Genomic DNA, 55,908 nt, shown 5'->3' with positions numbered 1-55,908 from the left:
GCTGGCCGGCCGCTATCCCTCCACCGACTTCTCCGAGCTCCGGCCGCGGCTCGTGCACGACCACGAGACCGGGACCCTGTCGGGCCGTCCCGGCGCCCAGCGCCTCGCGGTCACCAGCGGCGGCACGATCCCCGACCGCGGCCTGTACCCGGTGCATCTGGTCGCGAGCGAGGACGATTCGCAGCCGCGGCGGGTGGGCGAGCTGGACGAGGAGATGGTCTACGAGTCCCGTCGCGGGGATGTGATCACGCTGGGCACCACGAGCTGGCGGATCGAGGAGATCACCGCTTCGCGCGTCACCGTCTCCCCCGCCTTCGGCATGAGCGGGCGGATCCCCTTCTGGCATGGCGACGGCGACGGGCGCCCGGCGAGCCTCGGCCGAGCGATCGCGACGGCGCAGGCGGAGCTCGCCGGAGCCGACCGCACCGACGCCGCTGCCCGCCTGGCCGCGCTCGGCCTCGATGAGAACGCCCGCACCGTGCTGCTGGACCACCTGGCCGAGCAGCAGCAGGTCACCGGCGTGGTTCCCGGGCCGCAGCAGCTCGTCGTCGAGCGGTTCCTCGACGAGCTCGGCGACTGGCGGGTGGTGCTGCACTGCGCCTACGGGCAGCGGATCACCGGTCCCTGGGCGCTCGCGGTCGGTGCCCGGGTGGAGGAGCGGTACGGCCTGGACGGCCAGGTGATGGCGGCCGATGACGGGATCGTGCTGCGCATTCCCCACGGTGAGGAGCCGCCCGGCGCGGACCTGTTCGTGTTCACTCCGGAGGAGATCGAGGAGGAGGTGCGCCGTCTGGTGGGCTCCTCCGCCCTGTTCGCGGCCCGGTTCCGCGAGTGCGCGGCCCGTGCCCTGCTGTTGCCGCGGCGGGATCCGAACCAGCGCGCGCCGCTGTGGCAGCAGCGGCAGCGCTCCGCCCACCTGCTCGAGGTGGCGCGGCCGCACCCGGACTTCCCGATTATGCTCGAGGCGGCGCGCGAGTGCCTGCAGGACGTCTACGACCTGCCCGCCCTGGTGGAGCTCATGGGGCAGATCGGCGGGCGCCGGGTGGAGGTGCGCGAGGTCGAGACCCCCTCCCCCTCGCCCTTCGCGCGCTCGCTCCTGTTCGGCTATCTCGCCCAGTTCATCTACGACGCCGACGCACCGCTGGCCGAGCGCCGCACCGCCGCACTCGCCCTGGACCAGTCGCTGCTCGCGGAGCTGCTGGGCACGGTGAGCCTGCGCGAGCTGCTGGATGCCGAGGTGATCGCCGAGGTGGAGCAGCGCCTGCAGGGCCTCACCGCCGAGCGTGCCCTCCATGGCACCGAGCAGATCGCCGACACGCTGCGGCGCCTCGGCCCGCTCACCCGCACCCAGCTCGCCGAGCGCAGCGCCGAGGGCCTCGATCTGGGGGCCGCGCTCGACGAGCTGCGGGATGCCCGGCGGATCATCACGGTGCGCCTGGCCGGGGCGGAGCATCTCGCCGCGGTCGAGGACGCAGGGCTGCTGCGTGACGCGCTCGGCACCGCGCTGCCGCCTGGCATTCCGCAGGCCCATCTCGCCCCCGTGGATCGGGCCGTCGCGCAGCTGCTCTCCCGCTGGGCGCGCGGCCGCGGGCCGTTCCTCGCCGGCGAGCCGGTTGACGTCTTCGGCCTGGCTCCTGGTGTCGCGCGCAGCGCCCTCGAGCAGCTCGCCTCCGAACGGGCGCTGCAGCAGGGCGAGTTCACGCCTGGCCGCGAGGGCGAGGAATGGGTCGATGCGGAGGTGCTGCGGCGCATCCGTCGGGCGAGCCTCGCCGCCTCGCGGCGCGAGATCGCGCCGGTGCCCGGTCCCGTCTACGCACAGTTCCTCGGGCAGTGGCAGCACCTGGCGGGTCGACGGCCCGACGGCCGACGGGAGAGTGCGCACTGGCGCGGCCGGGACGGCCTGCTCTCGGTGATCGACCAGCTCACCGGGGTGTCCCTGCCGCTGTCGGCCTGGGAGTCCCAGGTGCTGCCGGCGCGGCTGCCGGAGATCACCCCCGCGATGCTCGACGCGGCCTTCGCCTCCGGAGAGCTGGTGTGGACCGGGCACGGCCGACTCGGCGGGGACGACGCCTGGATCCGGCTCCATCTCGCTGACGCTCTGCCGCTGGGCCTGGACGCGACCGCGCTCGAGGAGGCCGCGGCGGATCTCGCAGACGGCTCCCCCGCAGCCCGGATCCTCGCGCTGCTGCGCGGCACACCCGGGGCGCTGCGGCACGGGGAGATCCTCACCGCGCTCGCGGACCAGGGCCAGGCGCTCGAGCCCGCCGCGGTGCACGAAGCGCTGTGGGACCTGGCCTTCCGTGCCCTGATCACCAACGATTCCTTCGAGGCGCTGCGCAGCTATGGCCGCGGCTCGGCCCCGAAGTCCGCGGCGCGCGGCGCGGGACGCTCCCGTCCGCTCACCCGGCGCGGGGCGGCACGGCTGTCGGCCGCGATGCTGCGTCAGGGCGCTAGCTCGGTCTCCGAGCTCGTGGCCGGTCCCGTCGGCGCGGGGCGCTGGTCCGCCGTGCGGGTCGAGGGCGTGGACCCCTCAGCTCGGGCCGCGGCGATCGCGACGCTGCTGCTGGACCGGCACGGGGTGGTCACCCGCGGGGCGATGGACGTCGAGGACGTCCCCGGCGGTTTCGCCGCGGTGTACCGCGTGCTCGGAGCGCTCGAGGAGAACGGTGCCTGCCGCCGCGGCTACTTCATCGACGGGCTCGGCGCCTCGCAGTTCGCGCCTGTCGAGGCGGTGGACCGTCTGCGCGACCGGGACCGAGAGGCGGAGACGGGACGAGGCGGCGAGGAAGGAGAGAGCGGCCCGTCGGCCGACGCCCTCTGCGTCGCACTCGCCGCGACCGACCCCGCGAACCCCTACGGTGCGGCGCTCCCCTGGCCTCCGATCACGATCCCGCCGCCCGATGGCGCGACCGCCCGCCCCGCCCGTCGCGCCGGGGCGCTCGTGCTGCTGGCCGACGGGCAGGTAGCAGCCTTCGTCGACAAGGGCGGCAAGCACCTGCTGTGGTGGGCCGACGACTCGGCGACCCAGGGGCTCGCCGCACAGCTGGTGCGGGCGATCGCCGAGGACTCCCGCCTGCCGCAGCTGCGGCTCGAACGGATCAACGGCCACCCGATCGACGCCGCCGCGGTCACCTCGATCGGTGAGGCGCTCGTGGCGGGCGGCAGCTACCGCTCGCCGCGCTCGATCCGGCTCAGGGCGGGCGATCGCTGATGCCGGGAAGTCTGCTGATGGTAGGACATCTGCTGATGCCTGAGAGGGACTGCTGATGCCCGAAGGTGACACCGTCGCCCGGCAGTGCCGGATTCTGCATGACGCCCTCGCCGGGGCGGTCCTGACCACATGTGATCTCCGGGTCCCGCGCTCCGCGACCGCCGACCTCGTCGGCTGGCGTGTGCACGAGGTGCGGCCACGTGGCAAGCACCTGCTGATGCGGCTGCTGCCACCGGTCCCGGGACCGGCGCCGCTGACCCTGCACACCCACCTCATGATGGACGGGATCTGGCACGTGAACGGGAAAGCCCTGCGCTCGAGCGACACCAGTGCCGGGCCCCGACCTGCGGACACGATCCGCGTGCTGCTCACCGCCCAGCACGAGGACGGCCGCGAGGCCCGTGCGATCGCCTACGACGTCAAGCAGGTGCGCCTGGTGCGCACCGCCGACGAGGATTCGCTCGTGGGCCATCTCGGCCCGGATCTCCTGGATCCCACGTGGGACGAGGACGCAGGGCTGCGCGACCGCGCCATCGTGAACCTGGCTGCGGACCCCGAACGCCCGATCGGGCTCGGGCTGCTCGATCAGCGCAACCTCGCCGGCATCGGCAACATCTACCGCAGCGAGCTTTGCTTCCTGCGCCGTGTCCACCCCGCCGCCCCGACCGGTGCCGCGGGCGACCTCGGCGAGTTCGTTGATCTCGCACGTCGGCTCCTGGTGCTGAACCAGGCCCGTTCGGTGCGGGTCACCACCGGCGGGATGCTGGGCCGGGACGGGGACCTGTGGGTCTACGGACGCGGCGGGAAGCAGTGCCGCCGCTGCCGCGCCCGGATCGAGCGAGGGGACCTCGCTGACCCGAGGCTGGAGGGGGCGGAGGCGCGGGTGCTGTGGTTCTGCCCGCGGTGCCAGGCCGGTCCCGGCGCTCCGCTACCGGGAGGGCGTCTACCGGGAGGGCGGCGGCAGGACACCGGCGCTCGGGGCGGTCGGCGCCGGTGGGCGGGTAGCGAGTAGCGAGTAGCGAGTAGCAGGTAGCCCTCGCCGCTCAGGAGAGGATCCGCCGAGGCTGCCCCGCCCCGTCCGTCCCGAGCCAGCCGCGCAGGATCAGCACCAGCGCCGCACCCGAGAGAATCCCATCGTCGATCCCCGGGGGCAGCAGGAAGACCATCAGCACCAAGGTGACCAGGCACATCATGAGTGACAGAGCGAGGCCCCAAAGCCGGTTCCGCCACAGCGCTACCGCGCCGAGGATCCGCAGCACCGCGAACACGCCGCTGAGCAGCATCATCGGGTAGAGATTCTCCTGGAGGTAGCCGAGGGCGAAGATCTCAGTACGCTCGGTGATCACCTCCGGGGGGATGTCGAGTGCGAGCAGGCACAGGACTCCGAGGAACACCGTGGCCTCCATGAGGATGCCCTGCATCAGGATCAGGACCGCAGCGGCGCGCAGCTGACGATGACGGGAACGGGCGGAGTCAGGAACCATGGACTCAGAGAAGCATCACCTCCATCGGTGCCGGGGGCCGGTCCGCACGATGGGAGGGCCGGATCCTCGGTAGACTCATCCGCCGTCAGCCTCCATAGCTCAATGGATAGAGCAACGGCCTTCTAATCCGTAGGTTGCAGGTTCGAATCCTGCTGGGGGCACTACTGACCAGGCAATACGCCTGATCAGACCGCATGTAGATGCCGAGTTTTCGGCACGTTTGGCTCATTCGTTGGCTTTTTCCGCCCGTCCCGAAGCATCTGGAGCACGTTCCCGGCATCCTTCGGTGCGGTTACAGAGTCCGCATAGGTGCGGAGGGTGAACGATGCATCCTCGTGGCCGACGTGAGCGGCAACCTGGTTCGGCGACATGCCAGCATCGAGAAGATCGGTGACCACCGTCTTACGGAACGTGTGGGTTGTGGCCCACGGCACGTTCACGTCCTCGTGGTCGAAGACGTGGCGCATCGCATCGTTGACATTGCTCTGGTCCCTCCAGGTGCCGTTGATGGACGGGAACACCGCGCCGTCCTCCGACATGGGGAGCGGCTTCTCGTGCCCAACCTTCGTCATGCGGGCGTGGCGCTCGCGCAGCAGGTCGGCAGTGTCGGAGGGAATGAAGACGTTGCGAGCACTCCTGGTGGTCTTTGTCCACGGCTGACGCACGATGCCCTCCCCCTTGACGCGGCCCAGCGTGCCGCCGATGCTCACGTGCGGAGACTTCCCGGTGAGCTTCACATCCTCCCAGCGGAGCGCCAGTGCTTCGCCGATGCGAACACCTGTGCCGAGCATGAAGCGGATCAGGTCGGCAGTGTCGTTGTCGTTGGTCCGCCTGTCCTTCTCGATGAAGGTGAGCAGGCGCTCCTGATCCTCAGCGGTGAGAGCCCGGTCAGTGTCCCTCTCGCGCAGCACCTTGCCATCCTCCAGCGCCTTGCGCTCCGTCTCCGTCTTCACCTTCGCCTCAGTGCGGCGTGAGCGCTTCACTGCACCCATGCCAGCCATCGGGCCGGGGGCGGAGACGATGCCGTAGCCAACGGCGCGCTTGAACATGCCGCCAACTACTGACTTCACACTGTGCGCCGCGCCGTTGCCGTGATCGTTGGCGATGCCCTGCAACCACTCCCGCAGCTCCAGGTGCGCCAGCGAGGAAAGCTCGCGCCCGTTGAACTTGTGGCCCGCAGTGAGCACGCGATTGCGCATCGCATCGGAGTAGACGCGGACGGTGGCATCGGAATAGTCCGAGTCATCCGACTCGATCCATGCAAGGTGCAGAGCGCCGAAACCGTCCCAGGTGGACGGGATCGACATGGTTGCATCCTTCGCCCCCATAGCCTCCAGCCTGGCGGCGTACTGTTCCCGTGCCTTGCGCTTCACCGCATCCTCAGCAACGGAACGGTTCCGGCCACGGGCCTGCACGCGGACCGGACGCCCACCATCCAGTGCGCCGTACCTGGTGTTGGCGATGTAGTAGGAGATGGCCCTGCCCGTCGCATCTTTGTTGCCGTCCTTGTCGTACGCGGTCACCTGCACCGCGCCAACCTCGCCTGCCGCAAGTCTGTTCTTTGCCATGCCCCGAGAGTACGGCGCGAGCCAACGAATAGCAAGGTCTCCCGAGAGGAAATGCACAGGTCATCGCGTCGCGGACCTAGGGATAGAGGGGGTGGGGGGGCGACCCCTGGAAATGTACGGAAGTCCCCCCGCTGGTCTCAGCCGACGCACTTTTGTACGGGTTTCATAGGCTCGCTTGACGCCAAGATACTTCCGCAACTCGCTCGGCGTGGTGTACGTCTTGCCGTCTCGCCCGGTGATCTGTCGCGGCTCGCCGTCAGGTGACAGATTTCTGTCACCTCGGATGTCCCGCTGAACGGTGTCGTAACTCGCCCCCACGATGGACGCGATGGCCCTCGTGGACATGCCTTCGTCGGCGTCGTCCCCACTGGCCCTAGAGCAGCCCGGGAACGCCTACCCCTCCGGGAGTACCCCTAGACCCTCCGGGGCGCTCCAAAGACGAGTGCGGCCATCGTCTGATGGGTATGAGCGCCCGAGTCGGTGAGCAGCGAGGCGGTGGACATGAAGAAAGCGCCCCATCTCCAGCACTAGGCCAGAGATGGGGCGCTTGATGGAGTTGTGGATCAGGACCAGCGGCCCCGGCGGACCTCGGAGTAGGTCATTTCCTCAGCACCGAGACGGATCAGCTCGGCGATGTTGGGGTCAGCCTTCGCCGCCACGGCGCGGACGACACCGCCGATGTTCACGGCCTGGTAGGTCCGCCCGTCAACGATGAGGTGGGTCGGCTTGTTCTTCTCCGGGTACAGCGTGCCGATGGTGACGCGCACGGGGTGGTCAGGGTCGGTGGGGTTGCTCTGCTCCTGCCCGGCCTGCTGGGCAGCGGTCAGTGCATGGCCGATGAACCGGTCCCAGTCCTCGGCAGCCTCCTTGGCGTCTCTGAGTGCCTGTGCAGCCTTCTGCTCGGCCTCGGCGACTCGGCGCTGATATTCGGCGTACTTGGCTTCAATGCCGTTCACTCCATCGGCGGCGAGGACCAGCAGCTCCTCTCGACGAAGAGTGCCAACGGCATTGGGGAGGGTGATCGTCCGCAGCTTCTCCAGATGCTCGGCGCGACGGGAGATCAGGCTCTCCAGCCCGTCCAGGCGGTCAAGATCCGTGGGGGTGAGTAGTCCCTTCTCGGCGAGAACGTCATGTTCAGCCTGGAGGGGTTCAAGCTCGGCGGCGAGAGCAGAGATGGAGGACTCGACTTCCTTCACGTACTCCTCGGCCCTCGGCGAGAGTGACGGGAGACTTCTGGGTGTTCTTCTTGGCGGTCATAGTGAGCTGCTTTCTGTTGATGATTTTCTACTACTCGTCGGATAGTCGGTCGGGCTTCGCCCTCCCTCCGATCCTCCTCGTGTTGTAGTTGCTCTTCATTGAAGGTCAGCGAAGGAAAGGCTTGAAGGAAATGAACTTGAAGGTAATGAAATTCCTGTTCTTCTCTTCGCCGCCTCGTCGAACATTCGGTCGGGCTTCGCCCTCCCTCACGTTCCCCTCGCCGCACTTCTGTTCTTCGCTGACTCCTGCATCCAGATGCGCGATGCGGGTGCCGGATGCCAGAGACGCCCGTGTAGAGCGGGCGTGCCGGATGCCGGATGCCGGGGCGCGATGCTGGAGGGACAGCGGTTCCTATAAGAGAAAATGTGCGCAGGGGGTATCGTTGCAGGTAAACACTTCTAGTCAACTACACACTTTCCGCGTGAGTGGTACTTGCCGAGACCCGGGCGGACAAAGTGCGCACCCCTACCGGTATCGGAGGTCCAGCTCGACCCTGGTAGTGGTGGCCGTGGCGGCTATTCCGTCCCCCCGCATACGAGCCAGGGCGTTAGTTACACTCCCCGGCGACATACCGGTGACTCTCGCCAGCTCGCCACGCTCAAACTCGGCCACACCATAACGATTCGCTCGGCGACCGCACTCCAGGGCAGCTTGCGCGGCGGTTAGTGAGGTCGTGGAGTTGGCGTAGTCGAGTACGGCAAACGGAATGAACGTCCCGCGTCCCATTGGCGAGATTCGAGATTCGACGGCCCGGAGCGCCAGCTCGACACCTTCTCCGGAGGGTGCCGGGTCGAATCCCGGCTCGGGAAATACGTCATCGGGCCACGGCTCCGAATCCCCGTCCTGGGGGAGCCTCTTCCCATCCGGGGCCGGGTCGGAGTCCTTCCACCACTCCATCGAGTCGGTCTGCCGCCCGTGCCGGTACGCCCATGCATCCACGGCCCCGATGGCATCCGGATGAATGATCAGCCCCGCCTCGATTCGCTGGACCAGGGCCACGGCCTCACTCTCCAGTGCATCGCACGCCCGCTGTGCCGTTCGGCGTGAGCCGCCAGCGATTCGACCGACTGCGGAGACGGAGCACGGCATGTTCTCGTAGATGGCGGCGAGCGCCCGCCTCTCGCGTGCCGTGAGTCCGCTCTGAATCGTCCTCGCGTATGCCAGGGAGTCCTCGGTGTGAACCTCCGATGTGATACCTCCGGCGTCTCCCTGAACCATCGTCGCCGTCATGCCGCCTCCCCGCTCTCAGCCTCGGTGCCGTAGGCGACCATCGACCGCAGCTCGGTCGGTGTACTGCCCTCGGCGAGCGCTCCGGCCTCGATCAGTCCGTCGATCCGGGCTCGCACAAACCCTGAGGAGGCTCGCCGGCGGCCCGGTTGTGCCAACCACGCTGGTAGCTGACCCTTCCGTAGGACCGTGATCCCCTCGGAGTCCGCGAAGACGATTGATGCCAGCATGATCCTCAGGTCCGGGTGGACGGCGGCGTTCTTCATGAAGGCGACGGCCTCAGACTCGATTACGTTCACTGTCCGCGTGCCGCTCATCGACTCAACTCCAGGCGCTCCTGGGAGCTGTCACGGGTAAGGATGCCCATTGAGATGCATTGCCGGATCGCGGCTTCTACGTCCACGTTCTTCGCCTTCTCCTCCTCCCCCGTGGCAAGTGCTCGGCGCAGCTCCACGCAGGAAGGCGGGCACCACGCCAGCGTCTCGGTGTCGCAGTGGATCAGCACTGTGGCCCACAGCAGCGCAGCCTTATAGGGACGGTCGGCCTTGACGGCCTGTAGATGTCCGCGCAGGGCGGGATTGTCGTGCATAGTGGTCTCCTCGATACGGGCAGGGAGCGGCCCGGGCAGTAGTTGTGTGTTGCGTCCAGCCGTCAGGCGCAGCGGTGCGCGGATGGGCTGTCAGTCGGGCAGGAACGGTCCGGAGTCCGGGGGTTCTAGCGGCCTGCGGGCGGCAAGGTGCCTCCGAGTGCCACTCCGACCCCACACGGCTCTAAAGCGTGCGGGCTCCGCAGGGTTAATGCCCGTGGATCGGCTACGCCGCCCCGTGGATCGCTCGCATGTTCCGCGTGCGCTGGTCCAGCTCCTTCTGGGAGAGTCGCCGCTTCGCAGCCTTGGTCAGGGTGAAGTCGGCGACCGCGATCAGGAACTCGACCGTCTCCCCATCGGTGAAGCGGCTCCTCGTCTCCGTGAACCGGCCATCGGCTCGGAGTCGTGCGATCTGGTGCGGCGAGGATGAGGTGATGCTGACCTGATCGTCCATCTCGGTCCAGACGACCACGGTCTCCCGCTCAGCGCGGGTGTAGGCGCTCATCGTGCAGCCGCCACGGTCTCCAGCTCTGCGATGTACGCGAGGATGTCGGAAAGTCGCCACCTCCGAGCACGGGACCCCACGAGGACGGAGCGGGGACCCTTCTTCTCCACAACCCAGTTGCTCAATGTCTGCGGGCGCAGCCCCAGCATCCGCGCAGCCTCGTCGCGGGTGAGCAGTCGCTCGCCGCCGGGTGGAAGGTGATCGGCGGGCCGGGCGGGCCGGGACTTGACGGCAGTGAAGTTCATGTGGTTCTCTTCTCTTGGAATTGATTGCAGCGGCTCCCGCGTCTTGGCGGATTGGGGAGCTGGAGACCGGAACCTCACCGAGGTGTCCGGCCCTTACCATGCGTAGACGGCAGATGTCAGACTATACGCCCTAGCGGTACACCTCGTGGTCACCCGGCTATACCTCACTTTTGGGTCTTCGTCAACTGTATACCTAGTGGTGACTCGGCGCGACGAGTCAGATGCCAATTTGTCAAGCTTGCCAGGTCACACCGGCGTGTCTCTCGGCGTGCCGAACTACCCCTGCAGCAGCCTGGGCCAGAGCCCGGCGAGCGCCGGGTGCCACTCGACCCCAGCCGCGCCGGCGGCGTAGACGGGCGGCTCGTCTGATCCCCAGAGTTCCCACGGATCATTAGGTGCGGGGCCGACCAGGAACCTCCCATGCTCCAGCAGGGCCACAACGGCGTAGCCCAGCACCCGCAGCTCCGTGTCCAGGTCGCGCCCGGAGTGCAGCCACTCCACAGGATCGACCTGGAGCGGATCTACGGCAAGGCCGACCCCTACGTGCGCGGCATGGTCGATCAGTGCGGCGTGGTGCTCGGTGAAGACGGGCTCGACAGTAGGGTATGCGGTGCTCATCGTGGGACCTCCTAATGTTCCTTCGTTGGCTCATAGGTTGGCTCATTGGTTGGCTTTATCCGCTAGCAAGTGTCGCCGATCCGGGCCTTGCGAGTGACTCCTAGCCGTTGACCAGGTACGGCAGGGAGTCCAAGTGTTCACCTGGGAAGACGCCCCCGGGAATCCGTAGGTTGCAGGTTCGAGTCCTGCTGGGGGCACTGTCACGTGTCAACGCTCTAGGAGCCTCCGATGATCCTGAAGATCCTCACCTTCGGGGCGATCGCCCTGCTGCTCCTGCTGCGCCTGGCCCGCACCCGATTCGGGGCCCGGCTGCTCGGCGTGCCGCAGAGGGTGCTGGAGATCGTGTTCCTGGTCGCGCTGCTGCTCGCCGGGGTTCTCGCGGTGGTGTTCGAGCAGTGGATCCTGCTGGTCGTGGTCGTGATATTGCTGGTGCTCAGCGCGATCGAGGAGCTGAGGCGTCGTACGGCGAAGCGCCCGAATCCTACGTCCCGTCGCTCAGCCACCGGTTCCCTGCGGCGCTGACCTCGGGCAGCCAGCCGATGGCCTCAGAGTTCGCGGCCGTGCTGCGAGGCGCCCTCGTTCCACTGTGTGACCCAGGTCGGGACGTCGAGGTGATCGGGCAGCGGCTTCACCAGGTCGAGCACCTCGCCCATCGGCACCGAGCCGCCGGTCCTGCGCAGGAAGCGGGCGCGCACGATCGCGTCGGCGATCACCTTTCCGTCGCGACGGAAGACCTGCTCCATATAGATCCAGCGGCCATCGTGGCCGATCACCCGGGAGGCGAGATCGAACTGCTCCCACAGCATCAGGGACTTGCGATAGGTGATGGTCTGCCCGGCCACCACCGGATACCAGCCCTGGTCGGAGATGCGCTTCCAGAATCCTGAGCGGACCATGAGATCCATGCGCCCCAGATCCATCAGCGTGAGATACCGACCGTTGTTCATGTGTCGTTGCACGTCGAGATCCGCAGGATTCACCCTGAACTTCACGTGGGAGGTGTCCCACATGCTGAGGCTGCTGCGGAAGCGCACGCGGAGCATGAACAGCAGCAGGCGGAAGTACAGGTTCACAGAGAATCCTCCAAGGGCTCGCAAACGGCTCGTCGATGAGCGCAGCTGACCACACAGTAACTGTCTGACGTGACGGTCCGACGTTCGGTCCTCCATCGACCCATCGACCCATCGAGCTCGTGAGGCGTGCCCACGCTACTGTGGTGCGGTGACTTCCAGCTCCTCCCGTGCCATCAATGACCGCATCATCTGGGTCGATTGCGAGATGACCGGCCTCGACAAGCAGCGCGATGCGCTCGTCGAGATCGCCGTCCTCGTGACCGACGCCGATCTGAACATCCTCGGGGAAGGTGTCGACGTCGTCATCAAGCCCCCGGCCGAGTCGCTGACGGGCATGGATCCCTTCGTGGTGAACATGCACACCGTCTCCGGCCTGCTCGAGGAGCTCGACGGCGGGATGACGCTCGAGGAGGCGCAGGCGCAGTGCCTGGAGTATGTGCGCCAGTACTGCCCCGAGCCCGGCAAGGCGCCGCTGGCAGGCAACAGCGTCGGCACCGACCGCGTGTTCCTGGACCGCGACGTGCCCGAGTTCGCCCAGTGGCTCTCCTACCGCACGATCGACGTCTCCAGTCTCAAGGAGCTCGCCAAGCGCTGGTTCCCCCGCGTCTACTACAACATCCCCGCCAAGCACGGCGGCCATCGAGCGCTCGCCGACATCCGCGAGTCGATCCAGGAGCTGAAGTACTACCGCGAGGTGCTGCTGGTGGATGAGCCGGGGCCCACCACCGCCCAGGCCCAGGCCATCTCCCGCACCTTCGAGCTGCGGGAAGGGAGCGACACCGTCCCTGCCCTCCCGGCTCCTGCTCCGCACGTGCCCTGGCTGGACCGCGCCTCTCACCGCAGCTGGCTCGAGGGCGAGAGCGATGAGCTGCTGGTGTTCGGCTCGGAGTCGGTGCGTGAGGACGGCGGCTTCGCCTGGCTCGACGAGCAGGGCGCTCCGGATCTCTCCCGCCCCTCGGAGCTGTGGCTCACCTGCCGGATGACGCACAGCTTCGCCCTCGGGCACCTGCTGGGACGCCCGGACTTCGGCCGCTTCGCCGACCATGGGCTGGCCTCCCTGCGCGGAGTCTTCCATGACGACGAGCACGGCGGCTGGTACTCCTCCGTGGCTGGCGGCAAGGCGGTCGACGACTCGAAGCAGGCCTACGCCCACGCCTTCGTGGTGCTCGCGGCCTCCTCGGCGCTCGCCGCCGGTCGCCCCGGCGCGAAGGAGCTGCTGGACGAAGCACTCTCGGTGCTCGATGAGAAGTTCTTCGACGAGACCGCAGGCATGAGCGTGGATACCTTCGACCGCACCTTCGCCGATTGCGAGGAATACCGCGGGATCAACGCGAACATGCACACCGTCGAGGCGCTGCTGGCCGCGGCCGACGTCACCGGCGAGCGCCGCTGGCTCGATCGCGCCGTCGCCATCGCCACCCGCGCGATCGACGAGTTCGCGCGGCTGAACGACTGGGCGCTGCCCGAGCACTTCGACGTCGACTGGAACCCGCTGCTGGACTACAACCAGGATCAGCCCGCGCATCCCTTCCGCCCCTACGGCGCGACGATCGGCCACTGGATCGAATGGTCGCGTCTGGTGCTGCACGCACGCGCCGCGCTGATCGCGGCCGACGGCGAGGCACCGGAGTGGATGCTCGAGGCCGCGACCGCCCTGATGGAGAAGTCCGCCGCGGCCTTCGGGGCCGACGGGGCGCCGGGCTGGGTGTACACCGTGGACTGGGACGGCTCCCCGGTTGCCGGCGAGCGCATGCACTGGGTCGCCGCCGAGGCCGTCGGCGCCGCCGCGGTGCTGTACCAGGTCACCGGGGACCGAGTGTGGGCCGAACGCTACGAGCAGTGGTGGGAGTACATCTCGACCTACCTGCTCGACGCCGAGAACGGCTCCTGGTTCCACGAGCTGGATGCGGACAACGAGCCGCAGGGGAAGACCTGGCCGGGCAAGCCGGACATCTACCACGCCCTCCAGGCCACTCTCATCCCCCGCCTGCCGGTGACTCCCACGCTCGCCGCCGCCCTGCGCGACGGACAGCTGGACCACGACCTGCGCAGCTGAGAGATCCGCGCCGACGGCGCATCTCCACCGGAGCCCCGGCCCGACCTCGCGATGAGGCAGGGCCGGGGCTCCGCGCGGCTTATGCTCCTCGGGTGCCCCGCTCCGCAGACTCCGCATTCCTCGACCTGCGGCCGTTCCGGGCCAGCGGCGCCTTCACGAAATTGTGGATCGGCTCGACCCTCGCAGGTCTCGGTGGGCAGCTCACGATCGTCACGGTGATGCTGCACGTGTTCACTCTGACCGGCAGCACCTTCGCGGTCTCGATGGTCGCGGTGGCCGGCCTGGTGCCGATGATCATCGCCGGGCTCTACGGCGGGATGCTCGCTGACGCCTTCGACCGCCGTCGCGTCGCGCTCGCCGCCGCGGTCATCACGTTCCTCTCCACCGCGCTGCTGGCCGCCCTGACCTGGGCCGGCCTGGAGAGCATCGGCTGGCTATACCTGCTCAGCGTGCTCAACGCGGCCGCGAACTCGGTGGGCATGGCCACGCGCACCGCGATCGTGCCGCGACTGCTGCCCACGGAGCTGCTGGCCGCCGCCTCGGCTCTCAACGGCATCACCATCGGCGTGATGGTGATGGCGGGCCCGGCGCTCGCGGGCGTGCTCGTGGCGCTGACCGGGTACGGGCTCACCTACAGCATCGACGTCGTGCTCATGCTGGCGATGTTCCTGGGCCTGTGGAGCCTGCCCCCGCTGCGACCCGAGGGCGAGATCGTGCGACCTGGCCTCGCTTCCCTCGTGGACGGCTGGCGATACCTGCGCCGCTCGGCGAACATCCGCACCCAGTACCTCATGGACATCATCGCGATGACTTTCGGGAATCCGCTGACGCTGTTCCCGGCGCTGGGCACAGTGCTGCTGGGCGGCGGGGCGATCACCACCGGCGCGCTGACGGCCGCCGTCGCCGCGGGCACCTTCCTCTCGAGCCTGTTCTCCGGGCGGGCGGCGCGGTATCGCTGGCACGGGCGTGGGATCGCGCGTGCGATCCAGGTGTACGGGGCGGCGATCTTGCTCTTCGGCGCGGTGCTGCTGGTGGCGGTGCTCTTCCCGGGTGCCGATGAGCAGAACCCGCACCTGGCGCTGATCGTGGCGGCCTGCCTGGCGCTCGCCGTCTCCGGCGGGGCGGACAACATCTCCTCGATCTATCGCAACACGATGATGCAGTCCGCGGTGCCCGATGCGATGCGCGGCCGGCTCCAGGGCATCTTCATCGTGGTGGTCGCGGGCGGGCCCCGGCTCGGTGCGCTCTACGCGGGCGCCCTCGCCTCTGTGACCGCGCTGTGGCTCCCGCCGCTGCTGGGCGGGATCGTGGTGATCGTGCTGATCACGCTGCTGCTGCGCCGCGTCCCACGATTCCGCGAGTATGACGCGATGGCGCCGACGGCATGAGGTCCTCACACACGCCCGCGCGCAACCTGCTCGACGCAGGCGGGAGTCAGCTGTCGAGCTCGCCCAGAGACTGCTCCATGCGGGTGATCTTTCCCTCGAGCTCGCCCTCATGGCCGGGGCGGATGTCGGCCTTCAGCACGAGGGAGACCCGGGAGCCATAGCGCCCGGCTTCCGCCGTGGCGCGGCGGACCACGTCCATCACCTCTTCCCAGTCGCCCTCGATCTCGGTGAACATCGAGCTGGTGCGGGTGGGTAGGCCCGAGGCCCGCACGATGCGGACCGCAGCGGCAACTGCGTCGTGCACGCTCGCGCCATCGGCGCCCTCCCCGAGATGGCGGGTGAGAGACGAGTCTGAGGGCTCACCGGTGGGCTGGACGGAGAAGGCAACGATCATGCCGCCAGTCTCCCCCTGTGTCACGGACGGTGCAATGCGAAGGGCGCACGGGGCGCACAGGCACCAGCACCGGCACGGTCAGGGGTGCGGGGCACGGGGCGCGGGTCGCGGGTTGCGGGGTGCGAAGCGACGGTGACCTCGGCGAGCGCGCGTGGCCCCGGCGAGGTCCTTCGATAGGATCGGTCACGGCGTCCCTGGTCGGGGCCGTGCTCTCCATCAAGAAGAACGAGGACCATGACTGCGCTCCGCATCGGCATCGTCGGCTACGGGAACCTGGGACGAGGCGTCGAGATCGCCGTCTCCCTCCAGGAGGACATGGAGCTGGTGGGCGTGTTCACACGCCGCGAGCCGGCCGCCGTCAGCACCGTTCACGAGCAGACTCCCGTGCTGTCGATGGAGGCGCTCGAGGCGATGCAGGGCGAGGTCGATGTACTCGTGCTCTGCGGCGGATCGAAGTCCGATCTCCCCGAGCAGACCCCGCTGCTCGCCGAGCGGTTCACCGTCGTGGACAGCTTCGACACGCATGCCAGGATCCCCGAGCACTTCGCGAACGTCGATGCCGTCGCGCGTGAGGCCGGCACCACGGCGATCATCTCCACCGGGTGGGACCCGGGCCTGTTCTCGATCAACCGGGTGTACGGGGAAGCCATCCTCCCCGTCGGCTCCACCTATACCTTCTGGGGCCGCGGGCTGTCCCAGGGCCACTCCGATGCGCTGCGCCGCATCGACGGGGTCGCTGGCGCCGTCCAGTACACGATCCCGTCGGAGGACGCGATCGCCCGGGTGCGCGCCGGTGAGCGGCCCGAGCTGAGCAACCGGGAGAAGCACACTCGCGAGTGCTTCGTGGTGCTCGAGGAGGGCGCCGACGCCGAAGCCGTGCGCCATGAGATCGTGACGATGCCGCATTACTTCGAGCCCTACGAGACGGCGGTGACCTTCCTCAGCGCCGAGGAGCTCGCCCGCGACCACCGCAGCATGCCCCATGGCGGCTTCGTGATCCGTTCCGCGGAGTCCTCCCCCGGCACCACACAGACCATCGAGTACCGCCTGCAGGAGGACTCGAACCCGGAGTTCACCGCGAGTGTGCTGGTCGCCTATGCCCGCGCCGCAGGCCGGATGGCCACCGCCGGGGAGCATGGGGCGAAGACCCCCTTCGATGTGGCACCGGGTCTCCTGTCCCCGAAGACTCCCGAGCAGCTGCGCGCTGAGCTGCTGTGAGCGTGCGGGGCGCTCGCCCCGCTCAGCTCCACGGAGTGCTCTGCTCGATCCCGACGCCGTGGAGCCACGCAGTCCACGAGCTCCCCCCTCCTTGCCCGAAGCTCGCGCTGTAGTGCAGCTGGGCGAGGGAGGGCACCTCCCATGACCGCAGCTCATGCAGGAACGCCTCGCGCGCGGCGGCGCAGCCCTCGGCATCGACTGGGAATCCCTCCCCTGCCTCTGCACCGGGGCCCCTCCCTCTCACCCGGATCCGCTCGTCGCCCTCGGCGACGCTGACTGTCCAGTTGATGAGCTGGCGCAGCTCCCACCGCTCGAACCGCGGGAAGAGTCGCAGCGCGGGATCGTCATGCCAGATCGTCAGGGCGAAGGACTCGACGAGTTCGCTCGGCGCGGCCAGGAGCGTGGTGTGGACTTCTTCGAGCATCTCGCCCAGCCACTGCTCGAGCTGCCCGGCGTCCTCCGCGAGGTGATGGCGCGGCCGGAATGCCCCGCTCGAGAGGTTCTGCGGTGAGTAAGCGACCCAGCGGTCGGGGAGTTCATCGCGGGCCGGGTTCTGGAACGCGCGCTCCTCTGCATCGGCGGCCTCGTGAGCGTCCTGCATGCAGAGCCACCCCGCACCGTCATAGTCGCGTCGAAGGGTGATCCACTCCGGTCCACCCATCCATCGCACCCAGGGACCATTGCCGAGCACGTGGGGTACGCCGTGGGCCTCTCGCAGCTCTGTGAGGACCTCCGCGAACGGACCGAGCTGGACACCCTCCGGCTCCGGGGCGGGATCCGGGGCGCGCTCCGAGGCGGGCTGCTGTACCGCCGCTGCGGGCTCCCGAGCCAGCTCACGAGCCGCTTCCGGCAGTGTCGGCGAGACTTCCCGGACCACCACTTGCGGCACGATCGTCGATGTCGATGTCGATATCGATGTCGACGAGACTCCGTGAGCGGCTAGCTCCTGCCCCTGCTCCTCAGGCGCCTCCGAGTCCGGCAGTCCATAGAGCCGCATGGACTCATCGAAGAGGTCCCACTTGTCCTCGGTGAGGATGATCTCGACGCCGGAGTGATGGGCGGCGAAGAGAGCCGCCGCGAGGGTGCGCCGGACCTCGTCGGATGCCACCAGGGCCTCGAGTGGGATGCGCACCCCGCCGTCATTCTTGACCAGCTCGAAGAGGGGCCTCGTCCACCGCGGTGCGGCATCGCGGAGGGCGCGCGCATCCCGCACTCCGATCAACAGCTCCGCCCGCTGGATGCCGCTGAGGCGCGCGAGGGTGACTACGCCCAGCTTCGCTGTCTGAGGGGTGTTTCGCTCGTCCCATCCCAGCCCCATGGTCACCTCGGCCCAGGGGATCTGGGGCATCCCGAGGATCGTGATCCCCTGGGACGTGATGACCACCGAATGTTCGGGGGATCGCAGGCCTATGAGTGCTCGTCGCCGGGACAACGCGATCCGTACGGCGCCCAACGAGGTGAGGACCATCAGGAACACCATCATCAGGAGCACCATCCACGGCAGGTCCTGCTCGAGGAGGAGATAGAACAGCCCCACGCCGACCCCTACGAAAGCCAGCAGGAAGCCCGCGAGCACCGCCGCGCTGGTGTACCGCAGGCGAGCGACAGCTGCGCGATCGATCGGCGCTCGATAGGCGTTGCCTGCGAGGAAGTAGCCCTGCCAGTCCCGCACCTCTTCGTCGGACAACCCCAGGTAGAGCCTCGCGGACCGCGGCCCAAAATCAGCGGAAGAGAAGCCCTCGCTGAATCCTGCGGGAACCTGGGAGGACCCACCCCTGGATGGAGTGGAGCTCATGCGCCAGTCCCGGCCCACACGGCGCCCGGAAGCGTAGGCACACCGGGACGAGAGGGCGTGCAGGGGAGGGTCATGGCCGTATCTTCACCTGATGCCTGTCTCGATGCAATGCGAGTCACACTCCTGCCAGCCCTTCTGGGGCGCGAAGCCCTCGGGAAGACGGTATGGTTGTCACTCGTTGCGGGTTCTACATCGCACATGGTGGTCGTAGCTCAGTTGGTAGAGCTCCTGGTTGTGGTCCAGGCGGTCGCGGGTTCAAATCCCGTCGATCACCCCAAGAAACGCCCTGGTGACAGGGCGTTTCTTTATTTCTGCTCACGCCTGGGGCCGACATTGCGCCTGCGGGACCGGGAGAATTCTCTGGCTTCCACTGGGGGCGGTCGATAGGGTCGGAGCATGACGGCGGTCATCGTCTGCAGCGGATCCCTGCTCCGGATCCTGCGTGAGAACGACCTCCCCCGCTCCGTGCCGGATCCGGGGTGAGCCCGCAATGCCGTACGGATATGTCGCCACGCTCCTGGTCTGGGCTCTCGTCACCGCGGCGATGCTCCGCCCACCGCATCGCCCGATGCTGCTCGCCCGCGTCGTCTACTTCCTCAGCGTCGCCGCGAACGAGCTGCCCCTGCTCGTGCTGCTCCTGCTGGGGCTGAGCACTGTGAGCACGCTCAGCTCGCGGAGTCCGAGGGCCGATGTCTCCGGCCTGCTCGCCCTGGTGCTGGGCACATTCGTCGCGGCAGGTCTGCTCGTGCTGCAACGACGGGTGGGCCGGGCCCGCGGCATCATCGCGCGGGAGGTGGGCCTGCCCCTCGACTCGCACGCCGTGCGGTGGGCGTGGCTGCTGCCCCTCCCACTCCGCCCGCGCGGCGTCGAGCGGCTCGCGAACCTCCGCTACGGTCGCGGCGGGACCGAGCACCTCCTGGATCTCTACCGCCCGCGTGACCAGGCCGCGCAGCACCGCCCCGGCGACGGCCGCTTCGAGAGCAGCGGCTCCGAGGGCAGACGCTCCGAGGGCAGCGGGCCCGGGAACCGCAGCCCCGCGCCGGTGCTCATCTACTTCCACGGCGGCGGATACCGCAGCGGCGGTAAGCACTTCGAGTCCGCCCATCTGAGGCACCGGATGGCCCAGCGTGGCTGGGTGGTGCTGAGCGCGAACTACGGCCTGCGCCCGCGGGCCACCTGGCCTGAGCACCTCATCGATGCGAAGCGCGTGATCGCCTGGGTCCACGAGAACGCCGCTCAGCACGGGATGGATCCCCGCCGGATCGTCATGTCCGGCAGCTCCGCGGGAGCTCATCTGTCGATCCACTGCGCCCTGACGGCGAACGACCCCGCACTGCAGCCCGGCTTCGAGACGACCGACACCCGCCTCGCCGCGGCCGTGCTGCTCTACGGGTACTTCGGCGGGTACTACGGCCGAGATGCGCACGAACAGCCCACCTCCCATCCCCTGGACCTGCCGGTCGGCGCCGCCCCGCCGATCGTGGCTTTCCACGGGGACCAGGACAACCGGGTCCCGGTTCAGCAGGCCCGCGACCTGGTCTCCCATCTGCGCTCCAGATCACCGTGCGCTGTCGCCTATGCCGAGCTCCCCGGGGCGCAGCACGGCTTCGACGTGTTCGCCTCCCCACGGTGCCGGGCCGTGGTGGACGGCATCGAGCACTTCCTCACCGAGCAGGTGGCCCGGCCCGCCCCCGACTGACCATCCCCGAGCTCCGCTCCGAGCAGTTCCGCCCCCGGGCAGTCACACCACCGTGCTGTTCGGCCACAGTGCTGGTCCGCCACCGCGTAGAGGGGAGCTGCCCGCCCCTGGGCAAACCGCCACCGCAGGGCTACCGTAAGGGGGCCACAGGCAGGTCGGGAGGTCGCCATGGCACAGCTGCCAGATCGTGCAGACATCGTCGTCATCGGAGCCGGGGTGGTGGGCAACGCCGCCGTCGCCCATCTCGCGGACCATGGCTGGCGCCGCATCGTCCAGATCGACAAGGGCCCCCTGCCCGATCCGGGCGGATCCACAGGTCACGCGTCGAACTTCGTGTTCCCCGTCGACCACTCCAAGGAGATCACCGATCTCACCGTGGACTCGCTGCGCCAGTACGGCGAGCTCGGGGTGCTGACCCGCTGCGGCGGCATCGAGGCCGCCCGCAGCGCCGAGCGCATGCAGGAGCTCACCCGGCGCATGACCTCGGCCCGGGCCTGGGGCGTCGAGGCCCAACTGCTCTCCCCTGCCGAGATCCAGGAGCTCGTGCCGCACTGCGACTCGAGCCTGCTGATCGGCGGCTTCTACACCCCCACCGGCGCGATCGTCGATCCGTTGCGCGCCGGGGAGCTCTTCCGCGAACGGGCCGAGGCCGCCGGCGCTCTCACCACCGTCGCCGAGACCGAGGTGACCGGCATCGACGTCACCTCCGGGCGGGTGCGCCGCGTGCTCACCGACCGAGGCGAGATCGAGACCGAGCTCGTGCTCATCGCCTGCGGTGTCTGGAGCCCACAGGTCGCGGCGCTCGCCGGGGCCGCGATCCCGCTCACCCCGGCGGTGCACCAGATGCTCGACGTGGGCCCGATCCCCGCGCTCGCCGAGACCGACGAGTGGGTGAGCTTCCCGCTGCTGCGCGACATGGACAACCTGATGTACGAGCGCCAGCGCGGCGCGGACCTCGAGATCGGCTCCTACGCGCACCGCCCGCTGCTGCACGATCCGAGCGAGATCCCGCCGGTCGGGGACCACCCCGGGCAGGCGAGCCCCACCAGCTTCCCCTTCACCGAGGAGGACTTCACCGCGCAGCTGGCCCATGCCCGCGAGCTCTTCCCGAGCCTGCTCACGGATCCGGAGCCGCCGCGGAAGGCGGCGATCAACGGGCTGCTCTCCCTCACCCCCGACGGGGGCGCCCTGGTGGGTGAGACGCCCGAGGTGGCCGGGCTGTGGTCCGCTGCCGCGGTGTGGATCAAGGAGGCCGCCGGGGTGGGGCGCATGGTCGCCGAGCTGCTCACCGAGGGCAGCAGCGAGATCGACGCGCACGGCTCCGACATCGCGCGCTTCCATCCCTCCCAGCGCACCCGGGAGCACGTGCGGGCGCGTGCGGCCGAGGGCTTCCCCAAGGTGTACGGGATCAGCCATCCGCGCGAGCAGTGGCTCTCGCACCGGCCGCTGCGGACCAGTCCCCTGCACGCCCGCACCGAAGCGCTCGGGGCGGAGTTCTACGAGGCGGCAGGCTGGGAGCGGCCCCAGTGGTACTCCTCGAACCGGCCTCTGCTCGAGAAATTCGCGGACGGCGTGGACCGCCGCACCCACGAGTGGGATGCCCGTTGGTGGTCGCCGCTCATCGAGGCCGAGCACCTCGCGATGCGCGAGCGCGTAGCACTGGTGGACCTTGCCGCCTTCGCGATCCTCGACGTCTCCGGCCCCGGCGCGCTGGAGTTCCTCGAGCAGCTCGCGGTGGCGCGCATCGACGTGCCCGTCGGCCGGGTCGTGTACACCCCGCTGCTCACCCCGGCCGGCACCTTCCGCAGCGACCTCACGATCGTCCGCCGCGGCGAGACCGAGTTCCGCGTGATCACCGGCGGCGCCGAGGGCGGCCGGGACCTCGCGTGGCTGCGAACCCACCTGCCGGCCGACGGTTCGGTGCAGCTGACGGACTCGTCCTCAGCGGTGACCACGATCGGGGTATGGGGCCCACGAGCCCGCGATCTCGTCCAGCCGCTCACCGCGGAGGATCTCTCCGATGCCGCCTTCACCTTCGGCACCGCCCGCAACGCGGTGATCGGCGGAGTGCCGGTGTCGATGCTGCGGATCAGCTACGTAGGTGAGCTGGGCTGGGAGCTGCACGTCGCGGCCGAGCTCGCGCCACGCCTGTGGGACCGGCTGTGGGAGGCCGGGCAGGGGCACGGCGTGATCGCGGCCGGGATCGGCGTGTACGGCACCACGGGCCGGCTCGAGAAGGGCTACCGGCTGATGGGCGCCGAGCTCACCGGCGAGTACAACCCCATCGAGGCGGATCTCGCCCTGCCCAAGGTCAAGCGCGCGGACTTCGTGGGCAAGCCCGCCTACCTCGCCTCCCGCGAGCAGGGCCCGGCGGCGATGCTGTGCACGCTCGCGCTCACAGATCCCCCGTCGAACCCGGAGATCGCACGGTGTCCGACAGGCGGTGAGCCGGTGCTCTCCACGGACGGCGAGGTCCTCGTCGATGCTCGCGGCCGGCGTTCCTTCGTGACCTCCGCGGGGCCCGCCCCGTCTCTGGGTCGCTACCTGCTGCTGGCCTACCTTCCCCTCGCACAGGCGGTGGAGGGCACCGCGCTGCAGGTCGAGCACCTCGGGGCGCGGCTGCCGGCTAAGGTGCTCACCGTCGGCCGCACCCCGGCGTTCGACCCGGAGGATGCCCGGATGAAGGGCTGAGCCGGGCCGCTGCCGGGCGCCCCGGCTCAGCCGGTCATCTCGGGACGGTGCCCCAGGCGTCGGGAGATCTCCGCGGCCGCCTGCTGCACCTGCTCTGCGACCTCGGGGAGCCTGCCTCGACCGAGACGGTAGGCCGGCCCTGCTGCGGACAGGGCCGCGATGACGCTCCCCTCCGGCCCATAGATCGCCGCGGCCACCGCGTTCAGGCCCTCCTCGAACTCCTCCTCGGCGACCGCCCAGCCGCGTACGGCCGCCTCCTGCAGCTGTGCGCGCAGAACATCGGCCTCGACGATCGTCTGGGCGGTGAACCGCTCGAGATCGCCGGCGAGAACCGCCTCGCTCTGCGCGAGCGGGAGATGCGCCAGCAGCACCTTCCCGCTCGAGGTCGCGTGCAGGACGGTCGCATCCCCCACCCAGTTGTGCAGGGCGACGGTGCGGGCACCCTGGGCCTGGTACAGGTTCACCGCCGCGCCGGAGCGGTAGACAGCGAGGTTCACCGTCTCCCCGAGCTGCTCGGCGAGCGCGTCGCAGACCGTGCCGCCCACAGCGGTGAGATCCTGCCGGGAACGGGTGGCGGCGGCGAGCCGGAGGATGCCGACCCCGAGCTGCACCGGCCCTCCCTCGACCCGCCGCTCGACGAGGTCATGGGCCTGGAGAGCGGCGACCAGGCGGGAGACCGTGGACTGGTGGACCCCCAGCTCCTTCGCGATCCGGCCCACCCCGGAGCGCCCGTCCCGGGCGAGGATCTCCATCACCTGCGCCGCACGGTCCACAGACTGCACGCCGCCCGCCCGGGTGACCGCATGCTGCGGCTGCTCTGCTCCGATGCCCGAGCTGCGTCCGGCCGTCATCCTCATGACTCCCCCTCACCACTATGCGCAGTGCGCATGCCATTGCGCAGAGCGCACCTTGATGCCACAGTAAGGGACGGACACGATTCCTGGAGGCCACGATGACCGTGAACCCGAATCCCCAAGTGCTGCTGTACCCGCGCATCCGCAAGTCCCCGTTCTTCTACGCCTCGCGGCGTCACGGGGTCGAGATGTACAGCGTGTACAACCGCACCTACCACCCCCGGCACTACGGCGACCCCGTCGCCGAGTACTGGGCGCTGCTGGAGGGCGTCACCCTCTGGGACGTCGGCGTCGAGCGGCAGATCGAGATCTCCGGCCCGGACGCCTTCGACTTCACGAACCTGCTCGTCACCCGTGATCTTTCGAAATGTGCGGTCGGCCAGTGCAAGTACGTGTTCCTCACCGACCAGCACGGAGGGATCCTCAACGACCCGATCCTGCTGCGCCTCGAGGAGAACCGCTTCTGGCTGTCCCTGGCCGATTCCGACATCCTGCTGTGGGCCCGCGGCGTCGCCACCCACGCCGGGATGGACGTGCGCATCGAGGAGATCGATGTGGGCCCCGTGCAGGTGCAGGGCCCGAAGTCCTTCGCCCTGATGCGTGATCTGCTGGGCGACTCCGTGGCGGACATCCGCTACTACTACCTGCACGATTACACCATCGACGGGATCGAGGTGACCGTCTCGCGCACCGGATACACCGGGGAGATCGGCTATGAGATCTACGTCCACCACGCCTCGCGGGACGCCGAGCGCCTGTGGGAGCTGGTGCTCGAGGCCGGGAAACCCCACGACCTGCGAGTCATAGGCCCCTGCCACATCCGCCGCATCGAGGGCGGCATGCTCGCCCACGGCGCCGACATCACGGTGGACACCAATCCCTTCGAGGTCGGCATGGGCTACGACTGGATGGTCGACCTCGAGCAGGAGGCCGACTTCATCGGCAAGGATGCCCTGCGCCGGATCAAGCAGGAGGGCCCGGCCCGGAAGCTGGTGGGCCTGGAGCTCGGCGGAGAACCCCTCGGGAGCTACAACGACGGCTCCATGATCGACGCCTTCCCCGTGCACCACGAGGGCGAGGTGGTCGGCCGGGTCACCTCTGCCTGCTACTCGCCGAGGCTCGAGAAGAACATCGGCCTCGCCCTGGTCCCGGCCGCACTGTCCGACATCGGGACCCGGTTCCTGGTCGACACCGGGGAGCGCCCCGGCGCGCAGGAGCCCTCCGGAAAGGAGCTCGTGAAGGCGGAAGTCGTGCCCAAGCCGTTCATCGATCCCTCGAAGGAGCAGCCCAAGAGCGACGTCACCTCCCTTGGAACGGACCCCGCGAGCAGCGGCACCGGGACCTGAGATGGCCCCTCCCCCGCCTGTCGCCGAGGCGCTGGGCCCGGAACCGCAGTACGAGGTGATCCCGCTGCGCGGCATCGCCCATGAGGTCGCCGCGCAGCTGCCGCCCGGCTCGCGGGTGACGGTCACCGCATCCCCGGGCCAGGGACTGCCGGCGACGATCGGAACGGCATGCGAGCTGGCCCAGCAGGGATTCCGTGCGATCCCCCACCTCGCCGCCCGCATGCTCCGCTGCCGCGACGAGGTGGCGGAGCTGCTGGAGCGCCTCGCCGACGCGGGGGTGGCCGAGGTGTTCGTCATCGCCGGCGACGCGTCACCGCAGGCAGGCGACTTCCCCGGCGCCCTGGAGCTGCTCGAGGCCATCTCCTCCGCCGGATCAGCGATGACGGTGGGCGTCGGCGCCCACCCCGAGGGCCACCCCCATCTCGCGGACGCCGAGGCGACGCAATTGCTGGGAAGGAAGGCGGTGTACGCCTCCTATGCGGTCACCCAGATGTGCTTCGCGGCCGCGCCGCTGCTGGAGTGGACCCGACGGCTCCGGGATGCCGGCATCACCCTGCCGGTGCGCCCCGGAGTCGCCGCCGCCGTGGGCACCGCCCGGCTGCTGCGGATCGGCACCCGGATCGGCGTGGGCCGTTCCCTGCGCTTGCTCGGCGGGGAGGACCCCGGGATGCGCCGGTTGCTCTCCCCCGGTCGGTGGGAGCCCGGCCCCCTGCTCGAGGAGCTCAGCACGGCGACCGCGGAGGAACCGGGCCTCGCGCTGCTGGGGCCCCACGTGTACACCTTCAATGATCTCCGCGCCGCCCGAAGGGTCACTGCACGCCGCTGATCAGGTGCTCCTCGACTGATCTGGTGCTCCTCGACATGTCCGCTCCCGTTCGTCGCGGTTCCACCACCTGCCCAGGCAGGTCTGGCATCGTCGGGGTACCGATCCGTCCCGGAAGGAACCCTGCACCATGGACGACACAGCTCCGAGTGACACCGAGGTCTCTGCTGAGGTGGGTGCGCTGGTCGCCGCCCAGCAGGAGCTCTTGCTGCGCTCCGACGCGGATTCCGAACAGATCGCAGCGAGGCTGCGCCAGGTGCACGCAGAGCTCACCACTCTGCGGATGCATTACCAGTTCGGGATCGACGAGGTGCAGACGAAGGTGAACATCCTGCGCCAGGAGTTCGAGCAGATCCACGAGTACAGCCCCATCGAGCACGTCCGCTCGCGGCTCAAGTCCACCGAGAGCCTGATCGAGAAAGCCGTGCGCACCGGAGGCGAGATGTCGATCCCCGCCATCCGCGCACGGGTGATGGACATCGCCGGGATCAGGATCACCTGCAGCTTCGTCTCGGACGTCTACTGGATCGCGGACATGCTCAGCCGCCATCAGGATCTCGAGGTGCTCGCGGTGAAGGATTACATCGCCGCCCCGAAGCCCAATGGGTACCGCTCGCTGCACCTGATCGTGCAGGTGCCCGTCTACCTCTCCGAGCACACCGAACTGGTGCCGGTCGAGCTGCAGCTGCGCACCATTGCGATGGACTTCTGGGCCAGCACCGAGCACAAGCTGTCCTACAAGTACCGCAAGAACCTCCCCGCCCGTCTGCAGGCCGAGCTCGATGACGCGGCCAGAGTCGCCACCGACCTCGATCAGCGCATGGAGAGCCTCCGCGCCGAGATCCGACCACGGCCCGCGGGCGTCCCCACCACCGACGGCTTCCCCTCATGACCGGTCGTCCCGCCGACGCCGTGACTCCAGGCACAGCGCGGCCCATAATGGCGGGCATGACGGATTCGACGCGAACCAGACGTGTGCTGATCACCGGAGCGACCGGGGGCGTCGGCTCCCATCTGGCCACCACCTTGGCTGATCACTACGACCTCGTCCTCCACGGCCGCAGCCAGGACAAGGCCCCGGAAGGGATCACGCTCAAGCTCGCCGAGCTCAGCGAGTACGACGAAGTGCTATCCCTGATGGAGGGGATCGACACCGTCGTGCACATGGCCGGCGCCGCCTCGCCGGAGTCCAGCTGGGAGGCCGTGCTCGAGGCGAACCTCATCGGGGTCCGCAACGTGCTGGAGGCCGCGCGTGAGGCGGGCGTGCGCCGCGTGGTGCTCGCCTCCTCCAACCATGCGATGGGCATGTACGACCGCCACGAGGAATGGCCCGTCTACCCGCACCAGCTGCCCCGCGGTGACTCGCTCTACGGCGTCTCGAAGATCTTCGGCGAATCGCTCGGACGGTTCTACCACGATGAGCACGGGCTGGATGTGATCAACCTTCGCATCGGCTGGTTCTCCGAGGACCCGCTCGCCGCGAAGGAGGACATCCTGCGCGCGATGTGGCTCAGCCCGGCGGACTGCACGCAGGTGGTCCGCTGCGCGATCGAGGCCGAGGTGGCCTTCGGCCTCTACTACGCGATCTCCGACAACCCCAACCGGCGCTGGGCGCTCACCAATACCCAGCTCGAGCTCGGCTATCGGCCGCAGGACTCCTGGACGAGCCTCCCCGGAGCCGTGGAGCACGTCGTCGAGGGCGGCGCCGAGGTGCGGGACAACTGGCCCCGCGGCTCATGACCGCAGCCGCCCGGGCGGCGCGGCTGCTGGTCGCGCTGCTGATCCTCGCCGCCCTGCTCACCAATGCAGTGGGCGCGGCCCAGGACGGTCTGCTCGCACAGAACGTCTCCTACTTCACCAACCAGTCGAACCTGTTCTTCGTGGCGCTGATCCTCGCCGGGGTGACGCTGGGCGCGCGCCGGCCTCCGTGGTTCGACGAGGTGCGCGGGGCGGTCGCGTTCTACCTGGTGATGACCGGGATCATCTATGCCCTGCTGGTCGCGCCGCTGGACGAGCTGCTGCGGTGGGATATCGGATGGACGGGGACCGTGCTGCACCGTCTGGCCCCGGTCGCAGCGCTGGTGGACTGGCTGCTGACGGCACGCCGCCGCGCACCGTCCGCTCGCCGCATCCTGTGGTGGCAGCTGTTCCCGGTGGTGTTCCTGGCGGGCACCTGGGTGCGCGGCGGACTGACGGGCTGGTACCCCTACGAGTTCCTGGATCCCACGGCGAGCTCGTGGAGCCAGGTGCTGGCCACCACAGCAGTGGTGCTGGTGGCGTTCTTCGCGATTGCCACCGCGGTGCATCTGCTCGAGGGACGGCTGCGGCCCGTCGGAGTCCCGGCCCTGGAGGCCGAGCCCGCAGTACGGTGAGGAGATGACCGCTCCCACCTTCGACCCGACGGGACTCGAGCCCCTCACCGCGACCGACGAGCAGCGCGCCGAGTCTCCGCTGGCGCGCACCCCCGACGGCACCTGGGTGGTGCTCGGGCATCCGGAGGCCATCGCGGTCGCGACCGATCACGAGAGCTTCTCCTCCGCCGTCTCCCGCTTCCTGCAGGTGCCCAACGGGATGGATGGGGAGGAACACGCCGCCTTCCGGGCGGTGACTGATCCGTTCTTCGCTTCCGAGCGGATGGCAGCCCTGGAGCCGACGGTCCGCGCTGTCGCGGCGGAGCTGGTCGAGGAGCTGATGGCGGATGTCGGGGCGGCGGGAACGGAGATCGATGCGGTCGCGGCGCTCGGCGCGGTGTTCGCAGTGCGCGCCCAGACCGCCTGGCTCGGTTGGCCCACCGCGCTGGAGCCCGAGCTGCTGCAGTGGATGATCGACAACCACGAGGCCTCCCGGTCCCGGGACCTCTCACGCACCACCGAGGTCGCCGAACGCTTCGACACGCTGATCCGCTCCGTCGTGGCACCGCGGAGAGCGCTCGGCGCGGACGCCCCAGAGGATCCGACCACGGAGCTGATGCGGGTGCAGGTGAAGCTGCCGGATCCTGAGATCTTAGGGTCGACGCAGCGCGCGCTGCGCGAGGAGGAGATCGTCTCGATCCTGCGCAACTGGACCGGAGGCGACCTCGGCTCGATCGCCCTGTGCACGGGGGTGCTGCTGACCGCGCTTGCGGACGCTCCCGCGCTCACCGAGCGCCTGCGCCACGGGACCTTCACCGAGGCGGCGGCGATCGTCGACGAACTGCTGCGGATCGATGACCCCTTCGTCTCCAATCGCCGCGTGACCACCTGCCCGGTCTCGCTCGCCGGGCACCAGATCGGGGCGGGTGAGCGGGTGCTGATCCACTGGACCTCCGCGAACCGCGACGAGCGGGTCTTCGCGGACCCGAACCGCTTCGATGAGCAGGCGCATGGCGCGCAGAACCTGGTCTACGGCATCGGCAAGCACATCTGCCCCGGGCGCCCCCTCGCCACGCTCGAACTGGTGGTCGCGCTCCAGGAGCTGCTCGCTGTAGCGGATGTGCATCCTGCGGAGACCGTGGGAGAACGGGAGGTCGCACCGGTGGGCGGCTGGGCGCATGCCCCGGTGGTGCTCACCCCGCGGAGCTGACCCCGGAACAGCTGACCCCGGAGCAGCTGAGCCACTGTGCGGCGGCGGGCTGCTGTTGGGGAGGGCTGCTGCTCTTGCGGCGACTGCTGCTGGGGGGTGCGGCTGGGGAGGGCTCAGTCGTGTCCCTCGGCGATCAGCGCCTCGAGCTGCGCCATGGCCTCAGGATCTCCGTGGATCTCGACCGGGCCCGGGGCGTTCGCGAGGTGGTCGAGCACCTGGGCACGCCCCCAGGCCCAGAGGTTCAGGCTGATCGCGCTGCCGGAGACCGTGGCGCGCGGGAGGCCCTCGGCGTCGGCGGGCTTCTCCAGCAGCCGGCCGACGGGTGCGTCGAACGCCTGTCCATCCCGTGTTCTCGTGCCGGACCAGCGGCTGATGCCCAGCAGCTGCGGCGTCCCGTCGCCGGGGCGGATCTCGATCACGGCGACCGGCTTCGTGCTCGCCCAGTCGGGGATCCATTCATAGCCGGCTGGCCACATCACGCGCAGGACGTGGTCCAGTCCCGCCGCAGCCATCTCAGGGCTGATCGGGGTGATCGGTTGCCCGGCGGTGAGCTCCGCATCCACGCGGTGGATGGTCGCCTCGTGGGTCTGCATCCGGCGGGTGATGCCGACGGTCTGCTCCTGCGAGAACCAGAACCAGGCGGACTCCTCGTCCTTGCGCGCAGCGAGCTGGGCCAGCAGCGCGTCGGTCGCCGCCTCCCGGCGCGCCAGCAGTTCCTCCTGCTCCATGGGACGCGGTGCCTTCGCCTCGTCGATCGCTGTCACCTCCTCCTCAGTGGTGGCGCGCGAGGCGAGGATCTCTGCCCAGAACTCGTGGACCTCGGTGAGATGCCACAGGAGATCGGCTGCGGTCCAGTCGGGGCAGGTGGGGACCTGCTGTGCAGGATCAGTGGCGCCAAGAACAGCGGCCAGTCGGTCCGCTTCCTGCTGGATGATGGCGAGGGCGTTGATGCTCATGGCCCCATCGAATCACCTGGGAGTGACGGGCGACACCCCTGCTCCGGGACCGACCTCCCTTGATCCACATACCCCATGGGGGTATAACTAGAAGGACCCGATACCCCACTGGGGTATCCCGACAGCGAGGAGAACCCCATGAGCGCGACCACCACCCAGTTCCAGGTGACCGGTATGACCTGCGGGCACTGCGAGATGTCCGTGCGCGAAGAGGTCAGCGAGCTGGCTGGGGTCCAGGGCGTCGAGGTCAGCCACGAGACCGGTCAGCTGATCGTCTCCTCGGAGCAGCCGGTGGACGAGGCTGCGGTGCTCGCAGCAGTCACCGAGGCCGGCTATTCGGCGGTGCGGGTCTGATGAAGGCCGGCACCACCGTCGCTCTGTACGGCCTGCTGCTGGTGGCGCTGTTCTTCGCGTCGTACCTGCTGGCCGGGGCCCTGGTCCCCTCGGAGTGGGTGACCAGCTGGTCGAGTTCCGGCGGCTCCGGCCACTGACCGGCTCGCACCCCTCCCTCCTATACCCGGCCCCCTTCACGTTCAGCTCCTCCACCCCCAGCTCCGTCCGTCCGCGAGCCCGTCGCGAGAGAGAAGTTCCCGCCATGTCCACTCCCCCGTCCCCGCTGCCGCAGGTGATCAGCGCTGATATCGAGCTCGAGATCGGCGGGATGACCTGCGCCTCGTGCGCGAATCGGATCGAGCGGAAGCTGAACAAGCTCGAGGGGGTCACCGCCGCGGTCAACTATGCGACGGAGAAGGCGCGGGTCTCCGTACCCAGCGGCTACGACCCGCAGGATCTGGTCACGGTGGTCGAACAGACCGGCTACACCGCCACCCTCCCCGCCCCGCCGGCGGCGGATCCAGAGGCCTCAGGAGCACAGGAGCGCGAGGACCCGGAGCTCACCTCGCTCCGCCAGCGCCTGATCGGCTCGGTGCTGCTGTCGGTCCCGGTGATCCTGATCTCGATGATCCCGGCGCTGCAGTTCACCTACTGGCAGTGGGCGGTCCTCACGCTCACCGCTCCCGTGATCGTCTGGGCCGCCTGGCCCTTCCACCGGGCGGCGGCCGTCAACCTGCGCCATGGCGCGGCCACGATGGACACCCTGATCTCGGTGGGCACCATCGCCGCCTTCCTGTGGTCGCTGTACGCCCTGTTCCTGGGCACGGCCGGCGTGCCCGGCATGACGCATGAGTTCTCGCTGACCATCGGACCGTCCGACGGGGCGGCGAACATCTATCTCGAGGTCGCGGCCGGGGTGACCATGTTCATCCTGCTGGGCCGCTACTTCGAGAAGCGCTCGAAGCGACAGGCCGGAGCCGCGCTGCGCGCCCTGCTGGACATGGGCGCGAAGGACGTCGCCGTGATGCGCGACGGGGTCGAGACCCGTCTCGCGGTGGCTGACCTCGCCGTCGGCGACACCTTCGTGGTGAGGCCCGGCGAGAAGATCGCGACCGACGGCGTGGTCGCCTCCGGCACCTCGGCGGTGGACGCCTCGATGCTGACCGGCGAGTCCGTCCCGGTCGAGGTCGGGGTGGGCGACGCAGTCACCGGCGCGACCGTCAACGCGGGCGGCCGCCTCCTGGTGCGGGCGACCCGCGTGGGCGGCGACACCCAGCTCGCCCAGATGGCGAAGATGGTCGAGGACGCCCAGTCGGGCAAGGCCGAGATCCAGCGCCTCGCTGATCGGGTCTCAGGGATCTTCGTACCGATCGTGATCGCCTTCGCAGTGGTGGTGCTCGGCGCCTGGATCGGTGCCGGGTTCCCGCTCGAGGCGGCATTCACAGCGGCGGTCGCGGTGCTGATCATCGCCTGCCCGTGCGCGCTGGGGCTCGCGACTCCCACGGCGCTGCTGGTCGGCACCGGCCGCGGTGCTCAGCTGGGCATCCTCATCAAGGGACCCGAGGTGCTCGAGTCCACCCGGAAGATCGACACCGTGGTGCTCGACAAGACCGGCACCGTCACCACCGGAAAGATGACGCTGGCCGACGTGGTCACGGCCGAGGGTGTGGAGCGCAGCGAGCTGCTGCGCCTCGCGGGCGCGGTCGAGGATGCCTCCGAGCATCCGATCGCTCAGGCGATCGCGAAGGGCGTCACCGAGGAGATCGGTGCCCTGCCCGGCGTCGACGAGTTCGAGAACCTCGAAGGTCGGGGCGTGCGCGGCACGGTCGAGGGGCGCTCAGTCCTCGTCGGCCGCACGACGCTGGTCCCGGGGCAGGAGCTGCCCCCGCTGCTGGCCGAGGCGAAGGCCGCTGCGGAGTCCCGCGGGCAGACGGCGGTCGTCGTCTTCTGGGACGGCCGGGCCCGCGGCGTGCTGGTCGTCTCCGACACCGTCAAGCCCACCAGCACCGAGGCGATCGCGCAGCTGAAGGGTCTGGGGCTCACCCCGATCCTGCTGACCGGTGACAACCGTGCCGCCGCCGAGCAGATCGCCTCGGAGGTCGGCATCGACCAGGTCATCGCCGAGGTCCTCCCGCAAGACAAGATCGATGTCGTCCGCCGCCTGCAGGCCGACGGCAAGGTGGTGGCGATGGTCGGTGACGGTGTGAATGACGCCGCCGCCCTCGCTCAGGCAGATCTGGGCCTGGCCATGGGCACCGGCACCGATGTCGCCATCGAGGCATCGGACATCACCCTGGTGCGCGGCGATCTGCGCAGCGTGACCGACGCGATCCGGTTGTCACGCCGTACTCTCGGCACCATCAAGGGCAACCTGTTCTGGGCCTTCGCCTACAACATCGCGGCGATCCCGCTGGCCGCGCTGGGGCTGCTGAACCCGATGCTGGCCGGCGCCGCGATGGCGTTCTCGAGCGTGTTCGTGGTGGGCAACAGCCTGCGGCTGCGTTCGTTCCGCAGCCGTGCGCTCACCGCCCCGGCGGGTGCCCCCGCCCTGGCTGGCTCAGTCCCGGCTGCCTCCACCCCGGTCACCTCCACCACCCCGGTCACCTCCACCGCGCCGGCAGAGCCACCCGCCGCGGGAGCCTGAATGTCCGCCGCCGAAGATCCGTTGCCTGCCCGTATAGCAGACCCGCCCCGCTCTCTCCGCTGGAGGACCTCATGACCACCACCGATGCCACGCCCAGTCCCGCTCCCGTCCCGGAGGGGCATGAGCACCATCATGGCTATATCTCCGACCGGGCCCGCTATCTCGCGCGTCTCAAGCGCATCGAAGGACAGGCTCGCGGCCTGCACCGCATGGTCGACGAGGAGAAGTACTGCATCGACATCCTCACCCAGATCAGCGCGCTGAAGAGCGCCCTGGACGGGGTGGCGATGGGGCTGCTGGACGACCACCTCCAGCACTGCGTGCTCGACGCCGCCCGCACCGGTGGCGACGAGGCCGAGCAGAAGCTGAAAGAAGCCTCGGCGGCGATCGCTCGTCTCGTACGCTCGTGACCCGTTGGGTCACACCCGGAGCTCTACCGGCACGCATCATCTGCCGAGGTGGGAGCGCATCTCACCCATGACGATTCCCTCCTGCATGCATTAGAGTCCCAAGTGATCTGTATGACCGGTCAAGCAGTCCATCTCGCCGCACGCGCAGTGCGACGTCTCCGACCAGACGCAGGGTGATACGAACGCGGAATCGAGGAGACGGATGACCGACAAGACTGCGCCGCCGCACTCAGAGGCAGAGCACGGAAATGTCGTGGAGGCGCCCTGGCCACAGGGAGTTCCGCGCGCCGAGCCCGCCTTGGATGAGTCCAGGGCCATTCCGAGCCTGCCTCCGGCCGGTCTCTCCAGCGATGCCGGCGAATCCGCTCCCGCGCGCACCGGACGGCGCGAGGAGATCCTCGACGGCGCAGCGGAGATGTTCGCGGAGCACGGGTACCACGGCTCGAGCCTGCGGGACATCTCGAGCCACATCGGCATCTCCCATTCCGGGATGCTGCACCACTTCGGGTCGAAGGACGCTCTGCTCGACGGCGTGATCGACCGGATGGAAGAGCATGCGCAGGCGGCACTGGACCGGATCCATGAGATGGGCGGCGGGCGCGAGGTCCTGCTGCGCGGGCTCGCTGAGGTGTGGCATCCTGCGTCGCTTCCGATCAGGCTCCTGGCCACCCTCGATGCAGAGAGCGTCAGCGAGGACCATCCCGGCCGCTATCGGCTCGCGCGACTGCGGCGCGTCCACGAGCACCTGCTCGAGACGTGTTTCACGACGATGGGCGAGAAAGGCCTGCTGCGCAAGGACACCGACCCCGCCTTCGCGGGACGTGCACTGCTGGGGGCGGTGCTGAACCTCGCCGTCCGTGAGAAGACGGTCCGCACGCTCCAGCATCGGGGCTACGGCGATGCCCCGCTGGAAGATCTGGCCAAGCAGGTCGAGGCCTTCCTCGATGCACCGGAGGACTCGACGCCGCAGCGCTGACCGCTCGCCTCGCTCGTCATCGGCGACAGCCGCTGCGGCGAGGTCCGATCCGCTTCGCGGGGTCACCGTGCCCACCGCCCCAGGAGTTCGTCGACCGTCACGAGCTCGGCCTGGCGGTCTGCGGCGAGCTGGTCGAGCACCCTCTCCTTGTGGGCGGCTCTCTCGTCAGCCACCGCATCGGTGACGATCACGGCGCGGACATTGTTCGCGTAGGCGTCACGGGCGGTCTGGGCGATGCAGGCATGCGTGGAGACCCCGGCCATCACCACCCGTTCCACCTGCAGGTTGCGCATTCGCAGCAGCAGATCGGTGCCGAACCAGGCGCTGTCGCGGGTCTTCTCGATTCGCGTCATCCCGGTGGTGTCGAGCTCGTGGACCACCTCGGTGCCGGGATCCCCGTGGAACAGAAAGCCCTGATCGTCGTCGAGCATGCTCAACGTCCACGTCGAGCGGTCGCGGCTGTGCTCGGTCGTGATCAGGAGGATCGGCACCTCGGCGCGGCGCGCGGCCTCGGCGAGCGTGGTGACCGCACGGATCACCTCGGCGCGGGCCTCCGCCAGCGCAGGCTCCTCGAAGAAGGATTCCTGCAGATCGATCAGCAGCAGCGCACTGCCCTGGCCGCTCACGGGGTGGGGCTCCCCCCGGTGACGGCGAGGGTCTCGCCGAGCACATAGCTCGACTCGGGAGAGGTGAGGAAGACGTACGCCGGAGCGAGCTCGGTGGGTTGGCCGGCCCGGCCGAGCGGCGTGTTCTTCCCGAACTCGGGCAGGGCCTCCTTCGGCTGGCCGTCCGAGACCTGCAGCGGGGTCCAGATCGGGCCTGGAGCCACGGCGTTCACCCGGATGCCACGAGAGGCGACCTGCTGTGCGAGCCCCTTGGTGAAGTTGTTGATCGCCGCCTTGGTCGAGGCGTAGTCCACGAGCGTCGGCGAGGGCTGGTACGCCTGGATCGAGGTGGTGTTCACAATCGTGGAGCCGGCGGGCAGGTGCGGGAGCGCGGCTTGGGTGATGCGGAACATCGCGTGGATGTTCACGGCGAAGGTATCCACCCACTGCTGGTCCTCGATCTCCTCAAGGGTCTCCACCGCGATCTGCCGGCCAGCGTTGTTGACCAGCGCGTCGAGGCCGCCGAGCTCGCGCACCGCATCCGCGACCAGGCTGCGACAGAAGTCCGCGTCGATCAGGTCCCCGGGCAGGAGCACAGCCTTGCGACCCTCCTTGCGGATCACCTCCGCGATGTGCTGGGCATCCTCCTCTTCCTGCGGCAGGTAGTTCAGGGCGACGTCCGCGCCCTCGCGGGCGAAGGCGATCGCCACTGCGGCTCCGATGCCGGAGTCAGCGCCGGTGATGAGCGCCTTCCGCCCCTTCAGCCGGCCGGTGCCGCGATAGGACTCCTCGCCTCGGTCCGTGCCGGGAATCAGCTCCGCATCCAGTCCGGGCTCGGGCTGGTCCTGCTTCGGCGGGGTGATGTCGGGGAAGCGGGTGACGGGATCGGTGAAGGTGAGCTGGTCGGCCATGGGGTTCCTCCTGGGACTGGGCGGTCTCGGTCAACGCTCTCGGGCGGGGCCGGGAGACAGGGCACGTTCAGGGTCAGGGTCGTCGGGGTCACAGGCGCGAGTGGGGCGCCTGCGCCGGGTTCAGGGGATCTGCGTCGGAGCGGGGGCGATCGTGGGATCGAGGACGACCTTGATGCAGCCGTCGTGCTTCTTCTGGAACAGGTCGTAGCCAACGGCAGCTTCCTCGAGGGGCAGCCGGTGGGTGACGAGGTCCCCGACCCCGAGCGGGTCGGCGGGGTCTTCGACCAGCGGCAGGAGGTCGTCGGTCCAGGCGCGCACGTTGCATTGGCCCATCCGCATCTGGAGCTGCTTGTCGAACATCGTCAGCAGCGGCATCGGGCTCGCTGCTCCGCCGTAGACGCCGGACAGCGAGACGGTCCCGCCGCGGCGAACGAGATCGATGGCGGTGTGGAGGGCCGCGAGCCGGTCCACTCCGGCACGCTCCATGAGTGGCCGGGCCACGGCGTCAGGCAGTTTGCCTGCGATGGTCTGGGCGAGGCCCGCGACGGGGCTGCCCTCCGCTTCCATTCCCACCGCGTCGATGACGGCGTCCGGGCCGCGCCCCTGGGTGCGCTCGCGAATCTCACCGACGGTATCCTCCGCGAGGTCGAACACCTCGACGCCGTGGCGTTCAGCCATGGCTCGTCGCTCGGGCACGGGATCGATGCCGAAGACCCTCGCCCCCAGGTGACGACCGATCCTCGCGCACAGCTGGCCCACGGGGCCGAGACCGATCACCGTGAGGGTGCGATGAGCGGGGACCCCGGCGTACTGCACTGCCTGCCAGGCGGTGGGGAGGATGTCGCTGAGGAAGAGGTAGTTCTCATCCGGGAGCTCGGTGCCGACCTTCATCAGCCCGTAGTCCGCATGCGGCACCCTGAGGAACTCGGCCTGACCGCCGGGCACCTGGCCGTACAGCTTCGAATAGCCGAGCAGTGCGGCGCCTGAGCCGTGCTCGGTGACCTGGGTGGTCTCGCACTGCGAGGGCAGTCCCTGGGAGCACATGACGCAGTGGCCGCAGGAGATGGTGAAGGGCACGACGACGCGGTCGCCGGGCCGCACATGGGTGACGCCCGCTCCGACCTCCTCGACGATGCCCATCGGTTCATGGCCGATGATGTCGCCGGCGGTCATGAAGGGGCCGAGCACCTCGTAGAGATGCAGGTCCGAACCGCATATCGCCGTCGACGTGACGCGGATGATCGCATCAGTGGGGTCTCGGAGTATCGGGTCGGGCACGGTCTCCACGCTCACGCGCTCGGTGCCCTGCCAGGTCACTGCTCTCATCATCCTGCCTTCCGGTGGTGATCGCGATCGTCTCTCCACGCTATGGGCGGTCGCCGCTCATGTCCTCAATGTCGACCGAAAGGTCTGCCTCGGGGGCAGCTCAGGCACTGGGGCCACGACCACGTCATGGACCTTCCAGTCGAGCTCGTGGATCCGGTCTCGCAGATCTGCGACCTGTCGAACCGACGGCTCGATTCCCGGCCGGGGAACGACGAACACCTCTGCGTGGAAGACGTGTCCCTGGTCGCGGACGCGAGCTGCGGCCTCGCCCACCCACGGCTCCTGCCCCGCCCGCACCTCGATCTTGCGGGTCAGCGGGTGGGGCTCGGAATCGTCATAGGTGCGGGCCTCGGCATCGGTGAGACCACCGATGGAGCCGCGCAGATTCTTCAGGCCGTCGCGGAGGATCGAGACGGACACGAGCAGCGCCGCGGTGGCGTCCGCCCACCACAGCCCGAGCCCCACACCGAGCACGCCGGCTATGGTCGCGATCGCGGTGGTCCAGTCGGCCTTGCTCATGTCGGCGTCCGCGAACAGGACCTTGTCGTGCAGCTGCTCGGAGAGTTTGAGCTTCTTCAGCCCCAGGATCACCGGACCGATGCTCGTGACCACCATGACCGCGACCATCAGCCAGCCGGCCCAGATCCCCTGCCCGAACAGCACCGTGAGCCCGATCGGGGGGCGTTCGACCTTGACCAGACCCATCACGGAGTCGAACACCAGATAGCCGCCCATGGTCAGCAGCGCGATCGCGGCGACCAGGTGGGCGACACCGATGGACCGGTGATAGCCGTAGGGGTGGCTGCGATTCGGCGTCTTGCGGATCCGCCGGGTCGCGACGAGGAAGGCGATCGGGGGAAGGAGGGAGAGCATGTCCTCGGCCCAGGCCGCCTGCATCGCCTGCGACTGCCCGGCGACCAGTGCGACCAGCACGACGGTGCCCGTCATCCAACCAAGCGTGATCCATTCCAGCCGGATCGCTCGCTGCAGTGCCTCGCGCTGTGCATCACCGAAGGCGTCGTGCCCCGATCCGGTGTCCTCCTCGCCACCCTCCGACTTGGTGCCGTTCACAGCTCACCACCCCGTTCGGCGAGGTATCGCTCGAGGTCCACCAGCAGCGCGTTCTCTCCCGGCCGCACTCCCATCACGATGTCGACGGGCTTCCCATCCGGGCCCTGTGTGGTGGTGTAGGGCCGCGTCAGCGCGATCTCCGACGTCCAGGGGACATCCGAGGCGAGGCCGCCGACCACCAGATCGAGGTTCCCCTCCTTCATCTCGGCAGCCAGCACGTTCTCTCCCCCGGGGACCCAACGGATCTCGGCATCGATCGTCTCGGCGTAGTCGCTCAGCAGATCGACCTCGCTGCCGCTGACCGCACCGTCGGGAGCGACCTCTGTCCAGGGCGGGTTCTCGGCGATCCCGACGCGGAGCTCGCCCCCTGTCACCCGGTCCAGGGTGCCCTGTGTGTCGGCGGGGAAGCTCCCCTGGCAGCCCGCGGCCGCCAGCAGGAGGGCTCCCAGCAGGATCAGGCGCCACACCCGTTCCATGACCCCCATGCGCATCCTCTTCACCGTGCTTTCCACGAGGCGCCGCAACGCCATGATTCTCGTGCTGGCTCACTGTAGGCAGTCTCCGCTGCCAGGTTCCGTCCGATCGGTCGAGGGCCGGGACCTGCAAAGGTTGCAGTCCCTTGTCGACCCCTTCCCATGCAGCGCGTGTGATGACTCCGTGGTCCACACAAAGGGAACGACAGCACCCCACGAAGAAGACACGAAGAAAATACGAAGAAGAGGGCGATCATGATGAACGTCGCAGAAGGCGGAGAGGTCACCGGCACCAAGGACAAGAACTATGACCTGATCTGGTTCACCGAGCAGTGCCTGTCCAATGCGCTGCGCATGGAGACCTATCGGTCCGATGCCGAGAGCGCAGGCGACCAGGAACTCGCCGAGCTGTTCAGCATGGCTCAGCACGAGAGCGCCAAAGGTGCCGAGCTGGCGAAGGGCCTGCTGGCGCGCCGCCTGAACCAGAGCTGAGCGGATCATGGCCCCAGACCCGCGGCGCCCCGGTGGCACCCTGCACCGGTGACACTGGGGCGCTGTCCGTTCGACGACGTCCACACCGCCCCGAGAGCATCGCGTTCGTGAAATAGTCTCGTGAACAGAGAGGGGCCCGACATGCTCGATGACGTCGACAACGGAACGCACCAGCACCTGAGCACGATGCAGGCGCTGCTGCTGGAGAGCGAGGACATCGCCTCGTTCCTCCAGGACTTCACGGAGCTCCTCACCGGCCGGCTGACCAGCGCCGACGGGCATCGCTGGTGCGCGATCACGCTGCTCCGTGACCGCAAGGCCGTCACCGCCGTCAGCTCCGGGCCCGCGGCCCGGGAACTCGACGCGCTCCAGAACTCCTTCACCCATGGACCGTGCATGACCGCGATACGTGAGAACACGGTGATCCGGGCCGGAGACCTGCGTACCGATGGACGCTGGCCCCAATACCAGGCAGCTGCTGTGGCCCAGGGCGTACGCTCCGTGCTCGGGATGCCCTTCGACCTGGATGACGACGCCAGAGCAGGACTGAACATCTACTCCGACATCCCGCACGACTTCGACCCCGAGATGATCGCCACCATCGAATTCGAGAAGAATCTCGCTGCCGATGCGCTGCGCCTCGCGGTGCGGATGGCGGGCCAGCGCGAGTCGGAGAGCGACCTGCGGGCGGCGATGGAATCCCGGACCGTGATCGACCTGGCGGTAGGCATCATCATGGGACAGAACCGGTGCAGCCAGGAGGAAGCGGTCTCGATCCTCAAAACGGCGTCCAATCACCGCAATGTCAAGTTGCGAGAGCTCGCGACGGAGCTGGTGGCGTCGGTGAGCTCGATGCCGACGCGCACGGCGTTCGAGAGCTGATTGTGCGCTGGTCGGCGCGCGGGTATTCTCCCGGGGAGGTCTAGCAGGGGGCCTTCTGTTCATGTTGCACGAAATGGCCTCCGCTCATGCCCCACACACTCTCGGTGACCGTGCATGTCGATCTCGACCTGCGGGAGATCCAGCTCGCCGTCGCCGGGTGCCTCACCGCCGACACCTACGTCGCCCTGCTGCCGATAGTCCGCCAGGCGCGCGGGCTCGAACCGGCTCCCCGCCTCACGCTCGATCTCACAGCAGCGGAGCACATCGATCTCGACGGGCTCATTCCACTGCAGCACACGATCGCTCATGAGCCCGTCGACGGCGCCGGCACGGTGGACTATCGCCTCCCCGATCCACTGCCGACATGCCAGCGCACCGTCGTGGCTCCGCGTCTGTCTGGCACCGCCGACGACCTGATCCTCCAGCGCGCGAACCGGGTTCCACCCCTTGCCCTCGTGCGCGAGCGCAAGGGCCCCTCCCCCATGCCTTCGGTGCCGGTAACGGAGCCGGCTCCCGACCGAGCTCGCGCGTCCGGCGCCCGCACGCGACGGGAGGAGATCCTCGAAGGTGCCGCAGAGATGTTCGCCGAATACGGGTACCGCGGCGCGAGTCTGCGCGATATCAGCCGTCATATCGGGATCTCCCACCCGGGACTGATGCACCACTTCCCCTCCAAGGAGATCCTGCTGGACAGTGTCATCGACCTTCTCGAGGCCCATGCACAGAGGATCCTCGACCAGGCCGACGCGATGCGCGCAGACCCCGAGACGATGCAGAGAGCGCTGGCGGTGCACTGGAGCCCCACCGCGCTGCCGACGCAGCTGCTGGCCACCCTCGGCGCGGAGTCCGTCAGCGGGGACCACCCCGGACGGTTCCGGCTCGCGAGACTTCGCCGTGTCCACGAGCACGTCTTCGAGGGCTGCTTCACGGAGTTCGAGAAGCTGGGAATGCTCCGCCAAGGGGTCGATCCCAGCTTCGCGAGCCGTGCGATGCTCGGTCTCGTGCTGAACCTCGCAGTACGCGAGAGGACGGTGCGCACCATGCAGACCGGAACCCATGACGACGCCCCTGTTGAGGAGATGGCACGGTTGGCACGCTCGTTCCTGCGGACGGACACCACGGACTGACATCCGACTGACGTCGTGCTCTCCCCGCGCGAGCCATCGGAGGGAGTGCCCAGGCCCCCTGGCTAGAGTGCCTCTGATCCATCCCCCGCGAGGAAGACCCTGATGCCAGCTTCGACCATGCTCACCGCCACCTCTCTGCATGCCGGATATCCCGGTGAGCAGGTGCTCCAGGGCATCGACCTCACCCTCAGCGCCGGAGACCCGCCGCTGGGCCTGCTGGGCCCGTCGGGCGCCGGGAAGACCACCTTGCTCGCCTCGCTGAGCGGAGAGCACATCCCCGACGCCGGCGAGGTCACCTGGAACGGGCGCCGAGTCTCGAAGCTGCGCGGGAAGGACCGCAAGACGTTCCGGGCCGCGGTCCGTTTCGTCTCTCAGTACGCGATGACCATCTCGGATCCCCGCGAGACCGTCCGCTCCCGACTCGAGCTGGCCGCGAAGGTGGCACGCAAGGGTGGCCGCACCCACGCCGTCTCTGCTGCGGAGATGCTCGAGTCCGTCGGCCTCGCCGAGCACTTCCTGCCCCGCACCATGCGCACCCTCTCCGGCGGGGAGATCCAGCGGGTCGCGCTTGCGACAGCCCTCGCCACCCGCCCCGAGCTCCTCGTGCTCGACGAGCCGCTCACCGCAGTGGATCCGAACACCAGGGCCCGGATCGCCACCACCCTCGCCGCCACCATCCAGCGCCTCGGCATCGGCACCCTGATCGCCTCCCACGACGTCGAGCTCCTGCAGCGGCTGTGCCCGCAGATCGTGTTCCTCGGAGACGGGAAGCTGCTGGCCCGCGGCACGCTCTCCGAGGTGCTCGCCCAGACCGAGCACGAGCCGATCCGGGAGCTGGTCGAGGCGAACCCAGTCGCGGTGCAGCGCTTCCGCTGAGGGCAGTCCGGCGAGCACGCCGGTCCTGCGTCCCGGCCTGACACGGACTCGCAGCGATCAGAAGTGCTGCTCTAACCGGCAGAACGGATAGGCCCCGTCGCGGAAGCAGCTCAGAGCGCAGTTCTGGTCGGCGCGCCATCGCTGGGACCACCATGCCCGTAGTCCCCGGATTCCCGCTCCGGTGCGGTCCGAAGCGGGAATGTCGAGGGCGTGCACATCGTCCCCGGACTGTTCCGGGATACGGACGGTTCCGGGCCTCGGGCTGTTCCGGGACACGAAGAAGCCCCACCGGATGACCGGTGGGGCTTCGACTGTTGGTGCGCCATCAGGGACTCGAACCCCGGACCTACTGATTAAGAGTCTCGAGCCACGGTCGCTTGGGTCCGTGATCGACGTCGACTTCGGCGAAGCCCGAGGTCGACGCACGATGGTCGGGTGACTCTTGGATGAAATTCCCGGCAGAGCCGACGCAATAGAGCCATCCCTGCGACTCCTTTCCTCCCCACCCCCTGGTTATCCCCAAACACCCGACACCACTCGAAACCTGCCGCTGTCGTCGGGCACGGTGTCAGCCATGGACGTCATTGCACAGCTGCCTCTCTGGACCGCTTGGCTTCGTGCCTCGGAGCGGTCCGAGACGACTGTGCGGCTACGGGAGTACCACGTTCGCCGTTACCTCGATAGCGTTCCTGCTGAGACGGATCCCCTTGATCTCGAGTGGCTCGTTGCCTACCTCGCGAATCCTCGGTGGAAGGCAGCTACTCGACGCAGCGCACGAACGTCGCTACGGATCTGGACCACATGGCTTCACCGGACCGGTCGGATCCTCGCGGATCCTCTCCTGCTGATTCCGCCGGCGCGTGCCGCAATGTCGGTGCCAAGACCGTGTCCCGATCCGGTGATTCGGAAGGCACTGCTGTCTTCGAGCGCACGGTTGCACGCGATGATCCACCTCGCCGCCGAGGCCGGCCTTCGCCGCGGTGAGATCGCGATGGTTGCTCGAAATGACGTCATCGAGGAACGTGCAGGTAGCTCGCTCATCGTTCATGGCAAAGGTCGGCGCGAACGAACCGTTCCGCTCACACAGACCACCCATGACGCTGTGCAGCGCCAGTTCGACCTAGTCCCACCGGAGATTCCGTGGCTCTTTCCCTCGATAGGTCGGTACGCCGATACACACCTACAGCCAATCCGGGTGGGAGAGCTCGTGAACGAAGCACTACCAGGCCACTGGAGCACGCACACTCTTCGTCACCGCTTCGCAACCGAGGCGTACAGGAACTCCCGTGACCTGCTCTTGGTGCAGACCCTCATGGGCCACTCGAAACCCGAGACCACGGCTATCTACGTCGGATTGGACACCGCTCAGGCACGGATTGTCGTCGATGGAATCAGTCTCGTCGCGTGATCACGGCTCGCTCAACGCAGAGAGGCCCCAGGATAATGGAAACTATTGAAGTACTCAGCCGCAAATTCATAACGCTTGACGACTTGCAGGAGGTGATGTCGATCAGCCGCTCCCAGGCCTACGCTCTCGTGCGCTCTGGTGAACTGCGTGCCCTACGCGTAGGCGGTCGTGGACAATGGCGGATCGAGATTACTGAGCTCGACGCTTACATCGAGCGGTGTTATCAAGCTGCCGATGCCACCGACGCTATTGCGCGGCTACAAGATTGAAGGATTCTGCTCTCGACGGCCAGCGATTGCGCCCCTACTTCTTCCTGAGATTCAGGTTGTACCGTCCGCAACGGCAACGAAGGCTCTCCTCGGGGCGCCCTACAACATAGATCCATCCAGTGCACTCGGTGTTGTTGCACGTGAACAGGTCGAGGAAGCCTCGACTAGCTTCTAAGACGGGCTTGAGGTCGTTGACAGAGGCGTTCGCCCAGTCATTGTTATGGACCAGGGCGTTGATGATCCAGGCTTCGGAAGCCTGTTCGGGGATGACAGTCGATCTAGCATCCTTTTTCGCCTTGACCGCGTCGGCCGCAGGCTGATCTCCCCAAGAGTTAGCGACGGCTGATGCGAGTTTTAATAGTTCACCGTGGCGACCCTTGATTGCGTCAAGGAGCACCGAAAGATCATAGCTATTATCTCCACGGTACTGGACGCGACCGCCAATAGAGTCGGCAATGTCTCCAGCTGCTGCCTCGAGTCGCCGACGAAGCTTGTGAGCTGCGCCAGCAACATCGCCCTTCCCAAGATCGCTCTCGATGCTCTCCCAGACGTCACCTTGCTCGTAGATCGGGCCGTCAGTGACAGTCCATCCGTAGAACCGAGCTTGAGACTTTGAGGTTATTAGTCCGGCCGATTGCATCTGGCGGGCCCAAACTGAATCATGCGTAGTGATAATGAACTGAGTGTCGGGAAACTCCGTCTTGAGTAGGACGCAGAATTGCCGTCGGTGATTGACGTCGACAGACATAACAACATCGTCGAGCACTGCGTACCTGAAGTTAGAGCCAAGAATCTGCTTCATCAAGGCGAGGTAGAGGCAGACACCCATACCGTCCTGGTGGCCTTCGCTGTGGTATGCGGTTGGTGGGAACTTCCCTAGCCCATAGAAGTCAACAGTTAGGTCAAGGCTGCCGGCGGTGGGCTTGAGCTGAGCACTGAAGTTCCCTTCGTCGTCAGCGTTGATTATCTGGTAATATCTGCTGAAGTCTGCCTCAACGGTCTCATAAAGCGCCTGGAGTGTGGAGTCAGAAATGTTGCAGTAGGAATCGTAGGCAATCTTGGCGCTGTTTCGAACAGCATCTGCCTTAGCTGCTTGAACCCTAGCAACACGAACCCGCGCCCACCTCTCCTGCGCAACCGTCAGAAAACTTTGCGCGGCGATCAGAGAACTTTGGTCAGGCTCTGCCCGCAATGTCTCGCGGAGAGTCGCAATGCCTGACACGATTTCCTCGTTGACGGCGTAGGCCGTTTCGATCAGTAGAGACTTCGAAACCACGATAGAGTCGACTGTGCCGCCCACCTCTTGTGAATGAGCCGCGACACCAGCGGAGAAACTTGTCAGGTGGTGGGGGAGTTCGTCGACGCCCCGGCTCTTGGAGGTAGGTAGGATACGATCCACCGCGTCTTGCAGTTTCTTTAATGCATCCTGGTACGCGCGTGCAGCGGTCGTGAGTTTAGTTCGCGCGGCGCCTGCACTTGCCGATCGCTGAAGCTTTGCTGTCAGATGAGCTCGTAGGGCATCGACACTTTCCCATTCGTGGTCGCAAAGGGGGCAGGTTCTATCAACTGCTTCGCGCAATCCATCCTCAACCAACTGCTGATGCTTGAGGGCGTCAAGTAGTGTTGGGTCGTCCGTAACCGACGTGATGGCCTCAGAAAGCTCCGCCTGTCGAGACTTAATGTCACTCGGGTCTGTAATCAACAGCTCGAGTTCATCGACTTCGCGTTGTGCCGTAACTAGGTTAAATGCATGCGGGGCCGCGTCAGCTTTCAGTCCTGAGTTTAGCTCGGTATCAGTGGAGAGTTCCGCCAACTGCTCAAGGTTGAGCATCTCGCGGCGCTTGTTAACCTCATGGATGATTTCGTCCTCGAGTAGTTCGCCCACGCTAAGATGTGCAGTGAGGTTTGTCTCAGCCGTCCTGACCTCCGTTGCGGCGATCTTTAGTGAGGCTTCTGTTTTGCCAAGGGTGCTCTTGAGTAATTTTCGGAAGTCATCAAGTCGGTTGAGCTTCAGCAACGCTTGCACCTGCTGTGCTCGGTCCCCCGGTTTTGATACGACGTACCTAATGATCTGTCGACGAGACAGAGTCAGCTCGGGATGCGATTGAGCCTCAATAATGGATGTTCGTACCGACTCCGTGCCGGGCTCGAGGGTGAACTTGGCCGGCTCCTTTACGTTACGACGGAGGACTGCGTTGTCACCTGTCGTGACGTCACGAACTGTCAGCTCGACGACAGCCGCAGCCGGATCATCTCGCTTGTGGACGTGGGGACCGTGTCGTAACAGGGTGACGTTCCCCGTCCCCTCTCCGGCAAGCCGAGTAATGCTTCCAGTCAGTGCGAAGTCAATCGCATCAACTACACCGCTCTTACCTGAGCCGTTCGGTCCATGAACGGCAAACGATTTCGAGCCTAGCGGAAGATCGATAAGCCGTATTCCGCGAAAGTCTTTGATGTGAAGGTGTTCAAGCTGGATCATGCGAGCTTGCCTCCGCTCCCTTTCCTGAAAGTCTCAGCCAGGGCGTCGGGGCTGGGAAGCTTTTCTGCTACAAATGCCTCTTGCAGGCTGTTAGTGATGTCTTCGCTTACTGACTGCGATCGCAGGCCAGTGAGGTATTTCTCCAAGAGCGCGGCCTCAAGCGGTGTTGTCATTCAAGTGCCTCGATTTTCCGTATCGCCGGGATAGTAGTCAGTTGTGGGATGACCCAATGGCCGATCGGCCAAACACTGGACGTTAACTATGGATTTCCACTACTCAGAAGCTTCTATAAGCAGGCGTGCCTGGTCGGTCGTGTGGGCGTAGTCGATGGCTCCGGTCGGCGCACCCGCGAAGTGCTGGTGCGCGAAGCGGATCCGCATAGCCTCGTCCCAGTCCAAGTCGTCGAGATTCCGGGTGGCCTTCGTCTCGCGGACGAGGTACAGCCGCTGCGTGCCGTCCTCGTCGTAGACGATCGCCCAGTCGGGGGAGTACTCGCCGACCGGTGTCCGCACACGAAACCGGCGCGGCAGCTTGGTGAACAGCTTGACGTGCTCCCGGTTGTTCTCCAGCTGCGACGCGAAGGCTCGCTCGACGTGGCTGTCGTAGTCGACGTGGTCGTAGAGATTGACGCCGTCTTCCGGTGCCGGAGCGACACCGGACGAGGGGTCCGGGTCGCCGGGGAGCGCCTGCAGGGGCGTCTTGGACTCCACTTCCAGGAACACGACTTCGGCATCCCACCAGGTGTCTTCGTCCATCGGCTCGTAGGAAATGCCGCCGACCATCTGTTCGATCGCCTCGACCCGGATGGCGTTGGCAACGATCCGTGCCCAGCGATCAGGATCGTCCAAGACATGGCGTGAGTAGTCCTTTTCCGGGTACTCCATGATCGAGCGCACGATCGCACCGAGCGTCTGCCTCGTGAGCTGTAATGGGTATTTGCCGTGCAGAAGCTGATCCTCAATCAGGTGCACGACGTCTGGCAGGCGCTGGCCTGCCAGCACGATGCGCTCCCCCTTTGACTCTGCGACCGCCGTGTCCTTCGTCGTGACTCGCCCGGTGTCGTCATAGGCAAGGTCAGCCGTCTGCACGACGTTGGCGCGCCGTTCGATGAACATGAGATCCGCCAGGTGCTCAGATCGGGGAAGGGCAGAACTCAACGCCGAGGGTTCGACGGTGACTCGGTAGCGGGCCTTGTACCGAATGCGCTTCCACAGCTCGGCGAACTCAGGGCTGTCAAAGAGTGCAGGACGCCTGCGGACGATCACTTCGTTGTCCGCATCGTCGACCTCGGGGCCGGCGTCGCCTGTACTTCCGCTGGTCTTGAGATACTCGGCATTGAGCCCGTCCCGGAACTCGGTGAAGGACTCATCAACGATGAGGGTGAGGCGGTTGATCGCCGGGTCCATGACACGCCGGCCAGACTGGTCGACGGGCAGGCGAAGACCCCGGCCGATCTGCTGCCGACGCTCGAGGTCCGATCGGGTGTGCCGGAGGAACCCGACCTGGAACACGTTCGGGTTGTCCCAACCTTCCTTCAGGGCCGAGTGGGAGAAGATGAACGCTCGAGGATTCGCGCGGTCAAGGATCAGCTCCTTGTTGGCGATGATCTCCTGGTAGGCACGCGCCTCGAACTCGGCATCGCTCGCGCGGCCCGAGGTGTCCTTGAGGATGCCTGTCTTGGTCGAGGGGAAGTAGGCCACGCGAAGCTCAGCAGGGTCGGGCATGTCTGCTTCCGGAAATCCGGCGTGAGCCCACTCCTCGCGGAAGACTTCATCGAACACCGCAGGCAGGGTGGCTTCGTCCCCGGCGTAGTCTGCGACGTGCTCGACGAAGAAGAGCGAGAGCACCTTGACGCCGCGGCCTGTGGCATCGATCTGCCCCTGACGTGCCAAGTGCGTCCGAATGGTGTGCCGGATCTGATCACGCCAGACCAACGCTGCATCGACACCAGTCTCAGTGCCGCTACGAACGACCAGACCGTTCTCGAATACGACTCGATCGGGCTTACGCTCCAGGCTGTCCACGACGAGGCCCCGATACTGCTGGAGCTCACCGGATTCTTCGTACAGGTCGGTGCCGTTCTGGAGGGTAACAGAGTTGCGCTTGCCCCTGGCCGTGTCGATGACTGCTTCGGCCATCAGTCGTTTGCGGACGCTGCGGATCTTGTCCACGCGTACGTACGGCTCGCCATCGATGCCCGCGACGATTCCCTTGACCGAGACCTTCTTGACCAGGCCAGCGTCTGCCGCCTGCTTCGGCCCGAGCCGGTGCACCAGGTTGAAGGGCTCCTTGTGCGTGGCGCTGTAGCGCAGGGCGACGAGCGGGTTCAAGGTCGCGATCGCCTGGCGACGCAACGTGGTCGCCATGTTCTGCGGCTCATCGATGAGCACGACAGGGCGAGCCTGCGCGATGTGCTGCATGCCGCTGCGTGACTCTCCCCATAGCTGGGGCTGCTCAGCGCTGGCGTACAGGGTGTTCTTCTCCGGCTTGTCCAGAGCCTGCACACTGGCGACCAGGAACTGCACTGTGCCGGACGGCTCGGTGAAGTCGGTGAGCGCTGAGTTCTCGCCCAGTACGCCCCACTTGTAGGCGAGGCCCGGGTACTTGAGGCGGAAGTGCTCCTCAGTTTGCTCGAACGTCTTGACCACACCAGCGCGGATCGCGACCGAGTGCACCAAAATGACGAACTTCCGAAGGCCATACAGCTCGGCGAGCCTGAGCGCGGTCGATATGTAGACGTAGGTCTTGCCGGTACCGGTCTCCATCTCGACAGAGAAGTTCGGAAACGCCCGGCTCGACTCTTCAAGGTCTGTCTCAGCCAGCAGCTCTAGCGTCGACTGGGGCTCAACGGCTTCGCGAGTCGTGACCGTCTTCAGGTTGTCTGCGAGCACGTCTCGTTCCAGCGTGAAGCCCGCATGCCCATCCGCGCCCGGCGCCTGGCCTGCCAGCGCATCGTGAGGCGGCACGAGCGCGCCCTCGAACAGGTCGACGACCGCAGAAACTGCCGCCGACTGGTGCGGCTGATCATCAAAGCGAAACTTCACGAGGCACCCGCTCCAGGAGGATCAGCTTTGACTGCAGGCGGGGAGCCAACGTGAGCGTGACCGAGTCAGTCACCCGGTCACCTCGCAGGATCAAGGTGTCGTCATCGCTCAGGCCGAGCTCGTCGGCCGTCGCAAGCGTGAACGCGTCGAGCGAGATCAGCAGCCGACCCGAGCTCTCCTGCTCGTGGGTCGGGGTGAACTCGTAGACAGTCTCGCCGTCCAGCTCGTGCGTCGTCACACGTGCATCGAGTCGCGTCGCAGTGGTCTTGAGCGCCACCTCCCATGCGACGTCCAAGGCCTTCGCGTATTTGACAACAGGAGGGCCAGCAGCATGGTCGAGCACCTGGGACAGATAGCCCTGGGCAGAAAGCTCGGGAACAGCAACAAGGGGCCTGTCGATCATGAGATTCGTCGGGCGCGTGCGGAAGATCCGGAAGCCCAGCTGCGGCGCATCCAGCGTGTCCTGCTGAAGCTTGGCAGCTGCACGTCGCAGGCGCTCCGCTGTGACCTCGAAGAGAGTTTCATAGCCGGATTCGAGCGCATTCTTACCAGACGCCTCCTTGACGTCCGGCTCCTCCGGAATCTGCACCAAGACCCAGTGACGTGTCTTGCCATCCTTCGGGTTCTGCTCCCAAACCGCTTGTCCGGTCGATCCCGAGCCTGCGAAAAAGTCGAGGATCAGATCGCCGTCGTCGGTGATGGCGTGGAAGAGGCGAGCGAGCACGTCGGTGCTCTTTGGATCGTCAAAAACCTTGGAGCCCATCAGCTTGTCCAGACTGGACGAGGCTCCTCGCCGGTCCCGGTAGAAGACCGATGCCGGTGCCCACTGCTCACGCATGTGGAGGTAGGACTTGATCTGGACGCGCTTGGTCTTGTCCTCCGGATAGACCAGTCGTCCATCGGCGTCGAGGCGCTCCATCGTAGCGGGCTCATACCGCCAGCCCTTCGCTGGCGGGCTGTAGCCCTTCCAGTCGTAGATGAGGTTCTCTCGGTAGTTCGGGCTCGAAATATTGTCCGGGAACCAGATGCCCCGCTGATCGACTCGGTTGTAGTAGTCGTGATCCTTCGACGGGTCAGCATCAGGGAGCGCCTTGTACCAAGCGCGCAGTTCATTCGTCATGGTCTCGAAGTCGTCGCCATGTTCTGCGCGTAACGCTTCGACTTTTTGGTAGATGGGCTTCAGGCCGTCCTTCTGCTCGCGCCAGCGCACATCATTGGCTCGAAGGAAGGGACGGTCGCGCGCATAGACGAGCACGTAGTCCTGGCCGCCGCCAGTCAGCTTGGCATCACCTTTGCGGGCACCGCGCCACGTCATCATGTCGACGAAGTTCTCAGCGCCAAAAATTGCATCCAGCAGCAACCGGAGATGGTGTACCTCGTTGTCGTCGATCGACACGAGGATCACTCCATCGCGGCGCAACAGGTGCCTGGAGAGCGCCAAGCGGGAGAACATCATCGTCAGCCACGGTGCGTGTTTGCGTCCCTTGGACTCGATCCGGCTGGTCGTGGCGTGGCCCTGCTCGTCGACCTGGCCCGTCTCCTCCAGGTACTGACGCTCAGGCACGGCGAAGTCGTCGTTGTACGTGAAGGTGTCACCCGTGTTGTACGGCGGGTCGATGTAGATCAGCTTCACGGCACGGGAGTAGCCGTTTTTTAGCAGCTTCAGCACCTGGAGGTTGTCGCCCTCGACCAAGACATCGCGTGCGTCATTCCATTCAACTGACGCATCCGCGTCCGGCACCAGCGTCGCCGTGGTAGGCATGCGCGCGTCTCGTCGTGCTTGCTCAATACCGGGCCACGTGAAGTTGAACGATGGCTTGCTCTCGTCGCCGAGATGGAGTGCGCTCAGCAGGGCGTCTCGATCCAGCTCACCGTCGAGAAACGCGCTCGGTACAAGATCCCGGAGCTGTGCAAGCAGCTCTTCCTGTCCGTCCGGGGTGTCGTCCAGAACTGACGGTGTCATCGAGCCATCTCCTGAGGTCGAGTGTGACGAGAGTGCGCTGTGCGGCCGAGGTCGAGCGACCGGATGGTGCTGAGCAAAGACATGCTGGTGCTGGTCTCCTTCGCGCTAGGGCGCGGCCCTACGTCGTCTTAGTGAAGCTTGAGTCCAAACTACCTGGCAGCGCAGACAGTCGGCGGCTATTTCGTCTGGCTTGGTGATGCGACGCCGTGCAGATGTCGGATCTCCCTCAGTTCTTCCCGCTTGAACATGTCATGGCCGAGCTCTCGATCAGCCGCTCCCAGGCGTATGCACCTAAGCGGTCTGGGCAGCTGCGTGCTGTTCAGATCGGAGGCCGTAGTCAGTGGCGGACCGAGTAATGCTCGACCACAGAACCCCTGCACCAGGTGTGCCACAAACGGTCGGTTACGGCACTCCGCTGAAGCTCGCGACCAGGCGGTGTCGCCTATGGACCACCTGTGTCTTAGGAGCGCACCATAATGTTCTGCACCAGATGTCCGTCAGGTCGGCTCGTTGTGGCACGTACGACCCCCACGCCGAGTTCTTCCGCACGTACCGGGGCCAAGCAGACGGCGCTGTCTAGTGACTACCGCGACGACGGGAGAAACCTTGCCGCTTACTGGTGAACAGAAGGCCGACAGAACTAGAAAGCGACAGATGTCCGCAGCCCTGAAGGCAGAGGCGCGGGACAAACGGCGCGAGGCGCGTTCTCGCGAGTGGGCAGCGAAAGGAATGTACCTAAGCTATGAAGAAGCTGCCAACGGGGAGCCGTGCCGCGGCTGCGGGCTTCCCGTGATCGACAACCTCGGGGACTGGCCCGCCACCATGTACCTCTCCCCCGACGAGCGCATCGAACACGACGCCGAACAGACGCGGTTCCGAGAGCGTAACCCCGACTGCGAATCGCACCTTTGGAGCATGGCCGGCTCACGTGCCACGCACTGTGGGGAATGCTGCCCATCCTTACCTCTCTCAGACACGCAACTCGAGCACGTAGCGGGCATCCTCCGCCACTCTAAACCTTCTGTCGAAGAGCTCGACGTGTGGGAGCGCCTACTGACTTGCGGCCATCAGATCCAGCAGCAAGTTCATTACACCAACTCAGAACCGAGCTGCTCCACTCACCGGTGCCTGAAATGCGATGAGCTCCGAGGTGTGGTGTCGTCTAGAAAGATCATCGAAGCGGGAGCCCGTAGGGAGGAGGCTGAACGCCGGGGTGCCGCTGCCTTAGCGCGGGCCGAGCAAGAACTCAAGAGAGCAGAGAAGGTAGCGAGTAACGCCCGCAGGAAGCTGGATCAATTGCGCGCCCGATACGAAAACGGAGCCTGAGCCCTTTCCGTCGTCAGCTGATATAGCGATACAGCGTGGAACGACTGATCCCATGCTTGCGCGCGACGTCGGTCTTTGCGGTGCCAGCAAGTACGTCCGCGCGCACGGATCGGACCTGTTCACTATCCAGCACGCGGGGGCGACCCTTGTAGACGCCCCGCTTCTTCGCTGCGGCGATGCCCTCGGTCTGGCGCTGGCGGATGAGCTCACGCTCGAACTGCGCGAAGGCGCCCATCATGTTCAGTTGGAACGCGGCCATCGCATCCGCTTCCCCGGGCTCAAAGGTGAGTCGCTCCTTGAGGAACTCGATGCTTGCGCCCTTCCGAGGGCGCTGCTCGGTGTGCTCGGCTGGGTCGCCGGTGATCTGCTGGACGATGTCGTTGAGGTCGATGACCGAGCGGCCCAGGCGATCCATCGACGCGACGACGACATGATCGCCGCGGCGGACGTGCCGGATGAGCGCCTGCAGCTGCGGACGGTTGGTTGCGCTCTTGCCGGACTGCTTCTCGGTGAACGTCTGGTCGCACTCCCCCACCGCCTCGAGCTGCCGCGCGAGGTTCTGGCCCGCCGAGGACACCCGGAGGTACGCAACGCGCTGCCCCGGGACCCGATATGTGTCGTTCATCTCTAAGACCCTAGCCGAGACATGTGCCAAAACACGGGAACGGTGTGGATGTGATGGCTTGGTGGCGGGTTTCTGTGATCGCTCAGTGGCGGTGCAGGCGCGGTCAGGTGTCGGCCGTGGTGCGGCGCAGCTCGCGGTAGATGGTGGTGCGGGAGACGTTGAACAGCTCGGCGAGCTCGGCTTGGGTGTGTTCGCCGGCCGTGTGCAACGTCAGCAGGTGCTTGCGCTGAGAGGGCGAGAGCTTGGGCTTCTTGCCTTTGAGTTTGCCCTTGGATCTGGCGATGGCCATGCCCTCGCGGGTGCGCAGGCGGATGAGGTCCGCCTCAAACTCGGCCACCATGCCGAGCACGTTGAACAGCAACCGGCCGACGGCGTCGTTGGGGTCGTAGACGCTGCCTCCGAGACTGAGCGCCACTCCCTTGATGGTGAGCTCGTCCGCGATGTCCCTCGCGTCCGGGAGCGAGCGGGCCAGCCGGTCGAGCTTGGTCACCACCAGGGTGTCCCCATCCCGGGTCGCGGCCAGCGCTTCGCGCAGCCCGGGCCGGGCGCGGATCGTTCCCGTCAGGCCGTGGTCGAAGTAGATGTTCTTGTTCTCGACTCCGAGGCGCTCGAGTGCTTCCCGCTGGGCGGAGAGGTCTTGCTCGAGAGTCGAGACGCGCGCGTAGCCGACATGCATGTCCCCATTGTTGCAGTTGCCCTCCCCTCACCGCCCATGTCACCGTACGGGTCTTGCGTACATTACGATCCCTCATAAAAAGTCGTCGAGGAGGAAGCTCGCACGACGTACGGTGAAGGATCCCCTTACGGGCATGCGATCTGGACTGACGCCCGTGACCGAATGTTCAGTGCGCGCTGTATAGTTCAGTGCATGCTGACTATTGCTTCGCGTCTCGACGTGATGAACCGCCTGGGTCGTGCACTGGCCGACCCCACTCGATCCCGGATCATCTTGACCCTGCTCGACCATCCCGCTTACCCGGCGGAACTGGCCCGAGATCTGGACCTGACGCGCCCGAACGTGTCCAACCACCTGGCATGCCTGCGCGATTGCGGGATCGTCGTCTCCGAGCCCGAGGGTCGTCGGACACGATATGAGATCGCCGATTCTCACCTGGCGCAGGCGCTGACGGCACTGGTCGACGCCACCCTGGCAGTGGACGAAGACGCCCCGTGCATCGATCCCGCCTGCTCGCTTCCCGGATGCGACGCAGCTGGGGAGGGCGCATGATCCTCACCTCGGTCTTGCAGGCGATGGGCCTGTTCGCAGTGACCAACATCGACGACATCATCGTGCTCTCCCTCTTCTTCGCGCGAGGGGCAGGCCAGCGCGGCACTACCGCCCGCATTCTGGCCGGCCAATACCTCGGATTCGCCGGCATCCTCGGTGCCGCGGTCCTGGTGACCATCGGCGCCGGAGCATTCCTGCCCTCGGCAGCCATCCCGTACTTCGGTCTCATCCCTCTGGGCCTCGGCCTCTGGGCCGCATGGCAGGCCTGGCGCGGAGACGATGACGACGATGACGACGAGGCCAAGGTTGCCGGCAAGAAGGTCGGCGTGTGGACAGTCGCAGGCGTCACCCTTGCCAACGGCGGCGACAACATCGGCGTCTACACCCCTGTCTTCCTCAGCGTGGAACCTCTCGCAGTAGTCGCCTACTGCATCGTCTTCCTCGCGCTCGTCGCGGTCCTGGTGGCCCTGGCAAAGTTCGTCGCCACCCGCCCCCCGATCGCCGAAGTGCTCGAACGCTGGGAGCACATCCTCTTCCCCATCATTCTCATCGGCCTCGGCATCGTGATCCTCGTCAGCGGCGGAGCCTTCGGACTCTGACGTAGCGGCAGCGATCCAAACGGCCCCGACCGGGCGCACCCCTCTCGGTTCAGACCGCGACACCTACCTGCAGCCAGTCCTGCGTGATCGCGGCAACAAGACCGCCACGGAGCGCTGCAAAAACCCCGCCACCAAGCGAACGAAGCCACAGTTATTGGACCCTGTGGAACAGGGACGATACTTCGCGGACGCCTGTCGCTTTTGGGTATACCCCAAAGAAGCATCTGGCCCGTGACACCCATGTCACCGACCTCGTCCGCTGCCCAGAGTCTCGGCGTCCACAGAC

Annotated in this window: 51 protein-coding genes and 2 tRNA genes (1 of these 53 only partly in view); 29 read left to right on the top strand and 24 right to left on the bottom strand. The window is 67.2% G+C overall.

Going from position 1 to position 55,908, the window contains the following annotated elements:
* Positions 1–3,211: the 3' portion of an ATP-dependent helicase gene (locus ACT3T9_RS11050; protein ID WP_444606623.1), read on the top strand. Its footprint begins 1,478 nt before the window's first position; the window shows 3,211 of its 4,689 coding nt (coding positions 1,479–4,689); its start codon lies beyond the left edge, outside the window; the stop codon is at positions 3,209–3,211.
* 55 nt (positions 3,212–3,266) lie between these two features.
* On the top strand, positions 3,267–4,223 hold the full coding sequence (locus ACT3T9_RS11045) for a DNA-formamidopyrimidine glycosylase family protein (protein WP_441446209.1): 957 nt from the start codon (positions 3,267–3,269) through the stop codon (positions 4,221–4,223).
* Between the two features lie 31 nt (positions 4,224–4,254).
* On the opposite strand, the gene ACT3T9_RS11040 is transcribed toward ACT3T9_RS11045, so the two are convergent.
* Positions 4,255–4,695 (bottom strand): hypothetical protein, encoded by a 441-nt coding sequence (locus ACT3T9_RS11040; protein WP_441446210.1) that lies wholly within the window; start codon positions 4,693–4,695, stop codon positions 4,255–4,257.
* Between the two features lie 88 nt (positions 4,696–4,783).
* Between ACT3T9_RS11040 and ACT3T9_RS11035 the strand changes: the two genes are divergently transcribed.
* Positions 4,784–4,856 (top strand) — tRNA-Arg (locus ACT3T9_RS11035).
* Between the two features lie 24 nt (positions 4,857–4,880).
* On the opposite strand, the gene ACT3T9_RS11030 is transcribed toward ACT3T9_RS11035, so the two are convergent.
* The 8 genes from ACT3T9_RS11030 to ACT3T9_RS10995 all read right to left on the bottom strand — a co-directional run bounded on the left by ACT3T9_RS11030 (position 4,881) and on the right by ACT3T9_RS10995 (position 10,701).
* Complete coding sequence (locus tag ACT3T9_RS11030) at positions 4,881–6,263, bottom strand: tyrosine-type recombinase/integrase (RefSeq protein WP_444606622.1); 1,383 nt, start codon at positions 6,261–6,263, stop codon at positions 4,881–4,883.
* 563 nt (positions 6,264–6,826) lie between these two features.
* On the bottom strand, positions 6,827–7,459 hold the full coding sequence (locus ACT3T9_RS11025; RefSeq protein WP_444606621.1) for a hypothetical protein: 633 nt from the start codon (positions 7,457–7,459) through the stop codon (positions 6,827–6,829).
* Between the two features lie 526 nt (positions 7,460–7,985).
* Positions 7,986–8,750 (bottom strand): hypothetical protein, encoded by a 765-nt coding sequence (locus ACT3T9_RS11020; RefSeq protein ID WP_444606620.1) that lies wholly within the window; start codon positions 8,748–8,750, stop codon positions 7,986–7,988.
* Positions 8,747–9,064 carry a hypothetical protein gene (locus tag ACT3T9_RS11015; RefSeq protein ID WP_444606619.1) on the bottom strand — a complete coding sequence of 106 codons (318 nt, stop codon included), beginning with the start codon at positions 9,062–9,064 and terminating at the stop codon, positions 8,747–8,749. The genes ACT3T9_RS11020 and ACT3T9_RS11015 overlap by 4 nt, the downstream gene beginning before the upstream one ends.
* Entirely contained in the window at positions 9,061–9,336 is a 276-nt protein-coding gene (locus tag ACT3T9_RS11010; RefSeq protein WP_444606618.1) for a hypothetical protein, read from the bottom strand. The genes ACT3T9_RS11015 and ACT3T9_RS11010 overlap by 4 nt, the downstream gene beginning before the upstream one ends.
* A 223-nt stretch (positions 9,337–9,559) precedes the next feature.
* Complete coding sequence (locus ACT3T9_RS11005; RefSeq protein ID WP_444606617.1) at positions 9,560–9,838, bottom strand: hypothetical protein; 279 nt, start codon at positions 9,836–9,838, stop codon at positions 9,560–9,562.
* Entirely contained in the window at positions 9,835–10,083 is a 249-nt protein-coding gene (locus tag ACT3T9_RS11000) for a helix-turn-helix transcriptional regulator (protein ID WP_444606616.1), read from the bottom strand. The genes ACT3T9_RS11005 and ACT3T9_RS11000 overlap by 4 nt, the downstream gene beginning before the upstream one ends.
* A 276-nt stretch (positions 10,084–10,359) precedes the next feature.
* Complete coding sequence (locus ACT3T9_RS10995; RefSeq protein ID WP_444606615.1) at positions 10,360–10,701, bottom strand: hypothetical protein; 342 nt, start codon at positions 10,699–10,701, stop codon at positions 10,360–10,362.
* Between the two features lie 228 nt (positions 10,702–10,929).
* Here ACT3T9_RS10995 and ACT3T9_RS10990 point away from each other — a divergent pair, with 228 nt between their 5' ends.
* Positions 10,930–11,223 (top strand): hypothetical protein, encoded by a 294-nt coding sequence (locus tag ACT3T9_RS10990; protein ID WP_442331741.1) that lies wholly within the window; start codon positions 10,930–10,932, stop codon positions 11,221–11,223.
* Between the two features lie 23 nt (positions 11,224–11,246).
* On the opposite strand, the gene ACT3T9_RS10985 is transcribed toward ACT3T9_RS10990, so the two are convergent.
* Positions 11,247–11,774, bottom strand: coding sequence for an acyl-CoA thioesterase (locus ACT3T9_RS10985; protein WP_442331742.1), 528 nt, complete (start codon positions 11,772–11,774; stop codon positions 11,247–11,249).
* A 148-nt stretch (positions 11,775–11,922) separates the two neighbouring features.
* Here ACT3T9_RS10985 and orn point away from each other — a divergent pair, with 148 nt between their 5' ends.
* Positions 11,923–13,830, top strand: a complete 1,908-nt coding sequence (gene orn, locus ACT3T9_RS10980; protein WP_441445988.1) for an oligoribonuclease — start codon at positions 11,923–11,925, stop codon at positions 13,828–13,830.
* Positions 13,831–13,922: 92 nt separating this feature from the next.
* Positions 13,923–15,218 carry an MFS transporter gene (locus ACT3T9_RS10975; RefSeq protein ID WP_441445989.1) on the top strand — a complete coding sequence of 432 codons (1,296 nt, stop codon included), beginning with the start codon at positions 13,923–13,925 and terminating at the stop codon, positions 15,216–15,218.
* 46 nt (positions 15,219–15,264) lie between these two features.
* Here the strand turns inward: ACT3T9_RS10975 and ACT3T9_RS10970 are convergent, their stop codons facing one another.
* Positions 15,265–15,612, bottom strand: coding sequence for a thiamine-binding protein (locus ACT3T9_RS10970; RefSeq protein ID WP_441445990.1), 348 nt, complete (start codon positions 15,610–15,612; stop codon positions 15,265–15,267).
* Positions 15,613–15,846: 234 nt separating this feature from the next.
* On the opposite strand from ACT3T9_RS10970, the gene ACT3T9_RS10965 reads away from it, so the two are divergent.
* Positions 15,847–16,830, top strand: coding sequence for a diaminopimelate dehydrogenase (locus tag ACT3T9_RS10965; RefSeq protein ID WP_441445991.1), 984 nt, complete (start codon positions 15,847–15,849; stop codon positions 16,828–16,830).
* Positions 16,831–16,852: 22 nt separating this feature from the next.
* Here the strand turns inward: ACT3T9_RS10965 and ACT3T9_RS10960 are convergent, their stop codons facing one another.
* On the bottom strand, positions 16,853–18,625 hold the full coding sequence (locus tag ACT3T9_RS10960; protein WP_444606614.1) for a hypothetical protein: 1,773 nt from the start codon (positions 18,623–18,625) through the stop codon (positions 16,853–16,855).
* 201 nt (positions 18,626–18,826) lie between these two features.
* Here ACT3T9_RS10960 and ACT3T9_RS10955 point away from each other — a divergent pair.
* The 3 genes from ACT3T9_RS10955 to ACT3T9_RS10945 all read left to right on the top strand — a co-directional run bounded on the left by ACT3T9_RS10955 (position 18,827) and on the right by ACT3T9_RS10945 (position 23,015).
* Positions 18,827–18,902, top strand: a tRNA-His gene (locus ACT3T9_RS10955).
* A gap of 213 nt (positions 18,903–19,115) precedes the next feature.
* Positions 19,116–20,324 carry an alpha/beta hydrolase gene (locus ACT3T9_RS10950; protein WP_444606613.1) on the top strand — a complete coding sequence of 403 codons (1,209 nt, stop codon included), beginning with the start codon at positions 19,116–19,118 and terminating at the stop codon, positions 20,322–20,324.
* 168 nt (positions 20,325–20,492) lie between these two features.
* The gene (locus ACT3T9_RS10945; RefSeq protein ID WP_444606612.1) at positions 20,493–23,015 is read left to right on the top strand and encodes a GcvT family protein; all 2,523 of its coding nucleotides are present in this window, start codon (positions 20,493–20,495) and stop codon (positions 23,013–23,015) included.
* Between the two features lie 26 nt (positions 23,016–23,041).
* Here the strand turns inward: ACT3T9_RS10945 and ACT3T9_RS10940 are convergent, their stop codons facing one another.
* The gene (locus ACT3T9_RS10940) at positions 23,042–23,872 is read right to left on the bottom strand and encodes an IclR family transcriptional regulator (RefSeq protein WP_442331745.1); all 831 of its coding nucleotides are present in this window, start codon (positions 23,870–23,872) and stop codon (positions 23,042–23,044) included.
* 95 nt (positions 23,873–23,967) lie between these two features.
* On the opposite strand from ACT3T9_RS10940, the gene ACT3T9_RS10935 reads away from it, so the two are divergent.
* The 6 genes from ACT3T9_RS10935 (at position 23,968) to ACT3T9_RS10910 (ending at position 29,599) form a co-directional block, all read left to right on the top strand.
* Positions 23,968–25,215 carry a glycine cleavage T C-terminal barrel domain-containing protein gene (locus ACT3T9_RS10935; protein ID WP_444606611.1) on the top strand — a complete coding sequence of 416 codons (1,248 nt, stop codon included), beginning with the start codon at positions 23,968–23,970 and terminating at the stop codon, positions 25,213–25,215.
* A 1-nt stretch (position 25,216) separates the two neighbouring features.
* Positions 25,217–26,041, top strand: a complete 825-nt coding sequence (locus tag ACT3T9_RS10930; protein WP_441445997.1) for a methylenetetrahydrofolate reductase — start codon at positions 25,217–25,219, stop codon at positions 26,039–26,041.
* Between the two features lie 127 nt (positions 26,042–26,168).
* The gene (locus ACT3T9_RS10925; protein ID WP_441445998.1) at positions 26,169–26,930 is read left to right on the top strand and encodes a GTP pyrophosphokinase; all 762 of its coding nucleotides are present in this window, start codon (positions 26,169–26,171) and stop codon (positions 26,928–26,930) included.
* A 56-nt stretch (positions 26,931–26,986) separates the two neighbouring features.
* Positions 26,987–27,778, top strand: coding sequence for an NAD-dependent epimerase/dehydratase family protein (locus ACT3T9_RS10920; protein WP_442331746.1), 792 nt, complete (start codon positions 26,987–26,989; stop codon positions 27,776–27,778).
* Positions 27,775–28,410 (top strand): Pr6Pr family membrane protein, encoded by a 636-nt coding sequence (locus tag ACT3T9_RS10915; RefSeq protein ID WP_444606610.1) that lies wholly within the window; start codon positions 27,775–27,777, stop codon positions 28,408–28,410. The genes ACT3T9_RS10920 and ACT3T9_RS10915 overlap by 4 nt, the downstream gene beginning before the upstream one ends.
* Before the next feature lie 4 nt (positions 28,411–28,414).
* Complete coding sequence (locus ACT3T9_RS10910; protein ID WP_444606609.1) at positions 28,415–29,599, top strand: cytochrome P450; 1,185 nt, start codon at positions 28,415–28,417, stop codon at positions 29,597–29,599.
* A 113-nt stretch (positions 29,600–29,712) separates the two neighbouring features.
* Here ACT3T9_RS10910 and ACT3T9_RS10905 read toward each other — a convergent pair whose 3' ends face one another.
* Positions 29,713–30,555: a maleylpyruvate isomerase family mycothiol-dependent enzyme gene (locus ACT3T9_RS10905; RefSeq protein WP_444606608.1), complete on the bottom strand. Its 843-nt coding sequence runs from the start codon at positions 30,553–30,555 to the stop codon at positions 29,713–29,715.
* 138 nt (positions 30,556–30,693) lie between these two features.
* Here ACT3T9_RS10905 and ACT3T9_RS10900 point away from each other — a divergent pair, with 138 nt between their 5' ends.
* The 5 genes from ACT3T9_RS10900 to ACT3T9_RS10880 all read left to right on the top strand — a co-directional run bounded on the left by ACT3T9_RS10900 (position 30,694) and on the right by ACT3T9_RS10880 (position 34,918).
* Positions 30,694–30,909 carry a heavy-metal-associated domain-containing protein gene (locus ACT3T9_RS10900; RefSeq protein WP_444606607.1) on the top strand — a complete coding sequence of 72 codons (216 nt, stop codon included), beginning with the start codon at positions 30,694–30,696 and terminating at the stop codon, positions 30,907–30,909.
* The gene (locus ACT3T9_RS10895; protein WP_444606606.1) at positions 30,909–31,046 is read left to right on the top strand and encodes a hypothetical protein; all 138 of its coding nucleotides are present in this window, start codon (positions 30,909–30,911) and stop codon (positions 31,044–31,046) included. Before ACT3T9_RS10900 ends, ACT3T9_RS10895 begins: the two co-directional genes overlap by 1 nt.
* A gap of 104 nt (positions 31,047–31,150) precedes the next feature.
* Positions 31,151–33,532: a heavy metal translocating P-type ATPase gene (locus ACT3T9_RS10890; protein ID WP_444606605.1), complete on the top strand. Its 2,382-nt coding sequence runs from the start codon at positions 31,151–31,153 to the stop codon at positions 33,530–33,532.
* Positions 33,533–33,603: 71 nt separating this feature from the next.
* Positions 33,604–33,942, top strand: a complete 339-nt coding sequence (locus tag ACT3T9_RS10885) for a metal-sensitive transcriptional regulator (RefSeq protein ID WP_441443207.1) — start codon at positions 33,604–33,606, stop codon at positions 33,940–33,942.
* A 202-nt stretch (positions 33,943–34,144) separates the two neighbouring features.
* Positions 34,145–34,918: a TetR/AcrR family transcriptional regulator gene (locus ACT3T9_RS10880; protein WP_444606604.1), complete on the top strand. Its 774-nt coding sequence runs from the start codon at positions 34,145–34,147 to the stop codon at positions 34,916–34,918.
* Between the two features lie 62 nt (positions 34,919–34,980).
* Here ACT3T9_RS10880 and ACT3T9_RS10875 read toward each other — a convergent pair whose 3' ends face one another.
* The 5 genes from ACT3T9_RS10875 to ACT3T9_RS10855 form a co-directional block, all read right to left on the bottom strand.
* Entirely contained in the window at positions 34,981–35,544 is a 564-nt protein-coding gene (locus ACT3T9_RS10875) for a cysteine hydrolase family protein (protein WP_441443209.1), read from the bottom strand.
* Positions 35,541–36,434 (bottom strand): SDR family oxidoreductase, encoded by an 894-nt coding sequence (locus ACT3T9_RS10870; protein WP_441443210.1) that lies wholly within the window; start codon positions 36,432–36,434, stop codon positions 35,541–35,543. Before ACT3T9_RS10870 ends, ACT3T9_RS10875 begins: the two co-directional genes overlap by 4 nt.
* Before the next feature lie 120 nt (positions 36,435–36,554).
* Positions 36,555–37,760, bottom strand: a complete 1,206-nt coding sequence (locus ACT3T9_RS10865; protein WP_441443211.1) for a zinc-dependent alcohol dehydrogenase — start codon at positions 37,758–37,760, stop codon at positions 36,555–36,557.
* Between the two features lie 57 nt (positions 37,761–37,817).
* The gene (locus ACT3T9_RS10860; protein WP_441443212.1) at positions 37,818–38,831 is read right to left on the bottom strand and encodes a cation diffusion facilitator family transporter; all 1,014 of its coding nucleotides are present in this window, start codon (positions 38,829–38,831) and stop codon (positions 37,818–37,820) included.
* Positions 38,828–39,316: a transporter substrate-binding domain-containing protein gene (locus ACT3T9_RS10855; RefSeq protein WP_444599406.1), complete on the bottom strand. Its 489-nt coding sequence runs from the start codon at positions 39,314–39,316 to the stop codon at positions 38,828–38,830. Before ACT3T9_RS10855 ends, ACT3T9_RS10860 begins: the two co-directional genes overlap by 4 nt.
* Positions 39,317–39,559: 243 nt before the next feature.
* Between ACT3T9_RS10855 and ACT3T9_RS10850 the strand changes: the two genes are divergently transcribed.
* From ACT3T9_RS10850 to ACT3T9_RS10825, 6 genes are all read left to right on the top strand, one after another.
* Positions 39,560–39,796, top strand: coding sequence for a hypothetical protein (locus ACT3T9_RS10850; RefSeq protein ID WP_444606603.1), 237 nt, complete (start codon positions 39,560–39,562; stop codon positions 39,794–39,796).
* Between the two features lie 141 nt (positions 39,797–39,937).
* The gene (locus tag ACT3T9_RS10845) at positions 39,938–40,678 is read left to right on the top strand and encodes an ANTAR domain-containing protein (RefSeq protein ID WP_444606602.1); all 741 of its coding nucleotides are present in this window, start codon (positions 39,938–39,940) and stop codon (positions 40,676–40,678) included.
* Between the two features lie 86 nt (positions 40,679–40,764).
* The gene (locus ACT3T9_RS10840; RefSeq protein WP_444599403.1) at positions 40,765–41,805 is read left to right on the top strand and encodes a TetR/AcrR family transcriptional regulator; all 1,041 of its coding nucleotides are present in this window, start codon (positions 40,765–40,767) and stop codon (positions 41,803–41,805) included.
* A 102-nt stretch (positions 41,806–41,907) separates the two neighbouring features.
* Entirely contained in the window at positions 41,908–42,681 is a 774-nt protein-coding gene (locus ACT3T9_RS10835; protein ID WP_444599402.1) for an ABC transporter ATP-binding protein, read from the top strand.
* A gap of 574 nt (positions 42,682–43,255) precedes the next feature.
* Positions 43,256–44,089 carry a tyrosine-type recombinase/integrase gene (locus tag ACT3T9_RS10830; protein ID WP_444606601.1) on the top strand — a complete coding sequence of 278 codons (834 nt, stop codon included), beginning with the start codon at positions 43,256–43,258 and terminating at the stop codon, positions 44,087–44,089.
* A 35-nt stretch (positions 44,090–44,124) separates the two neighbouring features.
* Positions 44,125–44,358: a helix-turn-helix domain-containing protein gene (locus tag ACT3T9_RS10825; RefSeq protein ID WP_444606600.1), complete on the top strand. Its 234-nt coding sequence runs from the start codon at positions 44,125–44,127 to the stop codon at positions 44,356–44,358.
* A 34-nt stretch (positions 44,359–44,392) separates the two neighbouring features.
* On the opposite strand, the gene ACT3T9_RS10820 is transcribed toward ACT3T9_RS10825, so the two are convergent.
* From ACT3T9_RS10820 to ACT3T9_RS10800, 5 genes are all read right to left on the bottom strand, one after another.
* Positions 44,393–46,837 carry an AAA family ATPase gene (locus ACT3T9_RS10820; RefSeq protein WP_444606599.1) on the bottom strand — a complete coding sequence of 815 codons (2,445 nt, stop codon included), beginning with the start codon at positions 46,835–46,837 and terminating at the stop codon, positions 44,393–44,395.
* 272 nt (positions 46,838–47,109) lie between these two features.
* Positions 47,110–49,881, bottom strand: coding sequence for a restriction endonuclease (locus tag ACT3T9_RS10815; RefSeq protein WP_444606598.1), 2,772 nt, complete (start codon positions 49,879–49,881; stop codon positions 47,110–47,112).
* Positions 49,865–51,844, bottom strand: coding sequence for a site-specific DNA-methyltransferase (locus ACT3T9_RS10810; RefSeq protein WP_444606597.1), 1,980 nt, complete (start codon positions 51,842–51,844; stop codon positions 49,865–49,867). The genes ACT3T9_RS10815 and ACT3T9_RS10810 overlap by 17 nt, the downstream gene beginning before the upstream one ends.
* Before the next feature lie 1,339 nt (positions 51,845–53,183).
* Positions 53,184–53,795, bottom strand: a complete 612-nt coding sequence (locus ACT3T9_RS10805) for a recombinase family protein (RefSeq protein ID WP_444606596.1) — start codon at positions 53,793–53,795, stop codon at positions 53,184–53,186.
* Between the two features lie 103 nt (positions 53,796–53,898).
* The gene (locus ACT3T9_RS10800; protein WP_444606595.1) at positions 53,899–54,471 is read right to left on the bottom strand and encodes a recombinase family protein; all 573 of its coding nucleotides are present in this window, start codon (positions 54,469–54,471) and stop codon (positions 53,899–53,901) included.
* Between the two features lie 192 nt (positions 54,472–54,663).
* Here ACT3T9_RS10800 and cmtR point away from each other — a divergent pair, with 192 nt between their 5' ends.
* Together cmtR and ACT3T9_RS10790 are read left to right on the top strand one after the other, a co-directional pair.
* On the top strand, positions 54,664–55,023 hold the full coding sequence (cmtR, locus tag ACT3T9_RS10795) for a Cd(II)/Pb(II)-sensing metalloregulatory transcriptional regulator CmtR (protein ID WP_006590980.1): 360 nt from the start codon (positions 54,664–54,666) through the stop codon (positions 55,021–55,023).
* Complete coding sequence (locus ACT3T9_RS10790) at positions 55,020–55,622, top strand: cadmium resistance transporter (protein WP_444606594.1); 603 nt, start codon at positions 55,020–55,022, stop codon at positions 55,620–55,622. Before cmtR ends, ACT3T9_RS10790 begins: the two co-directional genes overlap by 4 nt.
* The last annotated feature ends 286 nt before the right edge of the window (positions 55,623–55,908 follow it).

The organism is Brachybacterium sp. AOP29-B2-41, assembly GCF_052378395.1.
Lineage (GTDB): Bacteria > Actinomycetota > Actinomycetes > Actinomycetales > Dermabacteraceae > Brachybacterium.
The sequence above is the reverse complement of the archived record's forward strand: the minus strand, read 5'-3'. Positions and strand labels throughout refer to the sequence as shown.

Coding starts and splice junctions, on each gene's coding strand:
- ACT3T9_RS11045 (WP_441446209.1), top strand. CDS start 3,267: ATGCCCGAAGGTGACACCGTCGCCCGGCAGTGCCGGATTCTGCATGAC.
- ACT3T9_RS11040 (WP_441446210.1), bottom strand. CDS start 4,695: ATGGTTCCTGACTCCGCCCGTTCCCGTCATCGTCAGCTGCGCGCCGCT.
- ACT3T9_RS11030 (WP_444606622.1), bottom strand. CDS start 6,263: ATGGCAAAGAACAGACTTGCGGCAGGCGAGGTTGGCGCGGTGCAGGTG.
- ACT3T9_RS11020 (WP_444606620.1), bottom strand. CDS start 8,750: ATGACGGCGACGATGGTTCAGGGAGACGCCGGAGGTATCACATCGGAG.
- ACT3T9_RS11015 (WP_444606619.1), bottom strand. CDS start 9,064: ATGAGCGGCACGCGGACAGTGAACGTAATCGAGTCTGAGGCCGTCGCC.
- ACT3T9_RS11010 (WP_444606618.1), bottom strand. CDS start 9,336: ATGCACGACAATCCCGCCCTGCGCGGACATCTACAGGCCGTCAAGGCC.
- ACT3T9_RS11005 (WP_444606617.1), bottom strand. CDS start 9,838: ATGAGCGCCTACACCCGCGCTGAGCGGGAGACCGTGGTCGTCTGGACC.
- ACT3T9_RS11000 (WP_444606616.1), bottom strand. CDS start 10,083: ATGAACTTCACTGCCGTCAAGTCCCGGCCCGCCCGGCCCGCCGATCAC.
- ACT3T9_RS10995 (WP_444606615.1), bottom strand. CDS start 10,701: ATGAGCACCGCATACCCTACTGTCGAGCCCGTCTTCACCGAGCACCAC.
- ACT3T9_RS10990 (WP_442331741.1), top strand. CDS start 10,930: ATGATCCTGAAGATCCTCACCTTCGGGGCGATCGCCCTGCTGCTCCTG.
- ACT3T9_RS10970 (WP_441445990.1), bottom strand. CDS start 15,612: ATGATCGTTGCCTTCTCCGTCCAGCCCACCGGTGAGCCCTCAGACTCG.
- ACT3T9_RS10965 (WP_441445991.1), top strand. CDS start 15,847: ATGACTGCGCTCCGCATCGGCATCGTCGGCTACGGGAACCTGGGACGA.
- ACT3T9_RS10960 (WP_444606614.1), bottom strand. CDS start 18,625: ATGAGCTCCACTCCATCCAGGGGTGGGTCCTCCCAGGTTCCCGCAGGA.
- ACT3T9_RS10950 (WP_444606613.1), top strand. CDS start 19,116: ATGCCGTACGGATATGTCGCCACGCTCCTGGTCTGGGCTCTCGTCACC.
- ACT3T9_RS10945 (WP_444606612.1), top strand. CDS start 20,493: ATGGCACAGCTGCCAGATCGTGCAGACATCGTCGTCATCGGAGCCGGG.
- ACT3T9_RS10940 (WP_442331745.1), bottom strand. CDS start 23,872: ATGAGGATGACGGCCGGACGCAGCTCGGGCATCGGAGCAGAGCAGCCG.
- ACT3T9_RS10935 (WP_444606611.1), top strand. CDS start 23,968: ATGACCGTGAACCCGAATCCCCAAGTGCTGCTGTACCCGCGCATCCGC.
- ACT3T9_RS10930 (WP_441445997.1), top strand. CDS start 25,217: ATGGCCCCTCCCCCGCCTGTCGCCGAGGCGCTGGGCCCGGAACCGCAG.
- ACT3T9_RS10925 (WP_441445998.1), top strand. CDS start 26,169: ATGGACGACACAGCTCCGAGTGACACCGAGGTCTCTGCTGAGGTGGGT.
- ACT3T9_RS10920 (WP_442331746.1), top strand. CDS start 26,987: ATGACGGATTCGACGCGAACCAGACGTGTGCTGATCACCGGAGCGACC.
- ACT3T9_RS10915 (WP_444606610.1), top strand. CDS start 27,775: ATGACCGCAGCCGCCCGGGCGGCGCGGCTGCTGGTCGCGCTGCTGATC.
- ACT3T9_RS10910 (WP_444606609.1), top strand. CDS start 28,415: ATGACCGCTCCCACCTTCGACCCGACGGGACTCGAGCCCCTCACCGCG.
- ACT3T9_RS10905 (WP_444606608.1), bottom strand. CDS start 30,555: ATGAGCATCAACGCCCTCGCCATCATCCAGCAGGAAGCGGACCGACTG.
- ACT3T9_RS10900 (WP_444606607.1), top strand. CDS start 30,694: ATGAGCGCGACCACCACCCAGTTCCAGGTGACCGGTATGACCTGCGGG.
- ACT3T9_RS10895 (WP_444606606.1), top strand. CDS start 30,909: ATGAAGGCCGGCACCACCGTCGCTCTGTACGGCCTGCTGCTGGTGGCG.
- ACT3T9_RS10890 (WP_444606605.1), top strand. CDS start 31,151: ATGTCCACTCCCCCGTCCCCGCTGCCGCAGGTGATCAGCGCTGATATC.
- ACT3T9_RS10885 (WP_441443207.1), top strand. CDS start 33,604: ATGACCACCACCGATGCCACGCCCAGTCCCGCTCCCGTCCCGGAGGGG.
- ACT3T9_RS10880 (WP_444606604.1), top strand. CDS start 34,145: ATGACCGACAAGACTGCGCCGCCGCACTCAGAGGCAGAGCACGGAAAT.
- ACT3T9_RS10870 (WP_441443210.1), bottom strand. CDS start 36,434: ATGGCCGACCAGCTCACCTTCACCGATCCCGTCACCCGCTTCCCCGAC.
- ACT3T9_RS10865 (WP_441443211.1), bottom strand. CDS start 37,760: ATGAGAGCAGTGACCTGGCAGGGCACCGAGCGCGTGAGCGTGGAGACC.
- ACT3T9_RS10855 (WP_444599406.1), bottom strand. CDS start 39,316: ATGGGGGTCATGGAACGGGTGTGGCGCCTGATCCTGCTGGGAGCCCTC.
- ACT3T9_RS10850 (WP_444606603.1), top strand. CDS start 39,560: ATGATGAACGTCGCAGAAGGCGGAGAGGTCACCGGCACCAAGGACAAG.
- ACT3T9_RS10845 (WP_444606602.1), top strand. CDS start 39,938: ATGCTCGATGACGTCGACAACGGAACGCACCAGCACCTGAGCACGATG.
- ACT3T9_RS10840 (WP_444599403.1), top strand. CDS start 40,765: ATGCCCCACACACTCTCGGTGACCGTGCATGTCGATCTCGACCTGCGG.
- ACT3T9_RS10835 (WP_444599402.1), top strand. CDS start 41,908: ATGCCAGCTTCGACCATGCTCACCGCCACCTCTCTGCATGCCGGATAT.
- ACT3T9_RS10830 (WP_444606601.1), top strand. CDS start 43,256: ATGGACGTCATTGCACAGCTGCCTCTCTGGACCGCTTGGCTTCGTGCC.
- ACT3T9_RS10825 (WP_444606600.1), top strand. CDS start 44,125: ATGGAAACTATTGAAGTACTCAGCCGCAAATTCATAACGCTTGACGAC.
- ACT3T9_RS10820 (WP_444606599.1), bottom strand. CDS start 46,837: ATGATCCAGCTTGAACACCTTCACATCAAAGACTTTCGCGGAATACGG.
- ACT3T9_RS10810 (WP_444606597.1), bottom strand. CDS start 51,844: ATGACACCGTCAGTTCTGGACGACACCCCGGACGGACAGGAAGAGCTG.
- ACT3T9_RS10805 (WP_444606596.1), bottom strand. CDS start 53,795: ATGAACGACACATATCGGGTCCCGGGGCAGCGCGTTGCGTACCTCCGG.
- ACT3T9_RS10800 (WP_444606595.1), bottom strand. CDS start 54,471: ATGCATGTCGGCTACGCGCGCGTCTCGACTCTCGAGCAAGACCTCTCC.
- cmtR (WP_006590980.1), top strand. CDS start 54,664: ATGCTGACTATTGCTTCGCGTCTCGACGTGATGAACCGCCTGGGTCGT.
- ACT3T9_RS10790 (WP_444606594.1), top strand. CDS start 55,020: ATGATCCTCACCTCGGTCTTGCAGGCGATGGGCCTGTTCGCAGTGACC.